Raw genomic sequence first — 57,671 nt, 5'->3', positions numbered from 1 at the left:
GACTGGCCGCCCCGCCCACGAGGAGGCCGTCATGACCGGACCGCAGCAGGGACCCGTTCCGGGTCCCGCCCAGTTCCCCACCGCCGCAGCACAGCAGCCCGTGCTGCCTGAGCCGGGATGGGTGCGGGCGCTCGACCGTCTGCTCTGGGTCCAGCGACCGGTGGTCGTGGCACACATCCGGTCGATCCGGCGGATGTACCCGAACGCGACGGCGGACCAGCTCATCCGTGTCCTGGAGCGTCGGTACCTCACGACGGTGACGACGACGGGAGCCGCCGTGGGCGCGACCGCCGTCGTCCCGGCGATCGGGACGGCGACGACCCTTGCGCTCTCCGGTGTCGAGACGGCGGGGTTCCTCGAGGCGACCGCCCTGTTCGCCCAGTCGGTCACCGAGGTCCACGGCATCGCCCTGGCCGATCCGATGCGATCCCGCGCGCTCGTCATGACCATGATGCTCGGCAAGGCCGGAACCGACCTCCTGCGGAACTTCGGATCCCAGGCGGCCGGGAAGGGTATCCCCCGGCAGGCGTTCTGGGGCCAGACGATCACCCAGGGTCTGCCGTCCATGATCGTGGGCCCCGTCGCCGACCAGTTGCGGGTGCGCTTCGTGAAGCACTTCGCGGCGAGCGGCAGCGCCGGCGTCATCGGCAAAGCACTGCCCTTCGGTGTCGGAGCTGCCGTCGGCGGCATCGGCAATCACATGCTCGGCCGACAGGTCGTCCGTGCCGCTCGCCAGGCGTTCGGACCGGCGCCGTTCGTCGTCCCCCTCGACCTCGAGCCACGGATGCGGGCCGTCTCCGGCCGGTCCGGCCTCGGGAAGGTCCGCGACCAGGTGTTCCGTCGCCGGAAGAACCTGGCCATCGAGGCCGGCAGCGAGACGGTCGGCCCGGACGGGCCCGAACAGCGTCCCTGACCACCCTCGGCGCGCTCGGGCTCAGCGCCGACCGGGCCGGTCCGGATGCGGCATCCCTCCAGGTCCATCGCGTACCGTCGGAGGGTGAGACTTCCATTCCTGCGCCGTCCCCAGAAGCCCTTCCCGGAAGGCCGCCACTTCGCGGTGACCTGGGGTCTGTCGGACGACTTCGGCGGCATGACGGAGGCGATGCTCCAGCGCTCGCGCGCGTTCATCCGATTGGCCGACACCCCCGTCGACGTCCTCACCTTCGACCACCGCGCGGACTACCCCGAGTTGGAGGCACGGCTGCGCACGCGAGGAGACCTGATCGACGGCCTGCGGGTCGTCAACCTCTGGGACTGGCTGCGCGACAACCCCCTGCCGGGTGGGTCCCTCGACCTGGCCCGCCACGGGTTCACCCCGCTCCCCCTGGAGGACGGCAGCACGGAACGACGCCGCGGCGACGTGGTCCTCAGCCGCGAGCGTCACGATGAGTCCGGTCAGATCCTGCAGGTGGACGTCTACCGGACCGACGGCACCCTGCTCCTGTCCGACCGCCGCGACACGCGCGAGCGGGGTGTCAAGGGCGGCCGGTCCGTGGTCCTCTGCGACGACCAGGGCCGTCCCGTACGATCCTGGGGGCGCATCTGGTCCCTGTACCGCGCCTGGTTCGACACGCTCACCGCGGGCGCTCCGGCCTGGATGATCGTCGACAGCAAGACCATCGCCCCGTTCGTCCTGAGCTACCGGAAACGCAACGTCGTCACCGCGCATGTCGTGCACGCCTCGCACCTCCAGGGCACGGAACGACCACACGGTCGGCTGCGGGAGTCACGGCGAGCGGTGTTCGAGGCGCTCGACGACTTCGACCTCGTCGCCCTGCTCAGCGACCGCCAGCTCGCGGACGTGACGACCATGCTCGGCGAGCACGCCTCGCTCGGGGTCATCCCGAACTCGCGCGAACTCGTCGCACCGGACGTCGCGCGTGCACCTCGGCCTCGCAGCCGCGGCATGTTCCTCGGTTCGCTCACGGCCCGGAAACGGCCGGCGAACGCGATCCGCGCCGTCCTCGCCACCACCCCGGTGGACGGGCCTCCCCCGACGCTCGACGTCTACGGCGGCGGGGAACTGCTCGACGAGTTGCAGACGCTCCTCGCCGCCGAGGACCCGGACCACCGCGTCGTCCTCCACGGTTACGACCGCTCGGCCCGGCAGCAGCTCGGCTCGGGTTCGTTCCTCGTCATGACCTCGACCTCCGAGGGCTTCCCACTCGTGCTCATCGAGGCGATGGCGGCCGGGTGTCTCCCCATCGTCGTCGACGTACCGTACGGGCCGGCCGACATCGTCCGCGACGGTTGGAACGGGTTCCTCGTGCCGTCCGCGGAACCGGCCGTCGTGTCAGCCGCCATCGAACGCCTCCTGTCGCTCCCCGAGGGCGAGGTCGATGCGATGCGTCAGCACGCCAGGGCGACCGCGGAGCAGTACGACGACGAGGCCGTCACCCGTCGGTGGGCTCAGGAGTTGCACGCGGCCGCTCGCCGGAAGAAGCGGAACGCGCTCGTCCCTCGCGTCGGCTGAGCATCCGGGAACGCACCGCAGCGACCCCCGCCTGTACCCCCCGACCGACGCTGCGCGCCAGGCCGTGGGACGGACGCTCGACGAGCTGGAAGAACCCGGCGGCGACCAGCAGGCTCAGTGGGACACCGACGATCCCGACCAGCCACCAACGCTCATCTCCGAACGAGAAGGCGAGTGTGGCCAGGATCGGGGCGTGCACGAGGTACAGGCTGAAGGACACCTTCCCGAGCCAGAGGACCGGCGGCGCCTCGAGGAGCCGACGGGCGAACGGGCTTCCGATGGCGACGACGATGAGGCCGGCCGCGCCCACACCCGACAGGCCCCAGAGCGCCTGACCGAGCGTCGATGAGGATTCGACGAACGGTCGGGAGAGCCAGCTCGCGACGAGCAGGAGCGCGGACCCGCCCGTGAGCAACGCCCATTGCAGCGGGCGGGACCGATCCGCAGCCCAGGCTCGGAGGTCGTCGAGCCTGACGGCGATCAGCGTACCGATGAAGAACGCCGGCAGGTACACGGCGGCGTCCAGTCCCGCGACCCGTCCGAGCACCATGATCACGGACATCAGTGCGGCGACCGGCCACGCCCAGCGGCGCAGCAACCGAGCGAGCAGGACGGCGATCGGGAGGAGGAGCGTGAAGATCAGCTCCCAGCGCAGCGACCACAGGGTGTTCACCAGGGTGTAGCTCGCCGGCGTCAGGGTGGCCTCCCTCAGGAGGTGCAGCGGGTCGACGCCCGTCGCGTTCGCGTTCGCGATCCACTCACCGGTGGTCACCGACGCCGGGTCCCTCGGGATGAGGAGGATGAGGGCGGCGGCGAACAGCAGTGATCCCCACACGGGGAGATAGAGCCGCACGAATCGGGCGGCGAAGAACCCCGGCCAGCTCGCGCCGCCTCGCAACAGCGGGAGTGCGACGACGAGACCGCTCAGGACGAAGAACACCTGCACGGCCTCGGTACCGGCGAAGAGCAGCTTCAATGGTGTCTCGGTCGCGATGTCCCAGGCGGGCTCCGAGATCCGGCCGGTCGCGAAGGGTCGTGCGAGCAACGACACGTGGTAGAGCACCACGACGACGCTGGCGACACCACGGACTCCGTCGAGGGAGGCCAGTCGCCCGGAGGACGGATTCACCTGCCCGACCCTACGCGGTTCTCCTGGGCGCGGACTCAACGGCTCAGGGCGCCTCAGGCGCGTCCTCTGTCGTCGTCATCCTCGTCTTCGTCCTCATCGTCCTCATGCTCGTCGAGCTTCGGCCGGCCATCGGCGTGCGCGAGGGCGAACCGTTCCCATTCCGACATCAGATGCTCGATGGCGCTGTGGAACCTCGCCGTCGTCACTCCCGGCGTCGTGTCGCCGAAGTAGTACTCGACCCAGTGCTGCAGTCGAGCGACCGTCTCGGGATCACCGAGGAGTCGGTCGACGCCGTCGACGATGTCCGCGGCGGCCGACGCATCGAGCCACTCGCACGCCGAGAGGTACCCTCCGGTGTCGATCTCCGCCTCCGGATTCACGGGACGGGTGATCATGAGCGGCTTCCCGCTCGCGAGGCGGTCGTAGACCATCGCGGAGATGTCGACGATGGCCGCGTCCGCCGCCGCCAGCTGCCAACCGAGGTCGGCACCCGTGTCGACGACGTGCTGGGCCGAGGCGTCCGCACGGTTCGCCTCCTGGAGCGCGGCCATGATCTCGCGGTTCGCGCTCGCGTAGGCCGGATCGACGACACCGCTCCTCGGGTGCGGACGGTACACGACGCGGTGCCGCCCGGTCGCGATGAGTGCTCGGACGAGGGCAACGCCGTGGCTCGCGATCGAGCCGTACGCCGCGGCCGCGCGGTCGCCCTCCCAAGTGGGCGCGTACAGGACGACGGTCCGCTCATCGGGCGTGTAGGGCAGTTCGCCCGAATAGTGGTCGGCCTGGGGGCGGCCGATCATGATCGCGCGCTTGTCGAAGTCGTAGTCCCAGAGCACCCGCTCCAGCCGGTTCCTCGCCGCTTGGCCGGCGATGAGGCTGTAGTCGTAGGCCTTGAACTGGTTCGTCGTCATGTACATCTTGTCGCTCTCGCCGTGGTTGACGAAGACGTGCCAGCGGGAGCCGTAGCGGAACATCTGGAAGTTCTTGGCGTTCTGGTTGACGTACAGCACGACGCGGATGTCCTGTTCGGCAAGCGTGCGCTCGAGGGCGACGACCGTCCGGACGTAGGCCGTCGGGATCGGCGACTCCTCGAACAGCTTCGCCGCCGCCGTCGCACCGCGGCTGAGGATGAGGACGGGCCACTGCTTCGACAGTTCGGCGAGCGGCCGGTACCACTGGCGGATCTGGTACATGTTGACGGCGCCGTCCGCGAAGTACACGGCCACCTTGTAGCGCCCCGGCTCGATCACGGGAGCCGCCTGCATCTGCGCCGCTAGGACGGCTCTGGCCCGGCGGTTGGCGAGCAAGTCCTTGGCGAGCGTGATGGCACGACGACCGTCTCTGATCAGGCCCATGTCAGCTCCAGCATCCGTCAAGCGTAACGACGCCAGGTCACGGTGGGATCACGACGGGCACCCGCCCCTCAGATGACCGGAGGTCGCCCTGCGCGCGTCATCCGCCAGACCGTCCGCCAGCGCAGTGGGCGACGTTCGCCGGGGTCCGTCCGCCAGCCCTCACGCCAGCCGCCGAACCAGGGGCGGAGGGCCTCCGGCTTCCGCCACCACCGGATCACCTGGATCGCGGTCCAGGAGCCCACATACAGCGGAATGAGCGGTACGGGGAGGTTCCGCCGTGCGAGCCAGACCCGGTTCCGCGCGTTGAGCCGGTAGTAGGCGGTATGCCTCGTCGGTTCGGTCACCGGGTGGTTCGCTTCGAGGGAGGCCTCGTACCAGGCTCGCCTCCCCTGGTCCCAGACCCGCCAAGCGATCTCGATGCCCTCATGCGCGTAGAAGAACGGGTCGGCCCACCCACCGACGGCGTCGAACACCGACCGCGGCAGCAGGACGGCCGCTTCGAGGCAGGAGAACACGGCGCTCGAATGCCTGGGGTCCTTGTCGCGGGTTCGCGGCACCCAGCGGGACGGCGTCGCTGCACCGTCCGCGTCGGCGAGCCGGGGCTGGATGAGGCCGATGGACCGGTCCGCGTCGAGCATCGCGATGGCGTCGCGGAGGAACGTGGTGGACGGGATGGTCGCGTCGTCGTCGAGGAAGAAGACGAACTCCCCCTGCACCGCCGCGACACCACGGTTGCGTCCGGCGGGGATCCCGAGGTTCTCGGACAGGGCCAGGCCTCGGGCGCCGTCCGGAAGCCCGGTCGGCTGCCAGCCGTTACCGACCACTACCACGTCGAGCTCCACCGCTTGCTGGGCGAGCACGCTCTCCACGGCTGCGGTGAGCTCGACCGGGCGGGTCCCCTGCGTCAGGACCACGACACCGACGGAGCGCGTGACCGGGATCGGGCCGGACATCACGCGTGGAGCCGCTTCGACGAGACGATCGCGACGAAATGACCGACAAGCGTCAGGAGCGCAAGCGGTACGAGGATCGCGAGCACCCAGCGCATCGCCTCGACGTCGCCGACGAACAGACCGACCACGGAAGCGGCGAAGATCACCATCGTGAGTTCGACCGAGTGGAACAGGCGGTGGAACGGCAGGAACCGCGCCACCGTCCGCGCCATCGCAAGCGCTCCCCCACGAGGTGCCGACTCCTCCGTCGAGTAGGTGAGCTTCGGCGCCCCGAAGCCGGCGCGGGCGACCCGCACCATGTCGTTCAGCGCCTTGTTGAGCACGACGAACAGCGCGAGCGCGAATCCGAGGGTGATCCAGACCAGGTCCTCGGGCGCATCCACCGGCCACGCGGCGGCACGGACACCGAGCGCGATCGCGATGAGTGACTCGGTGGAGTAGTGGCCGACGGAGTCCAGGAACGCACCTGCCGGACTCGACGTCCGCCGCCAACGCGCGACCTCGCCGTCGCAGCAGTCGACGAGCATCTGGGTCTGCCCGAGCACGAGTGCGAGGGCCGCACCGCCGAATCCGGGGATGAGCAGCGCGGCGGCCGTGGCCCAGCCGGTCAGGATCATCAGACCCGTCACGCCATTCGCGCTGATGCTCGTGCGCAGCAGCAACCAGGTGACGTACGGCGACAGGTCTCGCAGATAGAGGTCGGCGGTCCAGTGCTCGGCGTTCTTCCGCGCACGGACCTCCGGCGGTTGCGCCACGGCACGGAGTTCGGCGATCGTCCGCGGGGGCGTGAGCCTCGGCCCGGTTCCGGCCGTGCTGGGATCCGACATCTAGACCGCCTTCGGTGGATTGCGCAGCGCGGAGATGCCCTTCGCGAGCGAGCCGTAGCCGAGCACGAACCCGGTGCCCCAGCAGAAGTGGATGCACGGCAGGACGGCGAGCATCCAGAGGCTCGTGCGTATCCCGTCCCGCCCGGTGACGACGATGCTCGCGAGCAGCACGATGGCCGCATAGGCGATGGGGGCCGCGAACCCGAGGAGCAGCCACGGTGTCGCACCCGCCCCCAGCTGGACCAGGCCTCCGAGCCCGAGCAGCGTGCCGAGCACGATGCCGAGCACCAGGACCGGTGGCGCGAAGTAGCGGAGCGTGCCGCGGGTGGGGAAACTCCGGCTGAGTTCGCCGCGCCAGAGTCCGGTGGAGAAGAACTGTCGCGCCAGGGCGCGCATGCTCGCACGCGGGCGGTAGACGACGCGCAACGCGGGCGTGAACCAGACGAGGCCGCCGGCCTGCTTGATCCGGCGGTTGAGCTCCCAGTCCTGCCCGCGTTTGATGCGCTCGTCGAACATGCCCACCCGCATGAGCATCTCGCGGTCGAAGACGCCGAGGTAGACCGTGTCGGCCGGCCCCTCTCGACCGCCGACGTGGTGGGGTGTGCCACCGAGTCCGACACGCGAGCCGTACGCCCGCGCCACCGCCGTCTCGAAGCTCGTGCGCCCCTGGGCGTCCATGATGCCGCCCACGTTCTGCGCCCCCGTGCGGAGCATGGTCTCGACCGCGAGTCTCGCGTAGTCGTCGGGCAGCTCCGAGTGGGCGTCGACCCGGATGACGATCGGATGCGTCGACGCGGCGATCGCCAGGTTGAGCCCGGCCGGGGTCGACCCGACGCGGTTCTCCAGCACGTGGATGCGGGGGTCGGCCGCCTGGAGCTCTCGGACGAGCTCGGTCGTGCCGTCGATGCTCGGCCCGACGGCGATCGTGATCTCCGCGTCGCCGGCGTAGTCCTGCGCCAGGAGGCTGTCGACAGCTGCTCTGACGTGTCGGACGTCGTTCAACACCGGCATCACGTAGGAGACTCCGGGCGACGACGGTGCGTCGGCCTGGCCTGTGTCGTTCGACATGGGGGTTCACTCCGTGTTTCGTTCGATCGAGCCTAGCAGCCGGTCGTCGGGGTGGCCCGGACGCGGAGGACGCCCGCACGGAGGCCGTGCGGGCGTCCTCCGGGGCGTGATGCCCCGGGTGTCAGAGCGCGAGCTCGCCGAGCGTGACCTCGGCGGTCTGCGAGTCGTTGCCGCGGGTGAAGGTGAGCTTCGCCGTCGCCCCCGCCGCGAGCGCCCGCACCTGAGCGGTCAGGTCGTTCGCACCGGTGACCGGGACGCCGTTGAACTCGGTGACGATGTCCCCGGACTTCAGACCCGCGGCCTGCGCGGCGCCGTTGTCGGTGACCTTGTCGATGAGCGCGCCCGCGACCGTGCTCTTGGCGTCGCTCGAGGCGTCCTTCACGGTCGCGCCGAGCAGGCCGTGGGTCGCCTTACCCGTCTTGATGATCTCGTCCGAGACGCGCTTGGCGATGTTCGCCGGGATGGCGAAGCCGACACCGATGCTGCCGCTCTGCGACGACGAGTCGGTGCTTCCGGCGCTCGCGATCGCGACGTTGACCCCGATGAGCTTGCCGGTGCCGTCGACGAGCGCGCCACCCGAGTTGCCGGGGTTGATCGCCGCGTCGGTCTGGATGACCGCGATGGAGATCGAGGAGGTCGGCGCGGTCGGGGTGGTCTGCCCCGGCACGTCGAAGTTCCAGGGGCTCTGGTTGTCGCCGTTCGAGTCGCCGGACCCGCCGTCGTCGCTCGATCCGGAGTCCGGAACGGCGGAGGAGGCGACGGTGATGCTCCGGTTGAGGGCGCTGACGATGCCGTCGGTGACGGTTCCCGCCAGTCCGAGCGGCGCACCGATCGCGACGGCCGTCTCGCCGACGTTGAGCTTGTCGGAGTTCGCGAACTCCATCGGACTGAGACCCGAGGCGTCTTCGAGCTTGATGACCGCGAGGTCGTAGATCGGGTCCGTGCCGACGATCTTGGCGTTGTACAGCTTGCCGTTCGCATCGGTGACCCTGATGGTCGGGTCGGCGACCTGGCCGTCCAGTGTGACCACGTGCGTGTTCGTCAGGACGTAACCGTCCTTGCTGAGGATGATCCCCGAGCCGGTGCCGGCGCTCTGCCCGCCCTGGACCGAGAGGGTCACGACGCTCGGCCCGGCCGTCGCGGCGATGGCCGTGGTCAGGCTGACGTCGGCGTCGTCGTTGATGGTGAACGCCTTCGAGCCAGCCTCGTTGCTCGAGACACTCGACTTCGTCGCGTTCGTGACCCAGAGCGTCGCCCCGGCGCCGGACGCTCCTCCGATGAGGGCGCCGACGGCGAGCATCGCGACCATGCCCGCGAGCGGGCGGTTGGTCTTCTTCGTCCGCGCTGCCGGTGGCGTCGGGACGCCAGGGTGCTGCCCGGTCGGCTGCTGGGCGTACGGGGACGCACCGTAGGGACCGTGCTGCTGACCAGGCTGCGGCTGGGCCGTGGGCTGCTGACCGGTGGGCTGCTGGTAGGCCGCGTACGGGTTCGGCTGCTGCTGACGGGAGAAGGCTGCGGACGGGTGCTGCGGCGCCTGCTGGTACGGCGAGCCCTGCTGGGCCGCGCCGTACGGCTGCTGCGTCGGCTGACCGGCGGGCGGTGCGACCGGTGGCATCGCGGTCGGGGGCGGGAAGTACGCTCCTGAGGTCGACGGCCGTGCCTCGCCCGCGGGAGGCACGGTGCCGCCCGCCTGCTCAGCGGGTGCGGACTGCGGCGCGGTCTCACCGTTCGGGGTGGACTGGGGGTGTTCGGCGGGCTGCTGTCCGTCTGCGGTGTCGGTCATGGCGATTCTGCTCCTTCCAAGCGCAGTCAGCTTCCCGTGCTGAGCTGAGTGTTTCATTCGCGCCCGCTGTGCGCCGGCTAGGGCTTCGCCGTAAGGACCTGCGCACGGTGTCCTAGATTGGGAGCGGCCCGCGCCCGCGGCCACGGAAGGATATCGACATGGTGGTTGACGGACCCTGGCGGCGCACCGCCGAAGGCGCCGGCCTCGTCGACGAGGACGGACACGTCTCGTCGACGATCTTCGCGGAGATGAGCGCGCTCGCGCTGCAGACCGGAGCCGTCAACCTCGGCCAGGGGTTCCCCGACGAGGACGGACCCGAGGCCGTCCTGGCCGAGGCGGTCGCGGCCATCGAGCGCGGCGAGAACCAGTACCCGCCCGGCCCGGGCACCCTCGACCTCCGCACCGCGATCAGCGAGCACCAGCGACGGTTCTACGGTCTCCAGCCAGACCCGCAGGGAGAGGTGCTCGTCACCGCCGGAGCGACCGAGGCGCTCGCCGCGACCCTGCTCGCCCTCGTCGAGCACGGCGACGAAGTCGTGACCTTCGAGCCGTTCTACGACGCGTACGGCGGACTCATCGCCCTCGCCGGTGGGCGGCATCGGACGGTCAAGCTGCGCGCACCCGACTTCCAGGCGGACCCGGACGAGCTCCGCGCCGCCGTCACCGACCGGACCAGGGTCATTCTGGTCAACACACCGCACAACCCGACCGGCACCGTCCTCGGCCGCGCGACGCTCGACCTGGTCGCCGAGTTGGCGGAGCGCCACGATGCGATCATCGTGACCGACGAGGTCTACGAGCACCTGAGCTTCGACGTCCGGCACGTTCCGATCGCGACCTTGCCGGGTGCCGCCGAACGCACACTCACGATCTCATCCGGTGGCAAGACCTTCAGCACGACCGGGTGGAAGATCGGCTGGTTGACCGGACCCCGCGAACTCGTCTCGGCCGTCTCGACGGTCAAGCAGTACCTCAGTTACGTCAACGGCGCACCGTTCCAGCCGGCGATGGCGACCGGACTCCGACTGCCCGACGCCTCGTTCACGGCCATCGCCGACGACCTGCGCGGCAAGCGGGACCTCCTGAGCGCGGGCCTCTCAGCCGCCGGTTTCGACACCTTCCGGCCGGACGGCACCTACTTCATCGTGGCCGATGCGGCACCGTTGGGCTTCGACGATGCTGCGGCGTTCTGCCGGGCGCTGCCCGCGCTCGCCGGCGTCGTGGCGGTGCCGCTGTCGGCGTTCTGCCTCGACCGGCACGACCCGGACTACGCGTCACTGGTCCGGTTCGCGTTCTGCAAACGCGTCGAGGTCCTGGAGCGGGCCGTCGAGGGTCTCGCCCGACTCCGCGGCTGAGGCTCCGACGCACGAGACGACGGGCACCGGATCGTTCCGGTGCCCGTCGTCTCATCGATCCGCTACTTGGTGAGCGAGTCCACGTACTCCTGGTTGTCGCTGATCCACTGCTTGACGACCGGCGCGTAGTCCTTCGAGTCACCCTCGTTGAACATCGCGTTCTCGAGCGAGAACAGTCGCTCCGAGTCGAAGTCGAAGTCCTTCAGCCACCCGGCGAGCGTCGGGTACTCGTCCGCGAAGTCGGCCTTGCCGAAGCTGTGGATGCCTTCGGCGTCCCCGAGCGCGCCCTTCGGGTCCTCGAGGTCCTTGATCGGGAACGCGTCGTAGGCCCAGTGCGGACGCCACAGCGTGACGGCGATGTTCTCACCGGCGTCGGTCGCGGCCTTCAGCTCCGACAGCATCGCCGGGGTGCCCGAAGTCAGGAACTCCCAGTCGTCGAGGCCGTACTCGGGGATGACCTTGTCCTGGGTCGCCTCCGTGAGTCCGGCACCGGGGTCGATGCCGACGAGGCGGCTGTCGAAGAGGTCCGCGTTGGCCGCGAGGTCCTCGAGCGAGTCGACGGGGGCGTCCTCGTTGACGGCGATCGTGAGCTTGGCGTCGGTGTTCCAGGCGCCGAGGTCGACGACGTCGTCACCGAACTTCTCGATGTAGCTCGCGTGGGTCGTCGGCAGCCAGACGTCGAGCGTCAGGTCGTAGTCACCGGTGCTGAGGCCGGAGAACACCGGGGCGGGCTCCGCCTCCTCGAGGGTGACGTCGTAGCCCTGCTCCTCGAGCACGGCCTTCCACAGCTCGGAGGCCGCGATGCCCTCGTCCCAGCCGCTGAACACGGCGATGGTCACCGCCTGCTTGTCGCCGTTCTCGAGCGTCTCATCAGCGGCGCCGGCGGAGCAGCCGGAGATGGCGAGCGTCGCCGCCGCCCCCGCTGCGATGGTGGTTGCGATCTTGGTGCGGTACTGCATGTTCGATGATTCCTTTCGTCCCGCGTGACGCGGGGATCGGTGTCGTCGGATGGAAAGCTGTGTGCCGGTGGGTCACCGCACGGCGGTCGGCGACTCGGCGGGGGTGCGCTGCTCCTCGCCTGAGGCGGTGCTGTCGGTCGTCGTGGTGCTTGCGGCCGGTGCCGGGCGGATCCCGGCGGGCGAGGCCGGGGCAGCCTTCGTACGCTTGCCGCGCTGCTTGCGACCGCCGCCGAGGGAGGCGGTGAGACGGTCCAGGAAGATCGCCAGGATGACGACCGACAGGCCCGCTTCGGAACCGAGCTGGATGTCGATCCGGGAGAGGCTCTTGACGACGTCGCCTCCCAGGCCGCCGGCGCCGACCATGCCGGCGATGACGACCATCGAGAGCGAGAGCATGATGACCTGGTTGACTCCGGCCATGATGTTCGGCATCGCGAGCGGCAGCTGGATCTGACGCAGGATCCGCCAGGAGGAAGCACCGAACGCGTTGCCGGCCTCGACGACCTCGCGGTCGACGTTGCGGATCCCGAGTTCCGTGAGACGGACTGCCGGGGCCAGCGCGAAGACGATCGTCGCGACGATGCCCGGGACGACGCCGATGCGGAACAGGATGAGCGCGGGGATGAGGTACACGAACGCAGGAGTCGTCTGCATGAAGTCGAGCAACGGGCGGATGATCGACGACGCGACCTTCGAGCGAGCCGCCAGGATGCCGAGTGGGATCCCGATCACGATGGCGATGAGACCGGCCACGAGCACGAGCGAGAGCGAGTCCATCGCGTTGTCCCACTGCTCGACGCCGACGATGATCAGCAGCCCGACCGCGGAGCCGACGGCGAACACCGGGCCCCGCGCGACGAAGGCCAACAGCGCGGCGACGATGATGATCACCCAGAACGGCGGACCGCTGAGCGCGAGGTCGACGCCGTCGTACAGCCCCTGGAAGACGGTCCGGATGACGTCGAAGACGGGCTGGAAGACGTCGGTGATGAAGTCGACGAAGGCTTCGACCCACGCACCGATCTCGGGGCGGGTGATGGCGTCCAGGAACCCGGACGACTGGAGACGGATGCCGTTCATCGGACACTCCCTTCCGGCAGGCTCGCTGCCGGTTCGGCGGCGCTGGTCTCGATCGACGAGGTCACGTCGTCGGGGTGCTGCGGGTCCTCCGCGGTCGACCGGAGGGTCGCCGTGATGAGCTCGACAGGCACCGTCGCCGGCGGTCCGACAAGGCTGATCTCATCCGTGTTGGTCGGGACGTTGCCGACGGCGGCGAGCAGGGTCACCCGCGGGACGACGCCGAGCAGGCGCGTCCGCTCGTCCACGACGGCGACGGGCAGGGCACTCTCGACGGCGGACTCGAAGAGGTCGACGAGCGCCGCCTCCGGCGAGACCGTGGCGAGGTCGGCGGTGATGACACTCCCGAGCTGGTGGTCGCCCGCACGGACGAGACGCAGCACGTCCTTGTCGCGGACGACGCCGAGGAGCTGCCGGCCCGGACCGACCACGAAGGCGGTCGAGGTCTGCAGATCGCGCATGATGCGCAGGGCAGCCCTGGGTCCGGCGGACGCGGAGACGACGGAGCGCGCGGGTTCCATCACGCCACCGGCGGTCAGGACGCGGGCGCGGTCGACGTCCTGGACGAACTGGGCGACGTAGTCGTTCGCCGGGTCGGTCAGGATGTCGTTCGGGGTGCCGACCTGGACGATCCGGCCGTCACGCATGACGGCGATCCGGTCGCCGAGGAACATCGCCTCGTTGAGGTCGTGGGTGATGAACACGATGGTCTTGCCGAGCTCGGCCTGCAGCTCGACGAGCTGCTCCTGCATCTCGCGGCGGATGAGGGGATCGAGCGCGGAGAACGCCTCGTCCATGAGGAGGATGTCGGTGTCCGAGGCGAGTGCGCGGGCGAGGCCGACGCGCTGCTGCATCCCGCCGGAGAGCTGGCCCGGGAGCTTGTCCTCCCAGCCTGCGAGCCCGACGCGCTCGACGACGGCCTGGGCCCGCTCGCGTCGTTCAGCGGCCGGCACACCCTTCACCTCGAGTCCATAGGCGGCGTTCTCGAGCACCGTGCGGTGCGGCAGGAGGGCGAAGTGCTGGAAGACCATCGAGATGTCGTCCTGTCGGACCGCACGTAGCTGCTTCGAGGACACCCCCGAGATCGGCTTCCCGGCGATGGTCACGGTGCCCGCCGTCGGCTCGAGCAGGCCGTTGAGCATCCGGATCAGCGTCGACTTGCCCGAGCCGGAGAGGCCCATCACGACGAAGATCTCGCCCTGCTTCACCTCGAACGAGGCGTCGATGACGGCTGCGGTGGTCCCGCCGGAGGCGAGTTCGTCACGCGCGGCACCGGCCTGCAGGCGTTTCACGGCTTCCTTCGGCTTCCTGCCGAAGACCTTGTACAGTCCCGTCGCGGAGACGGCAATCGTTTCGGTCATGTGTTCTCCTGGAAGCGCACGCGGAACCGCGGTGCGCTCTTCCTGTCGATCGTCAGGCCGGGTCGAACGGCTCTCGATCCGCCCCATCGGCGCACTGATGGACAGCGCGCGGGCTCGGATCACGTGGGGCGACAACGGCTACCGCGTGGCGTTCGACCGTACGTCCAGCACGCCGTCGCGGGGCGACAGGGGGCGAGACGCGGTTACGTGGGTCAGCCCTTGCGGGCCGTCGACAACGCTAACGAAACTCACAGCTGCTGGCTAATCGAGGATCCCCCAAAAGGCGGACATCGCACACGGACTCCATGGCAAAACCGAACATGGTCAGGGTTTTCCGTTCGAGTCCTTCGTTATGCGTTCGTGATCTTCACCCGGCCGGTACAGCCGCGGATCACCGTCACTCCCCCACCGCGACGCCGATGAACGAGTGATCGAACACCAGACTCGTGCGCGTTGAGGCGACCGTCGGATCCGCCGACAGGTGCTCGACGACGAAGTCGCGGATGTGGGCGCTGTCCCGCGCCGCGAGATGGATGACGAAGTCCTCGGAGCCGCCGAGGAAGAACACCTGCACGACTTCCGGGAGCTGTCGGATGCCGGCGCTGAACTCGGCGATACGGGCTCGAGCTCCTGCCCTGATGTTGACGCTGATGAGCGCCTCGAGACCGAGCCCGACCGCGACCGGATCGATACGCGCCGAGAACCCCGTGATCACGCCGCGATCGACGAGCGACCGCACCCGGGCGACGCACGTCGAGGGCGCGATGCCGACGAGCTCCGCCATGCGGGCGTTCGTCATGCGCGCGTTCTCCTGGAGGAGCCGCAGGAGTGCGTGATCGACGTCGTCGAGGTCCGCACTGCTGTGCAGATTGTTCGTCATGCTGCGCCTGCTCTCGATCTTTTCCGAATCATCAGCGATTTTTAGAGGAGATTCCATGAAAGCTGCGGTGTTCATGAGCCTGAAACGCAGCAACCTCAGAATAGTCGCACACCGTCCACCGACGAGCGGGAGAGCCGAGCCTTGGCCCAGCCTGCGAGAGGAACCAGCCATGCGAATCGGCATCCCCACGGAGATCAAGAACAACGAGAACCGGGTGGCGGCGACGCCCGGCGGCGTCCACGAACTCGTCCGACACGGCCATGAGGTCGTCGTCCAGGCGGGCGCCGGCCTCGGGTCCGGCAATCCCGACGAAGCGTATCGCGCCGCCGGTGCGACCATCGCCGCCGATGCGGCCTCCGTATGGGCGACGGGCGACCTCCTGCTCAAGGTGAAGGAGCCCGTCGCCGCCGAGTACGGCTTCCTGCGGGCCGACCAGACGCTCTTCACCTACCTGCACCTCGCAGCGGACCGCCCCCTCACCGACGCCCTGCTCGCCTCTGGGACCACCGCGATCGCCTATGAGACCGTCCAACTCCCCAATCGCTCCCTGCCGCTCCTGCAGCCGATGAGCGAGGTCGCGGGACGACTGTCGACGCAGGTCGGCGCGTACCACCTCATGCGAGCCACCGGCGGACGCGGAATCCTCCTGGGCGGCGTGCCCGGAACCCCCAAGGCGAAGGTCGTCGTCATCGGCGGCGGGGTCGCGGGCGAGCACGCCGCGGCCAACGCGCTCGGCATGCAGGCGGACGTCACGATCATCGACATCTCCATCCCTCGCCTGCGCGAGCTGGAGAACCGTTTCAGCGGGCAGATCCAGACCAGACCGTCATCGGCGTACGAGATCGCGGAGCAGCTCCGCGACGCCGACCTCGTCATCGGCTCGGTCCTCATCCCCGGGGCTCAGGCCCCGAAGCTCGTCACCGACGCCATGGTGGCGGACATGAAACCCGGCTCGGTGCTCGTCGACATCGCGATCGACCAGGGCGGCTGCTTCGAGGGCTCCCGGCCGACGACGCACGACGACCCGACGTTCCGGGTCCACGACAGCCTGTACTACTGCGTGGCCAACATGCCCGGCGCCGTCCCGGAGACCTCGACACGCGCGCTGACCAACGCCACCCTCCGGTACGCACTCGCCATCGCCGACCAGGGCACGGGAGAAGCGGTGGCCGCCGACGCAGCGCTCCGCGCGGGCGTCAACGTCCACGCGGGTGCGGCCACCAACGCCGGCGTGGCAGCAGCGTTCGGCCTCCCCGTCGCGACGATGGACTGACCCACCGCTCGCCGGCTGCGGGCGACCATCCCCGCAAACGACGAAATCCCGGTCTCGAGGAGACCGGGATTTCATCTTTTCTGTTGCAGGGGCAGGATTTGAACCTACGACCTCTGGGTTATGAGCCCAGCGAGCTACCGAACTGCTCCACCCTGCGGCACAAGAGATAAACCTAGCATGCATTCTGGGGCCGTGCAAATCGCGTACCGCCAAGGACCCCGTCGCCGGCAGAATCCCTCCCCCTGGAACGCCGAACGGCGTCGCCCGTCAGGGCGACGCCGTTCGGATCGTGGGCTCGGAATCAGCCGTTCAGCAGCGCGAGAGCCTGCGCGAGAGCGTCCGACACCTTCTTGTCCGCCACCCCGTAAGCAGCCCAGTCGCCGCTCGCCATCGCGGCGTCCTTCTCGACCATCGCGGCCTTCGCCTGGTCGAGGAGCGTCTTGATTTGAGCGTCGACCGTCGGGTCACCCGTGCTCGGGGTCGTTCCACCGTCGGTGCCGCCTCCGGTGTCCGTGCCGTCCGTCGGGGGTGTGGTGCTGTCTCCCGGCACGTTCGTGTCACCGGCGTCGGCACCCGAGTCTCCACCGAACAGGACGTCGAGCGCTTCGTCGAGGGTGTCCTCGAACGCGATCTTGTCGCCGAAGGCCACGAGCACCTTCTGCAACAGCGGGAAGCTCGTGTCGCCCGTGGACTTCACGTACACCGGTTGGACGTACAGCAGCCCACCTCCGACGGGCACCGTCAGCAGGTTGCCGTTCAGCACCTCGGTCTGACCCTGCTTCAGGATGTTGATCTGGCTCGACACGCTCGGGTCGGAGTCGAAGGTGTTCTGCACCTGACCGGGGCCCGGCACGGTGTCGTCCTTCGGGAGGGTCAGCAGTCGGATCTTGCCGTAGTCGGAACTCCGCTTACCGTCCTCGGCGCCGGCGTTCGCGTCGACCGCGAGGTAGCCGGTGAGCACGTTCCGCGACTGTTCACCGCCCTGACGAGGGATGAACGTCGAGTACAGCGAGAAGGAGGGAGACTCCTGGCCAGGCAACTGCATCGTCAGGTAGTAGGGCGGCTGATAGGTCTTGTTCGTGTCGGTCGACTGCGGATCGTTGGGGGTGACCCAGGCGTCCTCACTCGAGTAGAACGAACCGGCGTTGGTGACGTGGTACTGACCGAGCACCGAGCGCTGGACCTTGAAGAGATCGGCCGGGTACCGCACGTGGCTCATCAGGTCGCCGGACATGTCCGACATCGGCTTGACCGTCGACGGGAACACCTTCTGCCAGGTCTTGAGGATCGGGTCCTGGTCGTCCCAGCTGTAGAGCGTGACCTTGCCGTCGTACGCGTTGACGGTCGCCTTCACCGAGTTCCGGATGTAGTTGACGTCGTCGAGCGCGTAGTTCTGCGCCGGCGTGACCGAGTCGGAGATGGTGTCCGACAGGCTCACGGTCTTCGAGTACGGGTAGCTGGCGCTCGTCGTGTATCCGTCGACGATCCAGACGATCTGACCGTCCACCACCGACGGGTAGGGGTCGGAGTCGAGCGTCAGGTAGGGGGCGACCTTCTGGACCCGGGTGAGCGGGTCGCGGTCGTAGAGGATCTGCGACTTGCTGTTCACGGAGTCCGACAGGAAGATCTGCTCGGACTGGAACTTCAGGGCGTAGACGAGCTTCTTGAAGACGTTGTCGAGCTTGGGCCCGCCGTCGCCATCGAAGGTGGTGTAGGTCTGCGACTCGCCCTGGGTGCCCGACGGATAGTCGAGTTCCACCGGGTCGGAGCCCTTGGGGGCACCGACGATGGAGTAGTCGGGCGACTGCTCGCCGAAGTACACGCGCGGCTCGAAATCGCCGAGCGAGCCGGTGGTGGGGATGCCGGACTCGAGGAAGACCGGCTCGCCGGAGGCCGAGCGCTGGTTGCCGTAGGCGGCGACCAGCCCGTACCCGTGGGTGTACACCACCGTGTTGTTGATCCACGACTGCGAGTTGTCGAGACCGGCGACGTTGAGTTCGCGGACCGCGACGACGGCGTCCTGCGTCTTGCCGTCGATGTTGTAGCGGTCGACGTCGAGCTGCTTGTCGAAGGAGTAGAACTGCTTGAACTGCTCCAGCTGGGCCACGGATGCGCTCACGAGCGACGGGTCGATGATCCGGATGTTCGCCGTGGTCTCGGCGTCTTGACGGAGCGCACCGGGAGTCGCGTCGGTGGTCGCCGCGTACTCCTCCTCCTCCACGCCGGCGATCCCGTAGGCGTCGCGCGTCATGTCGATGTTCCGCTTGATGTACGGCGTCTCGAGACTCTTCGCGTTCGGCTCCACCTGGAAGCGCTGGACGATCCACGGGTAGAGACTGCCGACGATGAGCGACGCGACGATCAGCAGCGCTGTGCCGACGAGCGGCAGACGCCAGCGGCCGGTGAACGCGGTGACGACGAACAGGACGGCGACCATGAGCGCGATCCCGGCGAGGATCACCCGACCGGGGATGGTCGCGGCGACATCGGTGTACGAGGCTCCGGTGATGAGCGTGCCGGTGTCGTTCAGGGTCGTGTACTGATCGAGCCAGAGGCTGACGGCCTGCAGGATGAGGTAGAGCGCGGCGAGCACCGAGATCTGTACGCGGGCTGCCATCGAGATCCAGACCTCGCGGCTGACCACCCGGATGCCTCCGTAGAGGTAGGTGACGACGGCGGTGGCGATCAGGGCGATCAGGACGACCGCCGAGGAGAAGGCGACCACGGCCTGGAAGAACGGCAGGTCGAAGAGGTAGAACGAGACGTCGAGGTTGAACTGCGGGTCCTTGGTGCCTGCGGGCGTACCGTTCATCCAGAGCAGGACCAGCTGCCAGCGCGAAGCGGCGGCGACACCGCCGAAGAGGCCGAACAGCGCGGGGATACCGTAGGTCGCGAGTCGGCGCAGCGGCTCGACGACCTGCTGGTAGCGGTCGACCTGGGAGCTGAGCTTCGCGTACACCGGGCGTGTCCGGTAGGCGATCTCGATCGCGAGCCACACGGGCAGGGCCATACCCACGAACCCGACGAGGAACATGGCGATCGCCGCGATCCACTGCGTGGTCAGGACCTCGGTGAAGCCGAGCTGTTGGAACCACAGCAGGTCGGCGTAGAACCCCGAGAACACGAAGAACCCGATCAGGAGCGCGGCGATGATCGCCACCGTGATCGCGATCGGGGCGCGTCGGCGCTGAGTGGACAGGGGCTTCTCTGCTGCTGCGGATGTCACGTGTGGCCTCTTCAGATAGGGGTCGTCCCACCCATCCTAAAGCGGCCGGGCTGAGAGAGCGCCCGAAGCGTTCAACCGGCCGAGCAGGTGGGCAGCTTGCTCGTGTCGGCTCCGTCCGCGATGGCCTTGAGCGCTGCGAGCGAATCGTCGAGGGTCTTCACGGCGAAGACCGTCAACCCGTCGGGGACGTGTCCGGCGACCTCGTCGCAGTTGCTCTCCGGCGCCAGGAACCACTCGGCCCCGGCGTCCTTCGCGCCGAACAGCTTCTGCCGGATACCGCCGATCGCGCCGACGTTCCCGTCGGCGTCGATCGTCCCGGTACCGGCGACGTCCTTCCCGCCGTTGAGCTCACCCGGCGTGAGCAGGTCGATCATGCCGAGCGCGAACATCATCCCGGCGCTCGGGCCGCCGACGTTGTCGAGCTGGATGGTGATGTCGACGGGGAGGTCGTAGGTGGTCTTGGTACCGATGCCGATCACGGTCGAGGTCGTCCCGTCGGACGCGGTCGCGGTCGTCGGCGTGATCTCGACGGTGCTCGCCGCTCCCCCGCGCACGATGTCGATCGTGACCGGCTTGTCCGTGCCGTTGGCGTTGATCGCGTCCCGCAGGGCCGCCAGGCCGGTCACCGGCGTACCGTCGACCGCGACGATCTCGTCGTCGAGCTGCAGCACACCCTGCGCGGGGGCGCCCTCCGCGATCTGTGCCACCACGATGTGCTCGGGGACCTCGTATCCGAGCTCGCGCAACGCCGCCGCGACCGAGTCCTGCTGCGAATCGACCATGAGGGTCGCGTTCTGCTCGTCGCGCTGCTCGGTCGTGACGCCGGGCGGGAAGTAGAGGTCCATCGGCACGACGGCGCGGCTCGGGTCGAACCAGGCCGAGACGATGTCGAGCCAGCCCGGGCTCCGTTGCGGATTCCCGACCAGCTGGACCGTCAGCATGTCGAGCGTGCCGCCGGTGTCGTAGGTCTGCTCGTCGTGGACCTCGATGAGCGGGACGTCGCCGTCGTCGCCCTCGGTCGTACTCAGCACGTTGAACACCGGACCCGGCTGTTCGATGACGTACGGCGCGGGTACCGCCGACAGCACTCCGAGGAGGACGAGCGAGAGGCTGAGCACGATCCACCCGAACCGGGCGCGACGATTGCGACCCTGACCGGTCGGCGCCGAAGCGGTGGGAGCCTCATCGGCGAAGAGCGACATGCAAGCCTTCCGGAGTGTTCGCGGTGGGCGGAAACCCGACCAACCATACCCCGGCGATTCTTCAGCGAGGTGCGACTAGCGTAGAAGGCCCAGCACCGAGCTATCTGAGAGGCGGCTGACGTGCCAGAGGATTCCGACAAGAGTCCGGAGGACGAGTTCCGCGACATGCTCCGCGAGCTCCTCTCCGGCAACGGTTCGTTCGACGCGAGCCAGCTCGCCGGCGCCGCCGGCCTCCCCAGCGATCCGGCCAGTCTCGCTGCGCTCATGTCGCAGCTCCAGGGCGCACTCCGCTCCGGTGGGGACGGTATCAACTGGGACACCTCGCTCCAGCAGGCGAAGACCATCGCCGGGGACGGCTCCCAGGACACGACGCCCGAGCAGCGTGCGGCGTTCGAGCAAGCGTTCCACATCGCCTCCCTGTGGCTCGCCGACGTCACCGACGTGGCCGAGCTGTCGAGCGAACCGGCCCTGTACACGAGGACCCGCTGGGCCACGAAGACCATGCCGTTCTGGACGCAGCTCGCCGAGCCGGTGGCCACGAACATCGCGAACGCCCTGACCGGCGTGCTCACGGAACGCGCGCCCGAGGAGCTGTCGAGCATGATCGCGAACGCCGGACAGCTCGTCCGCGGCATCGGCGGCACGCTCTTCGCGATGCAGCTCGGACAGGTCGTCGGTCAGCTCTCCAAGGAGGTCGTCTCCGGCGGCGACATCGGCATCCCACTGCTCGACGACAACGAGGCAGCCCTGGTGCCCCAGAACGTCGCCGACTTCGGCGAGGGTCTCGACATCCCGGCGGATCAGGTCCAGATCTACCTCGCGGTCCGTGAACTTGCGCACGCACGACTCTTCCGTCACGCCCGCTGGCTCCGCCTGCACCTCATCTCCTCGATCACCGACTTCGCGCGCGGCATCCGGATCGACACCGAGCGACTCGAGGAACTCGCCGAGAGCTTCGACCCGTCGAACCCTGAGGAACTCCGCGAGGCCATGACGAGCGGAGCGCTCATCCCCGCCCGCACGGAGGCACAGGACGCGAGCCTGGCTCGACTCGAGACGACGCTCGCCCTCATCGAGGGCTGGGTCGACGTCGTCACCGCGGCAGCCACCGAGCGTCTCCCCCGCTCCGCGGCCATCGCGGAGACCGTCCGCCGACGCCGCGCCGCCGGTGGGCCGGCCGAACAGGCCCTGGGTGCACTCGTGGGACTCGAACTGCGCCCCCGCCGGCTGCGTGAGGCTGCGCAGATGTGGCAGCAGGTCACCGATGCCGTGGGCACCGCGCAGCGCGACGCCCTGTGGTCGCACCCCGACCTCGTGCCCACCGCAGCCGACATCGACGCCCCGGAGGCCCTCATCGCGCGCCTCGAAGCCGAGGCCAGGGGTGAGCGTCCGGAGCAGGACGAGATGGATCTCGCGCTCGAAGACCTCCTCCGTGGCGAGGAACGCGGCGACCAGCACGACGACGAGCCCGGTTCGGAGCCCTCCGGCCCGAACGGTGCCGGCGGCCCCCCGGTCTGACCCACGGCGACGCTCCACAGCTCGTCCTACCGGGCGAGCTGTGGACAGTGCCGACGCGACCGGTCGTCGACCCGCCATCATCGATGGATGACGACGCGCCTCGATCCCAGGAGACCACTGCTCTGGCGGACCCCGCACAGCCTGCAGGTGGGCGTCGATGAAGCGGTCGTGCTCGACAGCGTCCGGACCGAGACCGAGCAGGTCGTCGCGGCACTGCGTGCCGGCTTCCCTGACCTGGTCGAACGACGACTGCCGGACGCGTTCGACATCCCGGCCCAGGAATTCGATCGCGTCCTTTCGACACTCGACCCGGTGATCGAGCACCACGGCCCCACCTCCGGAACCGCCGAGACGCGCCGGATCGTCGTGGACGGCGCGAGCCCGGCGGCCGAGCTCGTCCGACGCCTCCTCTCCGAGCAGGAGGCGGTCGGACTCCTACCGCCGGAGTCCGTGTCGACGCAACCCGGGCCGCAGCCCGACCACGTCGACGTCGCCGTCCTCTTCGCCGACTTCGTCATCCCGCCGAGTCGGTACACGCGCTGGCTGCGCGACGACGTCCCGCACCTGCCGGTCGTCTTCAGTGATCGTGTCGTCAGGATCGGGCCGTTCGTGACACCCGGTTCAGGGCCGTGCCTGCACTGCGTGGAACTGCACCGCACCGACGACGATCCGACCTGGCCGGCCGTCGCATCCCAGCTCCTCGGCCGCCGTTCGCCGCTCGACACCCAGCTCCTCGGCGCGGAGGTCGCGACCCGCGTGACCCGCCTGGTGATCCGCCATCTCGACGCGTCCCAGCCCATCCTCGCGAGCACCCAGCTGGTGGTCGACGCCGCTACCGGTGGGGTCAGGCGCCGCGTCGTCCGGGAGCACTCGAGGTGCGCATGCCGAGCTCTGCCAGGAACCGCGACGGCTCGCGTCGACCACCGCGTTGCTGCATCTCGGACCAGGACAGGTTGAGCAGCCGCTTGGCGCGCGTGATGCCGACGTAGAGGAGCCTCCGTTCCTCGTCCGCCTGCTCGAACTGCTTCGCGTAGGAGATCGGCAGGTATCCCTCGGAGAGCCCGATGAGGTGCACCGCCTCCCACTCGAGGCCCTTCGCCGAGTGCAACGTCGCCAGCGTGACCGCCTCGACCGTCGGTTCGTGCTGAGCGGCCTGCCGCAGTTGCAGCTCATCCGTGAAGGCGCGGAACGAGGTGCCTTCCGGCGCCTGGTCGACGAGCCCCATGATCGCGTTGAGCGACTCCCAGCGGTCGCGCACCGCACCGCCGCCGTCGGGCGGGTCCTGGCTCCAGCCGAGCGACCGGAGCACGTCGCTCACGGACTTGAACAGGGGCTCGCCGCTGATCGAGACGGAGGCCGCGCGGAGCTGGAGCAGGGCCTGCCGCACCTCGGGCAGCTCGAAGAAGCGCTTGGAGCCGTGCATGACGTAGGGGATGCCGGCTTCGCCGAGGGCCGTCTCCAACGCCGCCGCCTGGACGTTGATCCGGTAGAGCACGGCGATCTCCGAGGCCGGGACGCCCGCCTGCAGCTGCACGAGGATCTCCGAGGCCACGCCTCTCGCCTCGGACAGCTCGTTCGGATACTGCCGCAGGCCGACCGCCGGCGTCTCGGGCCGTGCGGTCTGGGTGCCCTCGTCGTCGCGTGCGGTGGCCGCTGAGAGGTGCAGTGCCCCCGGACGACCCCGCATGAGCGTGTTCGCCGCGGCCACGACGGGCGGGGCGGAGCGGTAGTTGCGCTCGAGCCGGACGACCGTGGCGTCGTGATACCTGGTCGGGAAGTCGAGCAGGTAGTCGGACCGGGCACCGGCGAAGGAGTAGATGGTCTGGCTCGCGTCGCCGACGACGCACACGTCCCGTCGACCGCCCAACCAGAGTTCGAGGAGTCGGTGCTGCAGCGGCGAGACGTCCTGGTACTCGTCCACGACGAAGAACCGGTACTGCTCGTGCACCTGCATGGCGACGGCGGGCTCGGTCTCGATCATGCCGGCGCAGGCGAGCAGGACGTCCTCGAAGTCGATGCGTCGGCGCTCGTCCTTCAACTGCTCGTAGGTCTCCTGGAGCGAGACGACCTGCTCGAGGGACAGCTTGGCCGGCAGCGGGCGGTTCGACGCCGCGTACTGCTCGAGGGTCAGGCCGGACACCTTACGCCATTCGATCTCGCCCGCCACGTCGCGCAGGGTCGCCGTGTCGACCCGCAACCGGAGTCGCTCCGCCGCGTGCCCGAGGACCCTGCCCTTGCTCTCGACGAGCGCGGGAACCGGTCCGCCGACGACCTGGGGCCAGAAGAAGTTCAGCTGCGAGAGTGCGGAGGCGTGGAAGGTCCGGGCCGAGACCCCCTCGGCGCCGAGGGCCCGGAGCCGGCCACGCAGTTCCGCAGCCGCGCGACTGGTGAAGGTGAGCGCCATGACGCGCGACGCCGTGTACGTCCCGGTCGCGACGCCGTAGGCGATGCGATGGGTGATCGCCCGGGTCTTGCCGGTGCCTGCGCCGGCGAGCATGCACACGGGGCCCCGGAGCGCCTCTGCCGCGACGGCCTGGTCGGGGTCGAGTCCGGCCAGCAGTTCGGCCGGGCTGCTCATCGTCGACCCTCGGTGGTACCGCGCCTCATCGAGACCAGGATCCGCGGAGCCATTCGTCGATCACGGCTCGTGCGATCGACGACGGTCCGGGGAGGATGACGTCGGTGGACGGGTCCTCGAGTTCCTCCCGCGTGAACCACCGCAGGTCGAGGATCTCCTGACCGTCCGGGACGAGTGCCTCCGGATCCTGATCCGCCGCGAGCGGGGCGACGAAACCGAGCATGAGCGAACGCGGGAACGGCCACGGCTGCGAACCGAGGTAGACGGGCGTGCCGAGACGCATTCCCGACTCCTCGAAGATCTCGCGGGCGACGGCCTGCTCGAGGGACTCGCCGGCATCGACGTACCCGGCCAGCAGCGAATACCGGTTGTGCTCCCACATCGCGTTCGACCCGAGCAGGATCCGTCCCTGAGGATCGACGACGGCGACGATGACCGCGGGGTCCATGCGCGGGAAGAGCTCGTTGCCGTCGACCGGGCAGTGCCGCGCCCAGCCGGCGTTGCGGACCGTGGTCGGCGAGCCGCAGTGCGCACAGAACGGCTCGGCACGATGCCAGCCGGCGATGGCGAGCGACGTCGCCAGGATCCCGACATCGCGGTCCGACAGGCGATGTCCGCTCCGACGGAGGTCGAACCAGCGGTCCTCATCCTCGGTGATCGCGTCGGCGTCGGCGTCGGCGAGGACCCAGAGCAGGATGTCCGTGCCCGGTGGCGTCCCAGGGCTGTCCTCGACGGTGCTTCCGAGGTAGACCATGAGCTCCGGCTCGGGAAGATCGGAGGGAACCAGGAGGTCGAGCGCGTCGCCGGTCACGAGTGCGCGCCGACCGCGGAGGACGACGGCTCGGGCGTTCGGGTCGACCCGCAGCTCGTCGAGCACGTCCGGTCGGGAACGAAGCTCGCCGTGACGGTCGAGTCCGCCCCTCGCGAGCGGTAGACCGGCGAGTGCGCGAACCTGAATCGTCATGGACAACCTCTCTGAGGGCGTGGCGAGCGCGGCTCACCGGGACGGCCCCGTACCCTGGATGTCATGGCCAGATCCCATCTCACTCTAGCCGCGTTGGCCACCTCGGCCGTCGCCGACCTCCAGGTCCGCGGGTCCGGCGCGCACACCGCCGGCGGCGAGGGGAACTACGACGCGGCCCGTCTCGTGACGGGCGATGGGCGCGAGCTCATCGTGCGCATCCCGACCTCGCAGCAGGCCGAGACGGAGCAGTCCGCGGACCTCATCGCCCTGCGCGCACTCACGCCCGGTATCCGCAGCAGGTTGCCCTTCGACGCCCCGACCGTCGTGGGCCAACTGCCCGTCGACGGCACTCGCGCCGTCGTGCTCGACTTCGTGGCCGGCAGTCACCTCGACCCGACCGCGCTCGGCCGCGACGAGGTCCTCTCGGACTCGCTCGGTGCCGCGGTCGCCGCGATCCACTCCCTCCCGACGGCGTTCATCGCGGAAGCGGGCCTCCCGTTGCTGTCCACCGAGCTCATCCGGGCGGACGCGCACCGCATCGTGTCCCGCGCCGCCGAGACGCGGCTCCTCCCGACCGCCGTCCGGGAGCGCTGGCAGGCGGCCGTCGAGGACCACTCGCTCTGGCAGTTCCAGCCCACCGTCATCCACGGATCCCTCGCCGCGGACCGCGTGCTCGTCATCCGTCAGGACGGCCATGGCCTCGTCAACGGCGTCATCGAGTGGGGCTCACTGCGGGTCGGCGACCCGGCCCTCGACCTCCACTGGATCGCGACGCTCGGCGCGACCGGCGAGCAGGCCCTGTCCGCCTACGCCGCCTCGTGCTCTCGCGGACCCGACCGGTTCGTCACCCTCCGCGCCCGGCTCTACGCGGAACTCGAGATCGCGCGCTGGCTCCTGCACGGTCGCGACAGCCACGACGAGACCATCGTCGAGGACGCCGTCGCGATGCTCGACGGGCTCGTCGACCGCGTGCTCGGCGACGTGACGGACCCCCTCGGCACCACGACCGGACCCGTCCTCGACGTCGACGAGGTCGAGGACATGCTCGACCGCACACCGATCGGCTCGTCCTCCCCCGGCATCGCCATGCAGACCGACACCTACGACCGCTCAGAGCTCGAGCGCGCCCTCGGCCGCGATCCCGGCGGCTCGGACGTCGACGACACGGACGACGCTGAGACCGACGACGATCGCGACCACGCCGGAACCGATGCGGACCCGAACGCCACGGATCAGATCGACACCTCGTCGTTCGAGCTCTGGGACTCGGCCGCCTCCCCGAAGGACCGCTCCCACTCCGACAGGAGCTCCTCCTCCGAGTAGAGGCGTTCCGGCCGGAGCTGCACGTCGTGGCTCACGTAGTAGAGCACGGCGTCGACGCGCTCGGGGTCGACCTCCCGGTGGTGCGCGTACGCCAGACGGTAGAGCGCGAGCTGGAACGAGGCGTTCCGTACGTCCTCAGGCGTCGTGGGTACCGCGCCGGTCTTCCAGTCGACGATCTCGAACCGGTCCCCGCGTTCGAACACCGCGTCGAGCTTGCAGACCACCACTCGTCCGGTGTCACCGAGCGGCACGTGGATCTCGGTCTCGACCTCGACCGGCCGGACGTCAGCCCATTCCGAGGCGAGGAACCGTTCGGTGAGTTCCTCGAACCCGATCCCCTCCGACGCGTCCGGCCCCGGGCGTTCGACGTCGAGCTCCTCGGGGAGCGCGTCGACCAGCTCCTGCAATCCGAAGCGTCCGTAGTGCGCCTCGACCCACGAATGGAACCGGGTTCCGAGGCGGGTCTGCCGGTATGGCCGTTGCGGGACGGGGCGACGCAGTCGTTCGAGTGCGGCGTCCGGTTCCGTGACGAACTCCTTGAACTTGGACGCGGGGATGCGCACCGGGAGTTCACCGCGCGCGGTCGTCGTCGCGGCACGGCGTCGTTCTTCGAGGAGCAGCGTCAGCTCGTTCTCGAGGGGGCCGAGGGTCGCCAGCAGCTCGGACTCAGGTCGCCCGCGCCGCTGCTCGACCTCGGCCGCCGCCCGTTCGACGACGCTCCGACGCGCTCCGAGCGGATCGAGTGGCCAGTCGAGGACCGCGGCACCGGAGTCGACCGGGTTCTCCTCGAAGGCGGATGCGGCGGGGAGCGGTGCGATGACCCCCGCCGACGCCAGCTCCAGAAGATAGGTGCTCGCGGCACGGGGCCGCTTCCGATCGCCCGACCAGAACGAGCCGGTGAGCAGGAGGTCGTGCTTGGCGCGGGTCACCGCCACATACGCGAGCCGGCGTTCCTCGTCGAGCGCGCGTTCGCCGAGCGCCTCCGAGAAGGCGAGCTGAGCGTCGACGACCTCCTTCCGCGTCTCGGCCGTCCGCCAGGCGAATTCCGGCAGCTCCGCCGCGTCGCCTCGGAAGTCGTACGGCAGCGTCCCGAGACGCACCCAGCCTTTGCCGTCCTTCGGTTTGGCGGGCAGTTCGTCGACCACGAGCCGCGGGATCGCGACATGGTCCCATTCGAGGCCCTTCGAACCGTGGATGGTGAGCAGCTGGACGGCACCCTGGTCGGGTGCGTCGCTCGCCGGTCCGAGGTCGTCTCGGGCGAGCGAGCGGTCGATCCAGGCCAGCAGGCTGCCGAGCGTCACCTGCTCCTCCGCCTGGATGAACGAGATGACCTCGTCGTGGAACGCCTGCAGTCTGGCCGGAGCGCGCGCCGCGGATCCGGTCGACTCGTTCGCGACGACCTCGATGTCGAGTCGCAACTCGCGCTCGACCGCTCTGACGAGATCGGGGAGGCCGCTGCCCGCACGACGCCGCAGGGAGGCGAACACCAGACCGGCCTCCCGGAGACGCGAACGCGCCTCGTCGGTGAACCCGGCGGCGAGGCCGGCCGGCACGCGGTCGGCGGCGATGAAGTCGAGCGCGTCGATGATCGACCGCCCGTCGTCGTCGGCGACCGACTCGCGGAGCCGGGCGGCCAGTTCGGCGTCGTACCGCTTCGTCTTCCAGTCGATGGCCTGCAGGTACCGGGCCACCTCCACGAGGTGACCGAGGTCGTGGACGCCGATCCGCCAGCGTGGTCCGCTCAACAGCCTGATGAGCGAGGACCCGGCACCGGGATCGTGGATGACGCGCAGTGCCGCCGTCACGTCGACGATCTCCGGCGAGGAGAGCAGACCGCCGAGGCCGAGGATGTGGTGCGGGACGCCGAGGGCGGCGAGGCCGTCGGCGAACTCCTGCATCGGTCGACGCGCCCGGAACAGGATCGCTGCCGAACCGGCCGGATCTCCCCCGCGTTCGGCGAGCAACCGGTCGGCGCACCACTCGGCGACCATCCGGATCTCCTCGGCACCGGTCTCGGGGAACTCGACGGCGAGGGAGCCCGCCCCGGCGCCGGGCTTCGGCTCGAGGTCGAGGACACGCAGCTTCCCCGCCGTCTGCGCCTGCTGCTGCAACGGGCGGACGAGGACGTTCGCGGCTTCGAGAACCGTATGGTCGTTCCGCCAACTCGTGGACAGGTTGAACTGGGTGGCGGCGACCTCGCGACTGAAGTCGCGGGAGAACCGCGCGAGGTTCGCCGCGCTCGCGCCGCGCCAGCCGTAGATGGACTGGTGCGGGTCGCCGACCGCCATGACGGGGTGGTCGGCGAACAGGGTCGACAGCAGTCTGGTCTGCACGACCGAGGTGTCCTGGTACTCGTCGAGCAGGACGACGCCCGCGCGATCGCGCGCGACGGCGGCGACCTTCGGCGAACGTTCGCAGGCGGCGAGCGCGAGGGCGACCTGGTCGGAGAACTCGACGAGTCCCTGCCGGCGCTTCTCGTCGGCGTACCGGTGCGCGAGGTCGAGCAGGACCGGCAGGGCACCCACGACCTCGACGGCCTGGTCGATCTGCGCGTACGCCCCGCGACCGCCGTCGGGGAGCTCGCCGATGCCGACGAACCGTTCCACGAAGCCGAGCAGCTCCTCGGTGGTGCCGTCGATCTCGGCGAGCTCATGGCTCAGCGAGAGGACGAGCTCGGCGACCTGGTCGACGGACTTGCCGAGGGCGGCGAGCCGTTCGTCTCCGTGCCGGACCACGACGCGTCGCGCGAGTCGCCAGGCGGACGCCTCGGACAGCAGGACCGACTCGGGCTCACGGCCCACCAGGAGGGCGTTGTCGCGGAACAGGGCGTTCGCATAGGCGTTGTAGGTGGACACCTCGGGACGGTCGAAGAGCGCGTCTGCCGCGGGATCCAGGATCCCGATGTCCTGCAGGGCGGCGATCCGCTTGCCGATCCGTGCCGCCAGCTCACCCGCGGCCTTCCTGGTGAAGGTGAGCCCCAGGATCCCGTCGACGCTCACGTGCCGGTTGGCGAGCAGCCACACGACGCGTGAGGCCATGGTCTCGGTCTTCCCGCTGCCGGCACCGGCGACGACGAGGACCGGGGCCATGGGTGCCTCGATGACATGGACCTGCTGCGTCGTCGGTTGCGGAAGGCCGAGCAGGCCGGCAAGCATCTCGGCCGAGTAAGTCTCCTCCGTGCTCATGAGCTCACCGCCGGGACGACGTGGATGGCGCACTCGCCGAACGCGAACGGGTCATGGCAGTGGGTCCCGACACGGGCCTCGAACACCGCTCCCGCCATGCCGATCGCGTCCGACAGGACACGCTCGCGGAAGCGCTCGAGGGCCTCGTCGTCGAAGGCCGGCTGGGCCGGGTCGTAGTACTCCTTGCGCTTCGTGCCTGCCGACACGACGATGAGCTTCGCGCCACCGCTCAGCAGCCCCTCCGTACCGGCGATCGCGCCGGACGCCAGCGCGAGCTGGTAGGCGCCGAGCTGCGCCATGTCGGCGACCTCCCGGTCCTGTCTCGGCGCCGAGCCGCCGGTCTTGAGGTCGGCGATCACGACGCGCCGTGTCCCGTCGGTGTCGGGCACGAGCTCGACGCGGTCGATCGAGCCGCCGAGCACGGCCGCGCCGCCCAGCTCACCGATGGGGATGCGGAGGCTGAACCGGCTCTCGTTGCCGATCGAGGTCACGCCCGCCCGCTCCGCGTCGTGGAGGTACGCCGACAGCCGGTGGACGAGTTCCGCCGCACGCCGTTTCGTCGCCGCGCCCTCCCAGTCCGCTTCGAAGTGGAGTTCGTCCCAGCGGTCCTCCACCGCTGCCCAGAGCGCGGCCTCGTCGGAGGACTCCGCGTGCTCGAGCGCGGCGTGCACGATCGTGCCGAGCCCGGAGGCGAACCCGGAGGCACCGCCGCCCAGTCGGGCGATCGCCCAGTGCAGCGGGCACTCCTCGAAGGCCTCCATGCGGGACGGGGAGACCGGCAGCTCCTCGACGGCGGGGTCGTGCAGCGGTGCCGTCGAGCTCGGTGCGGCCACGCCGTACCACTCCTCGGTCGGGGCGCCGGGTACTCCCGCTGTCGCGAGGATGGCCAGGGCCGAGGCGGACGCGGCACGCTCGGCAGGGTCCGCGGGGCGGATCCGGCGAGTGAGCGAGCGACGCAGGGTGCCGACGAGGCCGCGGAGCGACAGGGGCGACAGGGACGCCCGGTGCGGATCGGGTTCCGGGAGCAGCGTGAGGAACGGGCTCGCCTGGTGGTCGTCGTCGACGACCGCGACCACCATGAGCGACCGGTGCGCACGGGAGGTCGCCTGGGCGAAGAGTCGGAGCTCGTCGTGGAGGACCGCGCGTCGTGCGTCCGCTGTCGCCGTGGCCGTGCCCTCCAGCAGCTCCACGAGCTCCGAGGCGCCGAGCAGTGAGTCGCGGACCCGCAGGTTGGGCCACACGCCGTCCTGCATGCCGGCGACGACGACCGTGTCGAACGCGGTACCGACCAGGGCGGCGGGCGTCGCGATCGTGACCGCCTCCCGGAGGCCGGTCGGCGCGAGGGAGTCGTCGCCGACCGTCTGTTCGAGCAGGCGGTCGAGGAAGACGGAGGCCGGGGTGTCGGGCTCCGCCTCGACGAAGGTCCGTGCCGCGTCGGCCAGCTGGGTGATCGCGTCGAGGTCGCGGTTCGCCTCCTCGGCGGCCTGACCGCTGCCCTTCGACAGCGAGACCCAGGAGCGCTCGAGTCTGCTCCGCGACCAGAGGCCGTAGACGAGTTCCTCGGCGGACGCGCCCGCCGCTGCCTGCGCGCTCGCCTCGGCGAGGCTGTCGGCGAGTGAGCGGGCGCGGGCGGCGGAGGGCGTCTCGAGTCCGATGAGTGCACCGGGGACGGCGAACGCCTCCTCCAGCAGGCGGTCCGCGCTGCGGTCGAGGCCCTCAGCGAGATCGGCGTGGCGGAGCGCGGCCCGGAGTCGCCTGACCCCGATCGAGTCCAGTCCGCCGAGCGCGCTGTGGAGGAGTTCGGTCACGACCTCGGCGTCGAGCGGCGTCCGCCCGAGCGCCACCGACATGGCGAGGAGGACCGACCTGACGAACGGGTGGTCGCGCAGCGGTGCTCCGCCGGTGCTCGCCCGGGTGGGCACCTCGAGGGAGGACAAACCCCGTTCGATCGCCGGGATCAGCCCGCCGCTGCGGACGACCACCGCCATGTCGGCCCACGCGACACCGTCGAGGACGTGGCGCTCGCGGAGGAAGCGTGCGACGACCGCGATCTGCTCGGCCGGGGAACCGGCCGCCACGGTGACGACGGAGTGCTCGGGCGTCTCCGCGTCATCGACCGGTGGCGCGGCCGTGCGATGGAGTCCGGCGCCGGCCGTGCCGATGCGCTCGGCGACGCCGCGGACCGTCGCCCGGATGTCCGGTGTCCCGCGGTGGACCTGCTCGAGCACGAGCGTGTCCACCGGGCGGCCGAGCACCTCGGCGAACCGCCCGAGGGCGTCGGCACGGGCACCGTGGAAGGCACCCGTCGTGAGGTCGGGGTCGCCGAACGCGACGATCGCGACCCCGTGTCGGGCGAGCGCGGCGAACAGCTGCAGGACGCCGTGGGTCGCCTCCTGGGCGTCGTCCACGAAGACCACCCGCAGGCTGCGGAGCACGCCCGTCCCCGGTTCCTGTTCGTCGAGGAGCCGGACGGCGCGGGCGAGGGCCGCCGCGGGCGTGAGGTGTCCGCGCCAGTCGTCGGCGAGGAACCCCTCGATGAAGCCCGCGGACGCGACCCACTCCGGACGCCCGTGCTTGGTACCGAGCCGACGTAGCTCGGCTGGCGCGACGTCGTGTTCGACGCTGCGTTCCATGAGGTTCCGGAGCTCGGTGCGGAACCCCTGCAGGCGCCTGACCTCGGGACCGAGCTCCGCTGGCCACAGCGGACCGGTCGCGTCCTGTTCGTCGCCGAGGAGTCGCTCGGCGATGGTCTGGTCCTGCTCGCCGCCCGTCAGCAACCGCGGTCGTCCTGAACCGGCGAACGCCCCGGAGCCCGCGATGACCTCGAGGGCGAGGGAGATGGCGGTGCGCGCCAGGGATCCGGGTGTGGCGCGCGCGACCCGTGCCTCGAGGCGGTCGCGGAGGACCTGCGCCGACGACCGGGAGGAGGCGATGACGAGCACCTCGTCGGTGCGCAGGCCGCGCGAGTGCACGCGTTCCGCCACCGCTTCGATGAGCGTCGTAGTCTTGCCCGTGCCGGGAGCCCCCAGTACGACGGCGGACCGGTCGTCCGCGAGCCGCAGCACGGCGTCCTGCGAGTCGTCGAGCCGGACACCCATGCCGACAGCCGGGTCGCCGGCGGGCGCGCGGCCCGCGTCACGGACCGCACCCGTCGGATCGTCGGAGGCGTCGGGAACGGTCATGGTCCGCACGTTACCGGAGGCTCCCGACATCACCGCGACGGCCGACCGGCGTTCCGCTGTTCGCTGACAGCAGCCGACCCGCGCCGGTCGGAGGACCACGACTCCCGTAGTCTTGCCCTACGCAACCGAAAGGCACTCAAGGTGGAAATTCGCATCGGAATCCTCAACAGCCCTCGCGAGATCGGCTTCGAGACCTCGCAGCCGGCGTCGGAGATCGAACAGGCGGTCAAGACCGCGCTCGAGACGGACGCCAAGCTGCTCGCACTCAAGGACGACAAGGGCACCAGCTACCTCATCCCGACCGCGGGCATCGGCTACGTCGAGCTCGGAACCGAGGAGTCCCGCCGCATCGGATTCGTCGGCTGACCATGGAACTCCTCTTCGTCGTGCTCGGCGGCGCCATCCTCGGTCTCGCCGTCCGCTACCTCCTGCCCGGCCGCGACCAGCACGGCGCAGCCCTCATCCCGGCGGTCGCGACGCTCGTCGCCGCCGTGGTCTGGGTCGCGGCGACGTGGGCCGGCATGGCGTGGGACGGCGGCTGGATCTGGGTGCTCGCCTTCGGCGCGTCCGTCATCGTGAGTGTGGTGGTCGACCTCGTGCTCGTCCGCGTCCGCACCTCGTCGGACGAGGCGATGCTGACCCGCTTGCAGCAGGGCGTCGCCGCCTGACCCGAGGCGCTCGATCGATCGACGCCGTCGCTCAAGCCGGAGCGGCGGCGTCGTCGTGTCGGAGGGGACGACCGGTCAGGCCGTGAGCCCGAGCGCGTCCATCCGTCTGGTGTGGTTCGCGATGAGCTCCGTGTAGACCGGTTCGACCCGGGCGTCGTCCGGCAGCGCCTTGCTCTCGGTCACGAGGGCCGACCTGGCGACGAGCATGGTGTCGCCGAGCAACCGGCGGCCCCACATCGCGAGCGTCGAAGCGCGCTCCGGATGCGATGCGATCACCCGGTGCAGGATCCCGACGAGCGGGTCCTCCTCGGGACCGGGGGCGACGATGGCAGCCAGATCCCGGGCGTCCGCTCCGTCCAGGCCGCGTGCGAGCTGCGCGAAGAACTCGTCGAGGAAGCCCCGCGCCACGAGGACGCCCAGCAGGAGTTCGTCCCAGGTACCGGTTCGCAGGATCGCCTGGAACTCGTCCCGCGTGCGTGCGTAGGGTTCGAGCACGGCGCCCGGGTCGTCGCTCGTCCTCCGGAGCCACGCGAGCAGCGCCTGGTGCTTGCGCAGCGCCGTGGCGGCGGCCTCTGCGAGCGTCTCCCGATCGGCGTCGTTCGGAGCGTGCTCGACGGCGAACGACAGCGTCATGAAGAACCCGAGCTGCAGCTGCGCCACCTGACCGAGGTAGTCCGCGGTGCTGGGCGCGAGCTCGTGGAGGTCGACGCGGGTCGCCTGGACGGCGTCCTCCCGCGAGCGCAGACGAGGCGTCTGCGTGCCGGGACGCCGACGTCGTGCAAACCAACGAGCCATGCGACCACCCTATCCGCAGCACGCCGATCGCCGTGTTCCGCGCGCCCAGCGGCCTCTCGGGACCTCCCGGGTAGAATAGCCGTGCCCCGGCGTCGGATCGGGGCCCTACACCTGTGTGCAATCGAAGGTGTAGACCATGACTGCACTGACAGGTATCTCCGTGACTTTCTCTGATCTCGGTGTCGACCAGGACATCGTCGACGCCCTCACGTCCAAGGGCATCATCGAACCATTCCCCATCCAGGAGCAGACGATCCCGCTCGGGCTCGCCGGCCAGGACATCATCGGCCAGGCCAAGACGGGCACGGGCAAGACCTTCGGGTTCGGCATCCCGATCGTCCAGCGCCTCGGCCTCGACCCGGCTCCCGGCGTCAAGACCCTCGTCGTCGTCCCGACCCGTGAGCTCGCGGTCCAGGTGTCCGAGGACATCGAGATCCTCATCTCGAACCGGTCCACGACGCTCGTCTCCATCTACGGCGGCAAGGCCTACGAGGGGCAGATCGAGCAGCTGAAGGCCGGCGCCCAGATCGTCGTCGGCACGCCCGGCCGTCTCATCGACCTCAACAACCAGCGTCTCCTCGACCTCTCGGGCATCACCGAGATGGTGCTCGACGAGGCCGACAAGATGCTCGACCTCGGCTTCCTCGCCGACATCGAGAAGCTCTTCTCCAAGACCCCCGCCGCGCGTCACACGATGCTGTTCTCGGCGACCATGCCCGGTCCGATCGTGGCCCTGGCCCGCCGCTTCATGAGCAAGCCGATCCACATCCGGGCGAGCGACCCCGACGAGGGGCTCACGCAGGCCAACATCAAGCACCTCATCTACCGCGCGCACTCGCTCGACAAGGACGAGGTGATCTCGCGCATCCTGCAGGCCGAAGGACGCGGCAAGACCGTGATCTTCACGCGGACCAAGCGTGCCGCCGCGAAGCTCGTCGAGGAACTGACCGACCGCGGGTTCAACGCCGCGGCGGTGCACGGCGACCTCAACCAGGAGCAGCGCGAGCGGGCGATGGCGTCGTTCAAGGCCGGCAAACGCGACGTCCTGATCGCCACCGACGTCGCCGCCCGTGGCATCGACGTCGACGACGTCACCCACGTCATCAACCACACGATCCCCGAGGACGAGAAGACGTACCTCCACCGCGTCGGTCGTACCGGTCGTGCCGGGAAGACGGGTATCGCCGTCACGTTCGTCGACTGGGACGACCTCCACAAGTGGGCGCTCATCAACCGCGCCCTCGAGTTCGGCCAGCCGGAGCCGACGGAGACCTACTCCTCGAGCCCGCACCTCTTCACCGACCTCGGGATCGCCGAAGGCACGAAGGGCCGACTGAAGCCCGCCAAGGCCGTCGAGCCCGCTCCGCGACGCGAGGGTTCGCGGAGCGCAGGCGGACGCGACGGTTCCCGGACCGGTGGCGGACGCGACGGTTCGCGGACCGGCGGCGGTCGCGGTGGTGAGCGCGGCGGACGCGGAGGCGACCGCACCCAGCCGACCAGCACCCGGCTCGAGTCCCAGCCGAGCACCCGCGCCCACTCGCGGACGCACGACGCCGCCTCGACCGACACCGTCGACCGCAGCGCGCCTGCGGCAGGCACACACGACGGCCACGGTCCGGAGCACCGCGACGGCAACAGCGCTCCCCGCCGTCGGAGCCGGACGCGCCGCACCGCACCCCCGGCACCGACGGCGTAGATCCACCACGCAGAACGCCCGCACCCTTCCGGATGCGGGCGTTCCGCATGTCGCGAGCGCTGCGCTCGGAGCCGGACGCCCCGTGGGCACTCCGACAGGCTCAGTGACCGGAAGAGGTCCGACGGGAGCTCCCGGCGCGCCGCGGGTCAGTCGGGCAGGACGGGCGCCGAGCCGGTGGCCTCGGCCACGATGCGTCGGACCACGTCGATGTCCGTGGTGTTCTCGCCGAGGCGGTTCGGCTTACCGGTGCCGTGATAGTCGCTCGAGCCGGTAGCCACGAGGCCCAGCTCGGAGGCGATCCGGCGCACGACGACCTTGCCCTCCTCGGTGTTCTCGCGGTGCTCGATCTCGAGCCCGAACAGACCCGCATCGGCGAGCTCGCGGAAGTACGGCTCCGGCAGCATCCGGTCGCGACCGGCCGGGACCGGGTGGGCGATCACCGGGACACCACCGGCGGCGCGGACGAGCTTGACCGCCGTGAGCGGGTCGGGCGCGTAGTGCGGCGCATAGTACCCGGTGCGCGGATGCAGGATGCCGTCGAAGGCTTCACCACGGTCGGCCACGATCCCGAGGGCGACGAGGGCGTCGGCGATGTGGGGCCGGCCGACAGTCGCGCCTTCGCGGGTCTGCGCGAGGACGTCCGACCAGGACAGCGGGTAGTCGTCACCGATGCGTGCCACGATGCCTTCGGCCCGCCGGAGCCGGGACTCCCGGATCTTCGCGGTCTCCTGGAGCAGGTCGCCGTTCAGCGGATCGATGAGGTACGCGAGCAGGTGCACGCTCCGCCACTCGTAGCGGGTGCTCAGTTCCATTCCGGGGAGCAGGGTGATGCCCTGGCGACGCGACTCGACGGCCGCCTCGGCCCAACCGGCGGTGGAGTCGTGGTCGGTGAGGGCGATCGTGCCGAGCCCTGCGGCACCGGCAGCGCGCATCAGCTGCGTCGGCGTCTCCGTGCCGTCCGAGACGCTCGAGTGCGTGTGCAGATCGGCGGGGCCGTGCATGTCTCGAGCGCTCACCACGCTTCCACCCTAGTCGCAGGTCCCGCCCCGAGGACTCCCAGACCGCTCGCCTACGCTGACGCGGGTGCTGAAGACCGTCGGTGGCGTCATCGCGGCCGTGCTCGCGATCGCGACCACGGCCCTGCTGGTCGTGGCCGTCCTCCCCGGCCTGTTCGGTCTCGAACAGGCCCAGGTCGTCGTCCAACTGAGCGCGTTCCGCCTCGTCGTGGCGATCGCCGCCGCCGGCGGCGCCCTCCTCTGCCTCGTGACGACGATCCTGGTCCGGGGATCCCGCCGCGTGCTCCCCGCCATCCTGGCGGTCGTCCTCGCCGCGGTCTCGGTCACCGGCGCCGTCGTCACCGCCAACCGCGGGGTCGACGATCAGATGGTCGCCGGTGAGGCGACCGATCTCGCGGATCAGGTCACGGTCCTCGCCTGGAACACCCTCGGCGACGCCGTCGACCCCGGGACGATCGCGGCGATCGCGGTGCGTGAGGGCGCCGACGTCGTCGCCCTCCCGGAGACCTCGTCCGACACCGCGGCGGTCGTCGCCGCCACGATGACCGCCGCCGGACGGCCGATGGTGGCGCATTCGACCGCCGCCGACGCAGGAGGGACGAGCCTCCTCATCAGCACCGGACTCGGCGAGTACGCGGTCCGTGCACCGACGGCGACCGGGCCGACCGCCATCGAACGCTCAGAGACCCTCATCGCCGATCCGGTCCTCGGTCGCGGACCGACCCTCGTCGCCGTCCACACCACGGCCCCACTACCGAGTCGGCTCGACGACTGGCGTTCGGAACTCGCCGATCTCGCCGACCGCTGCACCGACGACGCGGACATGATCATGGCCGGTGACTTCAACGCGACGCTCGACCACCTCGCCGGATTGCGCGGCGTCGGCGACCTGGGCGCATGCCACGACGCCGCCGCGGCCGACGCGGCAGCCGGGCTCGGTACCTGGCCGACCGAGCTCCCGGCGGTCCTCGGCGCGCCGATCGACCATGTCATGGCGTCACCGGGATGGGTCACCGTGTCGGCTCGCGTCCTCACCGACGTCGACGGCACCGGCAGCGATCACCGGCCCGTGGTCGCGACGCTGCTCCCCCGCACGGCGGGCTGAGCGACGGGCACCTGTCGCCACCGCAGTGCGACAATGGAGGCATGGCGACTTCCGCAGACACATCCAGTTCGAACACCGTCCAGACCGAGGCGACCTCCAACCGGGCGGCCGCCTGGTCCGAGGGCTTCCGTGCCTTCATCGGCACCGGGTGGGCGGACCGCCCCGAGGTCCTGCCGGAGCCGCGGGAGACCGCCGGCCTGGCAGCGGCTCGTCGTGAACGCCTGTCCGCTCAGTTCCCCGGTCAGCGTCTCGTCCTCCCCGCGGGCGGGATGAAGCAGCGGTCGAACGACACCGACTACCTGTACCGGGCGCACTCCGCCTTCTCGTACTACACCGGCTGGGCGGCCGACACCGAACCAGACAGCGTCCTCGTGCTCGATCCCGAGGGGTCCGGCCACACCGCGACCCTGTACTTCCGAGAGCGAGCGGGCCGCGACACCGACGAGTTCTACACGAACGCCGCGATCGGCGAGTTCTGGATCGGTGCACGTCCGTCGCTCGCCCAGGTGGCGGCCGACCTCGCGGTCACGACCGCCGACCTCTCGGCGTTCACGGCCGACGCCGCCGATCTCACGGTCGACGTCGACGACGAGCTGACGCGCGCCGTGTCGGAGATGCGCCTCGTGAAGGACGCCTACGAGATCGCGCAGATGCGTCTCGCCGTCGACGCGACCGCGCGCGGCTTCGACGACGTCATCGCCGAACTCCCGAAGATCCTCGCTCACGAGCGCGGCGAGCGCATCGTCGAGGGCGTCTTCGCCGGGCGGGCTCGCGCCGATGGGAACGGCGTCGGTTACGAGACCATCGCCGCCGCAGGACCGCACGCCTGCATCCTCCACTGGACACGCAACGACGGACGGGTCGTCCCGGGCGACCTCATCCTCATCGACGCCGGCGTCGAGCTCGACAGCTACTACACCGCCGACATCACCCGCACGCTCCCGGTGTCCGGCACGTTCACCGAGGTCCAGCGCCGGGTCTACGAGGCCGTCCGCGAGGCGGCCGACGAGGCCTTCGCCATCGTCCGCCCCGGCATCCGGTTCCGCGAGGTGCACGCGGCCGCGATGGCGGTCATCGCACGCAAGACCGCCGAGTGGGGCCTGCTCCCCGTCACCGCTGAGGAAGCCCTCCTGAAGGAGAACGAGCAGCACCGGCGGTACATGGTGCACGGGACGAGCCACCACCTCGGCACCGACGTGCACGACTGCGCCCAGGCACGTCGCGAGATGTACGCCGACGCCGTGATCGAGCCAGGCATGGTCTTCACCATCGAGCCCGGCCTCTACTTCCAGGTCGACGACCTCACGGTCCCCGAGGAGTACCGCGGCATCGGCGTCCGGATCGAGGACGACATCCTCGTCACCGAGGACGGCGCGGAGAACCTCTCCGCCGGCATCCCGCGCACCGCGGACGAGGTCGAGGCCTGGCTCGCGCGCTGAGCCCGTCCGTCGGGCGACGGCTCGGAGCCTGACGCGGCTGGATCAGCCCGCGTCGGACTCCGGGCCGCGCTCCAGGAGGTTGCGTGCACGGTTCGCGAGCTCACCGCCGACGATGAGGTCGTAGCGCGTCGCGACGACGAGCGTGGCCGAGGTGTACTCCTGCCGCTTGCGGGTCACCGAGTACGACACGATGCCGAACAGCATGCCGAACGCAGCACCCATGAGCACCGCGGCACCGAGCAGCATGAGGTTCGTCTCGGGGTTGAAGATGACGAGGACGAGCCCGAGGAACAGTCCGAGCCAGGCACCGCTGACCGCACCGGCTCCCGCAGCACGGCCGTAGCTGAGGCGACCGGTGACGCGTTCGACGCTCTTGAGATCGCTGCCGACGATCGAGATCTCCTTGACCGGGAAATCGGTGTGGGCGAGCGACGAGATCGCGGCCTGCGCGGACTCGTAGCTCTCGTAGCTGGCCACCGTCTCGCCTCGCGGGATGACGCCGAGCGCCGGGGCGCCCTTCCGGCCGAACTGTCGCGGATCACTCATACCTCCATCCTCTCACCCCGCCCGGAGCGGGCACTCCAGGCCGACCACCGGCGGGTAGGTTAGTAGTCGTGAGTGCAACCAGAGTGTTCGTCGCCAGGCTCGCCGGGTGCACCGTCTTCGACCCCGCGGGCGATCGTGTCGGCAAGGTCAGGGACGTGCTCGTCGTCTACCGCACCGGCAAACCACCGCGGGTCGTCGGCCTCATCGTCGAGATCCCCGGCAAGCGCCGCGTGTTCGTCTCGATCGGCCGCGTGACGAGCATCGGTGCCGGGCAGATCATCACCACGGGACTCATCAACGTCCGCCGGTTCGAGCAGCGCGGTGGCGAGGTACGCGTGATCGCCGAACTCTTCGGCCGACGTGTCGTCTTCCGGACCACCGGCGAGGAGGCGACGATCGAGGATGTCGCCATCGAGGAGCAGGGGCCCGGCGAGTGGCAGGTGTCGCAGCTCTTCGTCCGCCGCCCGAAGACCACCGCCTCCCCCTTCGTGAAGGGCCCGACGACCTTCGCCACCTGGAACGAGCTGCGCGAGGAGCAGGAACTCGGCGAGGCGCAGTCCGCCGAGCAGCTCATCGCGACCTACGCCGACCTGAAACCGGCCGACCTCGCGAACACGCTCCTCGACCTCCCGCGCGACCGGATGATCGAGGTCGCTGAGGAGCTGTCCGACGACCGACTCGCGGACGTGCTCGAGGAGATGCCCGAGACCGACCAGGTGCAGATCCTCGGCCAGCTCGACGACGACCGCGCGGCTGACGTCCTCGACCAGATGCAGCCCGACGACGCCGCCGACCTCATCGCCCAGCTCCCCGAGGATCGCGGAGAGCACCTCCTCGAGCTCATGGAACCGGAGGAGGCGGAGGACGTCCGCATGCTGCTCCGGTTCGACCCGGAGACCGCGGGTGGTCTCATGACGACCGAGCCGATCATCCTCTCCGCCGACGCCACCGTCGCGGAGGCCCTCGCGTCGATCCGCCGCTCCGAGCTGGCTCCCGCGCTGGCCGCAGGCGTGTGCATCACTCTGCCGCCGTACGAGTCGCCCACCGGACGCTTCCTCGGGATGGTGCACTTCCAGCGCATGCTCCGATACCCGCCGCACGAGCGCCTCGGCACGCTGCTCGATCAGAGCCTCGACCCGGTGGGCGTCCGTACCTCCGCCGCCGAGGTCTCGCGGATCCTCGCCAGCTACAACCTCGTCCAGGTGCCCGTCGTCGACGAACAGCACCGCCTGCTCGGGGTCGTGACGATCGACGACGTGCTCGACTACCTGCTCCCCGACGACTGGCGCAGCATCGACGAGAACGACGAACTCCCGCCGTCGGAACAGCGGCTCGGATCGAACGGAAGGAGGGCAGGTCGTGGCACGAGCTCCCCGCAATGAGATCAGGCTCGACGCTCCGAAGGGACTTCGCAGTTCCGTGCGGTCCATCCGCCGCGCGCCGGCCTCGCGCGACCGCTTCGGCCGCTTCACGGAGTGGATCGCCCGGGCGATGGGCACCCCGTGGTTCCTGCTCGGCCTCACGCTCTTCGTCATCCTCTGGATCGGCTGGAACACCTACGGACCGCTCTCCCTCCGGTTCGACTCCGTCGACATCGGTTTCGTCGCCCTGACGCTCGTGCTCTCCCTCCAGGCCTCCTACGCGGCGCCGCTCATCCTGCTCGCCCAGAACCGCCAGGACGACCGCGACCGCGTGCAGATCGAGCAGGATCGGCAGCGGTCCGAACGGAACCTCGCCGACACCGAGTACCTCGCCCGTGAGGTCGTCGCGTTGCGCCTGGCCCTCAAGGACATGGCGTCGAAGGACTTCATCCGCGCCGAACTGCGCTCCCTGCTCGAGGAACTCGATCGGGATCGCGCCGACCAGCCCGAACACGACGGGCCCGAGCGTCGGCGTGGCTGACGCCGACGCGGCCGACACCGGCCTCGCCGAGCGGATCAGGACCGCTCTCGCCCGCGTCATCGACCCCGAGATCCGCAAACCGATCACCGAACTCGACATGGTCGGCCCGATCACGGTGGACGACGACGGTGCGGCCGACGTCACGATCAAGCTCACGATCGTCGGCTGCCCGGCAGCGGCGAGCATCGAGCGCGACGTGCGTGAGGCCACCGCGGCGACCCCCGGGGTCACGAGCGTCGCGGTCGACGTCCAGGTGATGTCGACGGCGGAGCGTCAAGCGCTCACGGAGCGCCTGCGAGGCGGCCGGAGCGCCCGTGGCATCCCGTTCGGCCCGGACTCACTGACCCGTGTGTACGCCGTGACGAGCGGCAAAGGCGGTGTCGGGAAGTCGACGGTGACCGCGAACCTGGCCGTCGCACTCGCCGCCAGTGGTCTGCGGGTCGGCCTGGTCGACGCGGACGTCCACGGGTTCTCCATCCCGGGGCTCCTCGGCCTGGTCGAGGACGGCGTGGCCGTCAAACCGACGCAGGTCGGCGACATGATCCTGCCACCGGTCGCCCACGGCGTGAAGGTCGTCTCGATCGGCATGTTCATCGACGCACCGACGGACGGCACCACCGCCGTCGCCGTCGCCTGGCGCGGACCGATGCTCCACCGCACCATCCAGCAGTTCCTGACCGACGTGTTCTTCGGCGACCTCGACGTCCTGCTCCTCGACCTCCCGCCCGGCACCGGGGACGTCGCCATCTCCATCGGCCAGCTGCTCCCCCACGCCGAGGTGCTCGTCGTCACGACACCGCAGCCGGCCGCCGCCGAGGTCGCCGAGCGCAGCGGCGTGGTTGCGCGCCAGACCGGGCAGCGCGTCCACGGCGTCATCGAGAACATGGCGGGTCTCCCCCAGTCCGACGGCAGCATCCTGCAGCTGTTCGGCTCAGGGGGTGGCGAGGCGCTCGCAGCGCGGTTGTCGATCGGCCAGGACGCACCGGTACCGCTCCTCGCCTCGGTCCCGCTCAGCGTCCCGCTTCGGGAAGGTGGAGATGCCGGGCTGCCGATCGTGCTCTCGGATTCGACGGATCCCGCGGCCGCCGAGATCCTCCGGCTGGCCGGACAGCTCGCTGCCAGACCGCGTGGCCTCGCCGGTCGCCGTCTCGGCGTCAGCACGAACTGAGCCGTCCGGGTCGGACGCGTGCGACCGAAGCGGACTCAGGTGGCTTCGAGGTCGAACGGGGGCGCGGCGGTCTCCCCGGCTGCGAGTCGGCGCAGGCGCTCGTCGGTCGCCGCCTGGATCGACTTCGGTTTCTCGAGCGACGGAACGGCTGCAGCGGCGGCCGCGGGAGCCGCGTCGAGCGGAGCGGTCGTCGCGACCGTCGGCGCCACCGGGGGCTCGTCGTCGAGGAGCGCCTCGCGGATGATGCGCCTCGGATCGTACTGACGTGGGTCGAGCTTCTTCCAGTCGACCTCGTCGAACTCCGGCCCCATCTCCTCGCGCATCCGGTCCTTGGCACCGGAGGCGAGGTCGCGGAGGGTGCGGACGAGTCGCGCCAGTTGCGAGGCGTAGTACGGCAGCCGTTCCGGACCCAGCAGGAACACGGCGATGACCCCGATGATGAGGAGTTTGTCGAAGGTCAGACCGAACACGACATCAGACTACCGCGCGAGCCTCAGCTGTCGGAGCAGTTCCAGGCCATACGCTGGGATCCGGAGGCAAGGTGTCAGAACACAATCTCAACTGGAAGTACGCGGGCGACGTGGTCGTCGAGAGCGCGGCGATGCTCACGGCCCGCGCTCACGCGCACGAACTGGGTGTCGAACCGATCTCCCCGGCGATCGGCGCGCAGATCGCGGTGGTGGCCGCGGCCACCCGCGCGGAGTCCATCGTCGAGGTGGGGACCGGCACCGGCGTCTCCGGGCTCTGGCTGCTCCGAGGCGCCACGAGCGCGGTGCTGACGTCCATCGACACCGAGATCGTGCACCAGCAGCAGGCACGCGCGGCGTTCACGGAGGCCGGCATCACGACCAACCGCATCCGCCTCATCACCGGCAGCGCACTCGACGTCCTTCCGCGGATGAACGAGAACTCCTACGACCTCGTCCTCGTCGACGGCGACCCGGGATCGGTGATCGAGTACGTCGAGCACGGACTCCGTTTGGTGCGTCCCGGCGGCACCGTGCTCGTCCCGCATGCGCTCTGGCGAGGTCGCGTGGCCGATCCGGCTCAGCGGGACGAGACCACAGGACTGTTCCGCTCGCTCGTCCAGGAGATCTCCGCGTCCGACGCGGTCGTCAGCGCCCTGTCCCCCGCCGGCGACGGCCTCCTGCAGATCACCAAACCCAACCTCTGAGCGCTCCGCACGACGACGAACCGGCCGCCATCCTGACTCTGCGAGCAGTGATGACGGCCGGTTCTCAGCTCATGCGGCGTCGGTGACGGGGATCAGCCCGCGCTCACCACACCCGCGAGTGCATCATGCAGTTCTTGAGCCTCTGCGTCGTTGACCGACACGACGAGACGCCCTCCCCCTTCAAGAGGCACTCGCACGATGATGAGCCGACCCTCCTTCACGGCCTCCATTGGCCCGTCTCCGGTGCGTGGCTTCATTGCGGCCATGCGAGTCCCCTCTCGTTGTTCGACTGACCCCCATTATCTCGTATCACGGGGGCTCGTGATAATCCTGAGCGCGGCGAGGCGCAGGATGACGCCCGATCCGCGCTCAGGGAATGGTCCAATACGCGTTCGCGAGGCCGTACATGACGAAGATCCAACACCACTGCAGCGCCAGCGAGACGATGACGACGCCGCCGCGGTACCAGCGGTTCCGTGGGACGGCGACCGCACCGAGGAGCGGGAAGACCGGGACGAGCAGCCGGAAGACACTCGTCTGCGGGAAGAACACCGCGAAGAGGTAGAGGAGGTACGACCCCACCCACAACCGGAGGTCGGCTCCGAGCCGACGCACCGGCGGGAGGAACAGGAGCACGACGGAGCCGACGAAGACCGCTACGACGACGGCGATGCCCGGACCATCTCCGAACCAGAACTGGCCGCCCTGGATCCAGGCGGAGAACGGGACGAGGGGTTGCTCCCCGATGAAGGCGGCCCGCCACGCCAGCTCCGTCTCGAGGTAGGCCTCCGGCGTCCCGGTGACGAGGCCGGCGATGACCATCCACGCGAATCCGGCGACGGCGGCGAGTGCCCCGCCCGCGAGGATGAGGACGACCTCGCGGCGCCCCAGCGGGTCGCGGTGTCGCGTGACGATCCGCACGATGAGATGGAGGCCCAGCAGGAGCGAGAAGGCCAGGACTCCGGGGCGGGTGAACGCCATGACCGGGATGACCGTGAGGAGCCAGCCGTACCGGCGCGTCACGAGCAGGAGCAGCGCGAGCGTCAGCAGCAGCAGGAACATCGATTCGGCGTAGGCGACCTGGAACAGGGCGCTGAGCGGGGCGATGCAGAACAGCACGACGGCGAACATCGCCCGTTCATCGCCGAGGCGGATGCGCAGGAGCCGGTGGAACAGCAGGGCCGCCCCCAGGCCACAGCACAGCGAGACGATCACGGCCATGACCGGCCACGGCAGGAAGGTGACGACCGAGAGCGCCTTCACGACCCCCGGATAGACCGGCATGAACGCCCACGCGTTCTCCGCGACCCGGCCGGCGTCGTCGAGCGGCAGCTGGGTCGGGTAGCCGTACGTCGCGATCCACCAGTACCACTGTCCGTCCCAGCCGGCGGCGAGCGTCCCCAGCGAGGGGAACGCGCCGAACCGGGAGTCCGGCGCCTGCAGCAGACTCGCGACCGCGAACATCACGGTCGTCACCAGGCGCGACGACACGTACACGATGACGATCCGCCCCCACCAGGGCAGGCGGGCCCAGCGCCGGAGCACCGACGGCCGCTCCTCGACCTCGGTCGAGTGGGCCGCGTCAGCGACCATCGGGCCCGGTCAGCCAGGCACGGAGCCCGCGCTCGCAGTCCTCGATGTGCGCGAGCGGGACGCGTTCGTCGTCGGCATGGGCGAGGAGCGGGTCACCCGGTCCGTAGTTGACGGCGGGGACGCCGAGTGCGGAGAAGCGTGCGACGTCCGTCCAGCCGTACTTCGGGGCCGGTGTGCCGCCGACCGCGGCCAGGAAGTCCTGGGCGATCGGCGCGTCGAGCCCGGGACGAGCGCCCTCCGCGACGTCCGTCTGCACGACCTCGAAGCCGGAGAAGAGTTCCTCGAGGTGGGCGAGCGCCTCGGCACCCGTCCGGCTCGGAGCGAAGCGGTAGTTCACCTCGACGGTGACGAGGTCGGGGATCACGTTCCCGGCGACGCCGCCGGTGATCCCGACCGCGTTGACGCCCTCGCGATAGACGAGCCCGTCGACCTCGACCTCCCGTGGCGTGTACGAGGCGAGTGTCGCGAGGACCGGGGAGATCGCGTGGATGGCGTTGACGCCGACCCAGCTCCTGGCCGCGTGCGACCGCTTGCCGTGGGCACTCACGTGGACGCGGAGCGTTCCGTTGCAGCCGCCCTCGACGCCGGCGTTGCTCGGCTCGCCGAGGATCGCGAAGTCGCCGACGAACAGGTCGGGACGGTTCCGCGCGAGACGACCGAGGCCGTTGAGGTCGGATGCGACCTCCTCGTTGTCGTACCACATCCAGGTGATGTCGACGACGGGATCGGTGAGCTCAGCCGCGAGCTTCAGCTGGACCGCGACGCCGCCCTTCATGTCGACCGTCCCCCGACCCCAGAGCACCGCCTCGCCGTCGCGCTCCTCGAACCGGGTCGGGACGTTGCCGTTGATCGGGACGGTGTCGATGTGTCCGGCGATGATGACCCGCTGGGCACGTCCGAGCGAGGTGGAAGCGACGACCGTGTCGCCGTCGCGCACGATCGTCAGGTGCTCGAGCCCCTCGAGCGACGCCTCGATCGCGTCGGCGATGCGGGCCTCATCCCCCGAGACGGAGGCGATGTCGCACAGCTGCTGGGTGAGTTCCACCGAGGAGACGGACAGGTCGAGTACGGGGACTTCGGCTGGCATGGCACCAGTGTATTGGCCGTCGGCCTGAGTGTTGGCCGGTACCCTGGAGCCATGACCGCTGCGCCTGCCGAGACCCCCGTTCCGACTCACGCCTGGGGCTCCGGCCTCGCGACCATCGCCGCCGACGGCACCGTGCTCGACACCTGGTTCCCCGAGCCCTCGCTCGGACGGATCCCCGAGGGCCGCGACCGCTGGATCGCCCCCGCAGACCTCGAGGCCCTCGCGACCGACGACGAGCGCCGGGCCGTCCGCATCGACATCGTCACCGTCGAGATCGAGCTGCAGGCCGCTCCGCAGAGCACCCCGGACGCCTACCTGCGGCTGCACCTGCTCAGCCACCTGCTCGTCCAGCCGAACACGATCTCGCTCGACGGTGTCTTCGCGCACCTCCCGATCGTCGTCTGGACCAACGCCGGCCCCGTGCACCCCGCGGACTTCGACCGTCTCCGACCGTCGCTCCTCCGCGCCGGCATCCACGCGACCGGCATCGACAAGTTCCCGAGACTCCTCGACTACGTGACGCCCGACAAGGTCCGGATCGCCGACGCCTCACGCGTCCGGCTCGGCGCCCACCTGGCACCGGGAACCACCGTCATGCACGAGGGCTTCGTCAACTTCAACGCCGGGACCCTCGGCGCGTCGATGGTCGAAGGCCGCATCTCGCAGGGCGTCGTCGTCGGCGACGGCAGCGACATCGGCGGTGGTGCGTCGATCATGGGGACGCTCTCCGGCGGTGGTACGCAGCGGGTGGCGATCGGTCAGCGCGCCCTCCTCGGCGCCAACTCCGGCATCGGCATCTCGATCGGCGACGACTCCGTGGTCGAGGCCGGTCTCTACGTGACCGCGGGCACCAAGGTCGTCCTCGCGGGTGCTGCGGCCACGGCCGAGGGCGCGCCGCGCACGGTCAAGGCGGTCGAGCTGTCGGGTGTCCCCAACCTCCTGTTCCGTCGGAACTCGCTCACCGGTGCCGTCGAGGTGCTCCCCCGCTCGGGCTCGGGCGTCGAGCTGAACGCGGCACTGCACGCCTGACCCGGCGTCCCCGAACACAGAACGGCCCCGCATCCGAGGTGGATGCGGGGCCGCCCTTCGACAGGTTCAGGAACCACCGGGACTAGCGCGTCGGGAAGGGACGCTCGGGCGAACCCGTGTACAGCTGCTGCGGGCGCCCGATCTTGGTCTGCGGGTCGAGGTTCATCTCACGCCAGTGGGCGATCCATCCGGGCAGGCGTCCGATGGCGAAGAGCACCGTGAACATCCGCGTCGGGAAGCCCATCGCCTTGTAGATGACGCCGGTGTAGAAGTCGACGTTCGGGTAGAGCTTGCGCTCCTTGAAGTAGTCGTCCTCGAGGGCGATCTGCTCGAGCTCCTGAGCGAGGTCGAGCAGCGGGTCGTTGATACCGAGGGCACGGAGCACCTCGCCGGCGCTCTCCTTGACGAGCTTGGCGCGCGGGTCGTAGTTCTTGTAGACGCGGTGCCCGAAGCCCATGAGCTTCACGCCGTCTTCCTTGTTCTTCACGCGGTCGACGAAGCGCTGCACGCCCTCGCCGGACTCCTGGATCCGGCCGAGCATCTGCAGGACGGCCTCGTTCGCGCCACCGTGCAGCGGACCCGACAGGGCGTTGATGCCGGCGGACACCGAGGCGTAGAGGTTCGCTCCGGTCGAGCCGACGAGGCGGACCGTGGAGGTCGAGGCGTTCTGCTCGTGGTCCTCGTGCAGGATGAGCAGGAGGTCGAGCGCCTTCGACAGGACGGGATCGATCTCGTAGGGCTCGGCGAGGTTGCCGAAGTTCAGCTTGAGGAAGTTGTCGACGAAGCTCAGGGAGTTGTCGGGGTAGAGGAACGCCTGCCCGACCGACTTCTTGTGCGCGTAGGCGGCGATCACCGGGAGCTTCGCGAGCATGCGGACCGTCGTGAGCTCGACGTGGTCGGGATCGTGCGGGTTGGCGTCCGACTCGTAGTAGGTCGACATGGCCTGCAGGGCGCTCGACAGGACGGCCATCGGGTGGGCCGTGTGCGGGAGCGCGGAGAAGAACCGCTTGAGGTCCTCGTGGAGGAGCGTGTGGCGTCGGATCTTCTCGTCGAATCCGCCGAGTTCGTCGGCCGTCGGGAGCTCCCCGTGGATGAGCAGCCAGGCGACCTCGAGGAAGGTCGACTGCTTGGCGAGCTGCTCGATCGGGTAGCCGCGGTAGCGCAGGATGCCCTGGTCGCCGTCGATGTACGTGATCGCCGACTTGGTCGCCGCGGTGTTGACGAACCCGTAGTCGAGCGTGGTCAGGCCGGTCTGCCGCGTGAGCGAGGAGATGTCGATACTCGACGCGCCCTGGGCTGACTGGTGGATCGGGAATTCGGCCGTTCCGCCGGGGTAGTTCAGGGTGACCTGATGCGTCTCGGTGGAAGCCTGTTTCTCGACGTCGCCCACGGCGCCTCCTCATATCTTCGTGCGATAGGGACTCGACATCGCCCTCCGATACGACGGCGTGTCACATACAGCCTAATCGGCTTCGGACCCAACTGTTGTTTCCCACAGTGATCCGGCGACTTCCTTGGAGTTCACCCCGAAATCGGGCGGAGGCCCCGAAGTCTGGCCGCGGCGGCCGCGATGCGCTCGTCGGTGGCGGTCAGGGAGAGCCGCACGTGCTGCGGCCCGGCCTCGCCGTAGAACACCCCCGGGCCAGCGAGGACACCGATCGACGCCAGCCGGTCGATACTCACCCAGGCGTCCTGGCCCTCGGTGATCCACAGGTACAGTCCCGCCTCGCTGCGGTCGACCCGGAACCCGGCCTCGCGGACGGCCGGGAGCAGCACCTCACGTCGGGCGCGGTACCGAGCCTTCTGCTCCGCGACGTGGGCGTCGTCGCCGAGCGCCGCGACCATGGCGGCCTGCAGCGGGGCCGGCAGCATGAGACCCGCGTGCTTCCGGACGGTGACCAGCCGACGCACCAGGCGCTCGTCGCCCGCGAGGAACGCGGCACGGTAGCCGGCGAGGTTGGACTGCTTGCTCAGGGAGTAGATCGCGAGGACGCCCTCGGTGTCGCCGTCGGTCACGCGCGGATCGAGCACGGACGGGGTCGGCGTGTCGGACCACTCCCCCTCCCAGCCGAGTTCCGCGTAGCATTCGTCGCCCACGAGGACGGCGCCCAGTTCGCGGGCTCTGGCTCGGGCTGCCCGCAGCTCGTCGACCGACAGGACACGACCGTCGGGGTTGCCGGGGGAATTCAGCCAGACCAGCCGGGTGCTCTCCGGCCATTCGGCGGGGTCGTCGGACGCGAACGCCTCGGCTCCGGCGATCGCCGCGCCGACCGCGTAGCTCGGGTAGGCGGCCACGGGGTGGACCACGGTGTCGCCGTCGCCCAGGCCGAGGAGGAAGGCGAGCAGCGCGACGAGTTCCTTCGAGCCGATCGTCGGGAGGACGGTGTCGAGGGTGAGCCCCTCGACACCACGACGGCGCGCGAACCAGTCGACGATCGCCTGCCGGAGTTCGGGCGTGCCGACCGTGGTCGGGTACGCGTGCGCGTCCGTGGCCGCCCGGAGCGCATCCCGGATGAGGCCAGGAGTCGGATCCACCGGCGAACCGATCGAGAGGTCGACGATGCCGTCGGGGTGCCGACGGGCCTGCTCCGCATACGGGACCATGAGGTCCCAGGGGTAGTCGGGCAGCGGCTGCAGTGCCACGCGACTACTCGTGGGCTTGGGGCGGCAGCGCGGCGATGAGCGGGTGGTCCGAGGGGATCACGCCGACCTTCGCGGCTCCGCCCGGGGAACCGACCTCGTCGAAGAACTCGACATTGGCCTTGTAGTAGTCCGCCCACTCCTCGGGGAGGTCGTCCTCGTAGTAGATGGCCTCCACCGGGCAGACCGGCTCGCACGCACCGCAGTCGACGCATTCGTCGGGGTGGATGTAGAGCGACCGTTCACCCTCGTAGATGCAGTCGACGGGGCATTCGTCGATGCAGGCGCGGTCCTTGACATCGACGCACGGCAGGGCGATCACGTAGGTCACGGGCGGGTGGCTCCCTTCACGAGCACTGAGTTGTCCAGTCTACGCCTGCGGCGAGACGGGGAGCGGTTCGGGCGTCGGTCCCGCGGGACGGTCGTCGCGCCTGCGGGCGCGCTCCGGGAGCTTCGGCCACGCCACGACGAGGACGGCGATGAGGCCGGGGGCGATGGTCCAGACGAGGCCCGAGACGCTCTGCGGGATGAGGACGGAGCCACCGGTGCTCTCGAGCAGCAGGATCCCGATCATGAGGATGACCCCGAGCGCCGCTGCCGACGCTGCGAGCCGGTCTCCCAGGACGATCCGGAGTCCGATCAGGAGCATGGCCACACCGAGGATGCCGAGCACCAGCCCGACCGGGAGAGCGACACCGAGGACGGAGGGCGCCCAGGCGTGCGCGACCGTGCCGATGGCGCCGTACGCCAGACCGACGAGGAACGCGAGGACGATCCCGATCACCCGCGACGCCGTGGACGGCTCGTGCGGTGCGTCCGGCTGCGGCGGTGTCGGCGGGAACCAGCGGTCGTCGCCGACCGTGCGGCCGTCTGGGAGGCTGGGGTCGGGGGCCGGATCGGTCATCCGCCGATTGTATCTGGACACCCTCGGTGTCAGGCGCTATGGTCGACGTCGGATAAGGTTAGCCTTACCCAACCGCGTTCCGAAGTCGCAGCGCCCCGCCCGGACCACGGTCCCCGCCCGGCGCGCCCTCGGATGCAACCCCACCCCGCAGACGACGGCCTCCCCCGGGCGACCGCCTGCTCGACGCCCGAAAGTCCGGTCACGTGCTCGCGAACTACCTCATCGGCCTCCGCGAAGGCCTCGAAGCCGGCCTCATCGTCGGCATCCTCGTCGCCTACCTGAACAAGCTCGGCCGCCGGGACGTCCTCCCCCGGTTGTGGCTCGGCGTCGCCGTCGCGATCGTCGTCTCGCTCGGGGTCGGAGCGATCCTCACCTGGGGACCGTACGGGCTGAGCTTCCAGGCGCAGGAGATCCTCGGCGGCGGACTGTCCATCCTGGCCGTCGGGCTCGTCACCTGGATGATCTTCTGGATGGGGCGCAACGCCCGAGAGCTCAAGCACGACCTCGAGTCACGACTCGACGCCGCCGTCGCCGGGTCGGCGATCGGGATCATCGTGCTCGGTTTCATCAGCGTCGGCCGCGAGGGGATCGAGACCGCCCTCTTCATCTGGGCAAGCGTCAACTCCGGCGAGAACGCCGTCGTCGGCTCGATCGGCGCGCTCCTCGGCATCCTCACCTCCGTCGTCATCGCCTATCTCATCTACCGCGGATTCGTCCGCATCAACCTCGGGACCTTCTTCACGTGGACCGGCCTCTTCCTCGTCGTCGTGGCCGCCGGCGTCCTCGCCTACGGCGTCGGCGACCTCCAGGAGGCGGGCGTCATCCCCGGCTGGGGGCAGGCCGCGTTCAACCTGAGCGCCGTCGTCCCTCCGACGAGCTGGTACGGCACCGTCCTCGGCGGACTCTTCAACTTCACCCCCGCCCCGACGTGGGCACAGTTCGGTGCGTGGCTGCTGTACCTGATCGTCACGCTCGTCTGCTTCATCCGGGTCTCAGGACTCGGCCGTCGGCGCCCGACCTCGGTCACGAAACCGGTCACGACGAACGCCTGACCGGTCCCCGACCCACCACGAACCAAGCACCAGCACCTTCCGACAGGAGTCTCCATGCAGCACCGCATCATCGCCGGCCTCGCCGGCGCGGGCGTCCTCGCCCTCGCCCTCACGGGATGCGTCCCGAACAAGACGGGAAGCGACGCACTCACCGTCGCCATCACCGACGACTCGTGCTCGGTGTCCGTGGCGAAGGCGACGGCCGGTGCCGTGACCTTCTCGATCACCAACAACGGCACCGACGTCAACGAGTTCGAGATCCTCGCCTCGGACAAGCTGCGCATCGTCGGCGAGAAGGAGAACGTGACGCCGGGCCAGACGGTGTCCTACGTCGCACAGCTGAACCCCGGCACGTACTACACGGCCTGCAAGTTCCAGCTCGTCGGCGCACCGGTCGGCCTCGCCGAGTTCACCGTGACGGGCGAGAACGCCGCCGTCTCGAAGGACGAGCAGGCGCTCACCGACCAGGCCGTGACGAACTACGTCGCCTACATCAAGTCCCAGGTGGCCGAACTCGTGCCGCAGGTGAAGGCCTTCACCGACGCGTACGCCGCCGGCGACGACGAGACCGCCCGTCAGCTGTTCGCGACGACGCGCGTCTCGTACGAACGCATCGAGCCGACGGCCGAGGCCTTCGGCGACCTCGACCCGAAGATCGACTACCGCGAGGTCGACGCCGTGGCTGAAGGACTCGACTGGACCGGCTTCCACCGGATCGAGAAGGACCTCTGGCCACCGGCAGCCGACGCACTGAACTCCGACGGCACGAGCGCGCTGCTGGACTGGACGCCGTCGACGCCGGAGCAGCGTCAGCAGTTCGCCACCGGTCTCGTCGACGACGTGCAGCAGTTGTTCGACCTCGTCTCCGAGAAGGACTTCACCGTGAGCCTCGGCGACATCTCGAACGGCGCCATCGGTCTCCTCGACGAGGTCGCCGTCGGCAAGATCTCCGGCGAGGAGGACTGGTGGTCCCACACCGACCTCTACGACTTCGCGGCCAACGTGCAGGGAGCCGAGGTCGCGTTCGGCAACGTCAAGGACATCGCCGCGAGCAAGGGCGACGCGGGCACGAAGCTCGTCGGCCAGATCGAGACCGAGTTCACGGCACTGCAGGACCTGCTCGCGAAGTACGGCAGCCTCGACAACGGTTTCGTGAGCTACGACACCGTCACCGAGGAGCAGCGCAAGGAGCTCTCCGACCAGGTGAACGCCCTCTCCGAGCCGCTGTCGCAGCTCACCCACACGGTGCTCGGCGTCGCCGAGTAACACCGACCGGATCCACCGCCGCCTCCGCGGCGCGCCGGGCCGGAACCGCTCAGAGCATTCTGGGGGTTCCGGCCCTGCGGCCTTCCAGCCATCCCTGAATAGCATGAGGTCCGATGACCGAGCACACTCCCCCCACGCCCCCTGCACCCGAGGCAGGATCGGCGCCCACCGAACCTGGACCCGGCGCCGCGTCCGCACCGCCGAGCGACACCCCACGGCGCGGGCTGTCGCGACGGGCGCTGTTCGGCCTCGCCGGAGCAGGCGCCGCGGGGCTGGCGGCCGGAGCCGGGGCGACCGCGGCCATCACCGCAGCCGTGAGCGCCTCGGCGAGTGCCTCGGGCGTCACGACGGTCTACCCCTTCAGCGGGGCGCACCAGAGCGGGATCACCACGCCGGCGCAGGACCGCCTGCACTTCGCCGCGTACGACGTGTCGGCGGGGACCACCAGGGAGGAGCTCGTCGAGCTGCTCCAGGACTGGAGTGTCGCCGCGGCACGCATGACGCAGGGCCAGGAGGTCGCCGACGGTGGCGCCGTGGACGGCTCCCCGCTCGCTCCCCCGGTCGACACCGGCGAGGCGCTCGGACTGCCCGCCAGCGGGCTCACGATCACCTTCGGGTTCGGACCCACACTCTTCACCGCCGAGGACGGCACGGACCGGTTCGGCATCGCCGACCGGCGCCCTGCCGAGTTGGAGAAGCTCCCCCGCTTCACGGGCGACAACCTGCAGGCGGGCCTCACCGGCGGCGACCTCTGCATCCAGGCCTGCGCCGACGACCCACAGGTCGCCGTGCACGCGATCCGCAATCTGAGCCGCATCGCGTTCGGACGTGCCTCCATCCGCTGGTCGCAGCTCGGTTTCGGTCGCACCTCGTCGACCTCTACGAGTCAGGTCACCCCGCGCAACCTGTTCGGCTTCAAAGACGGCACTGCGAACGTCAAGTCCGAGGAGACGAAGACGGTCGAAGAGCAGGTGTGGGTCCAGGACGGGGACAGCGCCGCCTGGCTGAGCGGTGGTTCCTACCTCGTGGTCCGCAAGATCCGCATGATCATCGAGACCTGGGACCGCGCGCAGCTCCAGGAGCAGGAGCGGGTCATCGGTCGGAGCAAGGGCGAGGGCGCACCGCTGTCGGGCGGCAAGGAGTTCTCCGAGCCCGACTTCGAAGCGGTCGGGGCTACGGATCAGCCGCTCATCGACAAGCACTCGCACGTGCGCCTGGCGCACCCGACCCAGCTCAAGGGCACGAAGCTCCTGCGACGCGGATACAACTTCGTCGACGGCAACGACGACCTCGGGCGGTTGAACGCCGGACTGTTCTTCATGTCGTACCAGCGATCGCCGAAGCAGTTCATCGACGTGCAGCGCGCGCTGGCCACCGATGCGCTCAACGAGTACATCAAGCACGTCGGGTCGGCGATCTTCGCGGTGCCGCCGGGCGCGAACCAGGACGGCTGGGTCGGCGAGACGCTCTTCGCGTAGGACCTGCCCGGTCGCTGAGCCTGGTCTCTGAGCTTGTCGAAGTGCGCCCTTCGACAAGCTCAGGGACCGGAAGGGCGCTCAGGGACCGGAAGGGCGGCTACTTGACCGTCACCGTGTAGAGGATGCTGTCCGCCGAGGCGACGAGCTTCACGTCGTAGGCCGTCGTCGACAGCGTCACGATCGAACCGTCGCCGTTCGCGATCTCCCCGTCGACCGTGAAGCCCACCGCGACGAGCGCATCCTTGGCTGCGGTGGCCGCATCGGTCGCCTGCACCGTGACGACGAAGGTGTCCTTGCCGTCGACCGTCCCACGTCCGCCGTTGACCGTGCCGTCGACCACCGGGACCGCGTCGACGGGGTAGCCGTCCGGCAGCCCCTCGTCGAGGTTCACGTCGAAGTCGCCACCGGTGGCGTCGCGGATACCCTGCTCGACGGAGTCCTTGACGGTCGACTCGATGACGCTGCACCCGGCGAGCGTCGGAGCGAGGACGAGGGCGGCCAGCAGGGCGAGGGAGGCGGGTCGGCGCATGCGATCAGCTTAACGACCGGATGCCCGGTCTTCCTGAGAGGACCGGGCATCGGGTTGGAGCGGCTACTGCCTACTCGGACTGCTTCTTGAGACGCGAGTAGCTGCGCTGACGGGCCTGAGCGTCGAGCTCGACCTTGCGGATGCGCACGTGCTCGGGCGTGACCTCGACGCACTCGTCCTCGCGGGCGAACTCGAGGCTCTCCTCGAGCGTGAGGACACGCGGCGGCGTCATCGACTCGAAGTTGTCGGCCGAAGACTGACGCATGTTGGTCAGCTTCTTCTCCTTGGTGATGTTGACGTCCATGTCGTCGTTGCGCGAGTTCTCGCCGATGACCATGCCTTCGTAGACCTCTTCGGTCGGCTGCACGAAGAACGACATGCGCTCCTGCAGCGCGATGATCGCGAAGGGGGTGACGACGCCGGAGCGGTCGGCGACGATCGAGCCGTTGTTGCGCGTCGTGATCGCGCCGGCCCACTCGCCGTAGCCGTGCGCGAGCGCGTTGGCGATGCCGGTACCGCGCGTGGCGGTGAGGAACTCGGAGCGGAAGCCGATGAGGCCGCGCGACGGGACGATGAACTCCATGCGGACCCAGCCGGTGCCGTGGTTCGACATGTTCTCCATGCGACCCTTGCGAGCGGCGAGGAGCTGGGTGATCGCGCCGAGGTGCTCCTCGGGAGCGTCGATGGTCAGGTGCTCGTACGGCTCGTGGACCTTGCCGTCGATACGCTTCGTGACCACCTGCGGCTTGCCGACGGTGAGCTCGTAGCCTTCGCGACGCATCTGCTCGACGAGGATGGCGAGCGCGAGCTCTCCACGGCCCTGGACCTCCCACGCGTCGGGTCGACCGATGTCGAGGACCTTGAGTGAGACGTTACCGATGAGCTCGCGGTCGAGACGGTCCTTGACCATGCG

Annotated in this window: 48 protein-coding genes, 1 tRNA gene and 1 pseudogene; 20 read left to right on the top strand and 30 right to left on the bottom strand. The window is 69.8% G+C overall.

Features of this window, described 5'->3' with window-relative positions:
- Positions 1–31 precede the first annotated feature (31 nt).
- Together RWN05_RS10110 and RWN05_RS10105 are read left to right on the top strand one after the other, a co-directional pair.
- Complete coding sequence (locus RWN05_RS10110) at positions 32–913, top strand: hypothetical protein (RefSeq protein WP_064296197.1); 882 nt, start codon at positions 32–34, stop codon at positions 911–913.
- Between the two features lie 84 nt (positions 914–997).
- Complete coding sequence (locus tag RWN05_RS10105) at positions 998–2,473, top strand: glycosyltransferase (protein WP_314139420.1); 1,476 nt, start codon at positions 998–1,000, stop codon at positions 2,471–2,473.
- Here the strand turns inward: RWN05_RS10105 and RWN05_RS10100 are convergent.
- The 6 genes from RWN05_RS10100 to RWN05_RS10075 form a co-directional block, all read right to left on the bottom strand.
- The gene (locus RWN05_RS10100; protein WP_314139419.1) at positions 2,394–3,602 is read right to left on the bottom strand and encodes an acyltransferase; all 1,209 of its coding nucleotides are present in this window, start codon (positions 3,600–3,602) and stop codon (positions 2,394–2,396) included. The two genes, RWN05_RS10105 and RWN05_RS10100, sit on opposite strands and share 80 nt — an antisense overlap.
- 53 nt (positions 3,603–3,655) lie before the next feature.
- Positions 3,656–4,957: a CDP-glycerol glycerophosphotransferase family protein gene (locus RWN05_RS10095; RefSeq protein ID WP_314139418.1), complete on the bottom strand. Its 1,302-nt coding sequence runs from the start codon at positions 4,955–4,957 to the stop codon at positions 3,656–3,658.
- Positions 4,958–5,025: 68 nt separating this feature from the next.
- Positions 5,026–5,910: a glycosyltransferase gene (locus RWN05_RS10090; RefSeq protein ID WP_314139417.1), complete on the bottom strand. Its 885-nt coding sequence runs from the start codon at positions 5,908–5,910 to the stop codon at positions 5,026–5,028.
- Entirely contained in the window at positions 5,910–6,737 is an 828-nt protein-coding gene (locus RWN05_RS10085; RefSeq protein WP_314139416.1) for a CDP-alcohol phosphatidyltransferase family protein, read from the bottom strand. Before RWN05_RS10085 ends, RWN05_RS10090 begins: the two co-directional genes overlap by 1 nt.
- A complete protein-coding gene (locus RWN05_RS10080; protein WP_071260995.1) occupies positions 6,738–7,805 on the bottom strand; it encodes a glycosyltransferase family 2 protein in 1,068 nt (355 codons plus the stop codon).
- 121 nt (positions 7,806–7,926) lie between these two features.
- The gene (locus RWN05_RS10075) at positions 7,927–9,588 is read right to left on the bottom strand and encodes a trypsin-like peptidase domain-containing protein (protein ID WP_071260997.1); all 1,662 of its coding nucleotides are present in this window, start codon (positions 9,586–9,588) and stop codon (positions 7,927–7,929) included.
- Between the two features lie 158 nt (positions 9,589–9,746).
- Between RWN05_RS10075 and RWN05_RS10070 the strand changes: the two genes are divergently transcribed.
- Positions 9,747–10,943 (top strand): aminotransferase class I/II-fold pyridoxal phosphate-dependent enzyme, encoded by a 1,197-nt coding sequence (locus RWN05_RS10070; RefSeq protein WP_079002151.1) that lies wholly within the window; start codon positions 9,747–9,749, stop codon positions 10,941–10,943.
- 62 nt (positions 10,944–11,005) lie between these two features.
- On the opposite strand, the gene RWN05_RS10065 is transcribed toward RWN05_RS10070, so the two are convergent.
- The 4 genes from RWN05_RS10065 to RWN05_RS10050 form a co-directional block, all read right to left on the bottom strand.
- On the bottom strand, positions 11,006–11,902 hold the full coding sequence (locus tag RWN05_RS10065) for a glycine betaine ABC transporter substrate-binding protein (RefSeq protein ID WP_064296188.1): 897 nt from the start codon (positions 11,900–11,902) through the stop codon (positions 11,006–11,008).
- A 72-nt stretch (positions 11,903–11,974) separates the two neighbouring features.
- The gene (locus RWN05_RS10060; RefSeq protein WP_079002149.1) at positions 11,975–12,982 is read right to left on the bottom strand and encodes a proline/glycine betaine ABC transporter permease; all 1,008 of its coding nucleotides are present in this window, start codon (positions 12,980–12,982) and stop codon (positions 11,975–11,977) included.
- Entirely contained in the window at positions 12,979–14,340 is a 1,362-nt protein-coding gene (locus RWN05_RS10055) for a glycine betaine/L-proline ABC transporter ATP-binding protein (RefSeq protein ID WP_079002147.1), read from the bottom strand. The genes RWN05_RS10060 and RWN05_RS10055 overlap by 4 nt, the downstream gene beginning before the upstream one ends.
- A gap of 397 nt (positions 14,341–14,737) precedes the next feature.
- Positions 14,738–15,220, bottom strand: coding sequence for an Lrp/AsnC family transcriptional regulator (locus RWN05_RS10050; protein WP_064296186.1), 483 nt, complete (start codon positions 15,218–15,220; stop codon positions 14,738–14,740).
- A 169-nt stretch (positions 15,221–15,389) separates the two neighbouring features.
- Here RWN05_RS10050 and ald point away from each other — a divergent pair, with 169 nt between their 5' ends.
- Entirely contained in the window at positions 15,390–16,493 is a 1,104-nt protein-coding gene (gene ald / locus RWN05_RS10045) for an alanine dehydrogenase (RefSeq protein WP_314139414.1), read from the top strand.
- An 83-nt stretch (positions 16,494–16,576) separates the two neighbouring features.
- Here ald and RWN05_RS10040 read toward each other — a convergent pair.
- The 3 genes from RWN05_RS10040 to RWN05_RS10030 form a co-directional block, all read right to left on the bottom strand.
- Positions 16,577–16,650, bottom strand: a tRNA-Met gene (locus tag RWN05_RS10040).
- A 144-nt stretch (positions 16,651–16,794) separates the two neighbouring features.
- Entirely contained in the window at positions 16,795–19,719 is a 2,925-nt protein-coding gene (locus RWN05_RS10035) for a UPF0182 family protein (RefSeq protein WP_231884394.1), read from the bottom strand.
- Positions 19,720–19,790: 71 nt separating this feature from the next.
- Positions 19,791–20,921, bottom strand: a complete 1,131-nt coding sequence (locus tag RWN05_RS10030) for a S16 family serine protease (protein ID WP_314139413.1) — start codon at positions 20,919–20,921, stop codon at positions 19,791–19,793.
- 165 nt (positions 20,922–21,086) lie between these two features.
- Between RWN05_RS10030 and RWN05_RS10025 the strand changes: the two genes are divergently transcribed.
- Positions 21,087–22,439 (top strand): zinc-dependent metalloprotease, encoded by a 1,353-nt coding sequence (locus tag RWN05_RS10025; RefSeq protein ID WP_079003878.1) that lies wholly within the window; start codon positions 21,087–21,089, stop codon positions 22,437–22,439.
- Positions 22,440–22,526: 87 nt separating this feature from the next.
- Positions 22,527–23,396 (top strand): TOMM precursor leader peptide-binding protein, encoded by an 870-nt coding sequence (locus tag RWN05_RS10020; protein WP_079002142.1) that lies wholly within the window; start codon positions 22,527–22,529, stop codon positions 23,394–23,396.
- Here the strand turns inward: RWN05_RS10020 and RWN05_RS10015 are convergent.
- The gene (locus RWN05_RS10015) at positions 23,284–25,017 is read right to left on the bottom strand and encodes an ATP-dependent helicase (RefSeq protein WP_079002140.1); all 1,734 of its coding nucleotides are present in this window, start codon (positions 25,015–25,017) and stop codon (positions 23,284–23,286) included. The two genes, RWN05_RS10020 and RWN05_RS10015, sit on opposite strands and share 113 nt — an antisense overlap.
- Positions 25,018–25,042: 25 nt before the next feature.
- Positions 25,043–25,981 (bottom strand): NAD(+) diphosphatase, encoded by a 939-nt coding sequence (gene nudC, locus RWN05_RS10010; protein WP_079002138.1) that lies wholly within the window; start codon positions 25,979–25,981, stop codon positions 25,043–25,045.
- A gap of 63 nt (positions 25,982–26,044) precedes the next feature.
- Between nudC and RWN05_RS10005 the strand changes: the two genes are divergently transcribed.
- Positions 26,045–27,304, top strand: a complete 1,260-nt coding sequence (locus tag RWN05_RS10005; protein WP_079002135.1) for a phosphotransferase — start codon at positions 26,045–26,047, stop codon at positions 27,302–27,304.
- Here RWN05_RS10005 and RWN05_RS10000 read toward each other — a convergent pair.
- Positions 27,214–30,489, bottom strand: coding sequence for an ATP-dependent DNA helicase (locus RWN05_RS10000; RefSeq protein ID WP_314139411.1), 3,276 nt, complete (start codon positions 30,487–30,489; stop codon positions 27,214–27,216). The two genes, RWN05_RS10005 and RWN05_RS10000, sit on opposite strands and share 91 nt — an antisense overlap.
- The gene (locus RWN05_RS09995; RefSeq protein WP_314139410.1) at positions 30,486–33,671 is read right to left on the bottom strand and encodes a PD-(D/E)XK nuclease family protein; all 3,186 of its coding nucleotides are present in this window, start codon (positions 33,669–33,671) and stop codon (positions 30,486–30,488) included. The genes RWN05_RS10000 and RWN05_RS09995 overlap by 4 nt, the downstream gene beginning before the upstream one ends.
- Positions 33,672–33,812: 141 nt before the next feature.
- Between RWN05_RS09995 and RWN05_RS09990 the strand changes: the two genes are divergently transcribed.
- Both RWN05_RS09990 and RWN05_RS09985 read left to right on the top strand, forming a co-directional pair.
- The gene (locus RWN05_RS09990) at positions 33,813–34,037 is read left to right on the top strand and encodes a DUF3107 domain-containing protein (RefSeq protein WP_064296179.1); all 225 of its coding nucleotides are present in this window, start codon (positions 33,813–33,815) and stop codon (positions 34,035–34,037) included.
- Between the two features lie 2 nt (positions 34,038–34,039).
- Entirely contained in the window at positions 34,040–34,339 is a 300-nt protein-coding gene (locus RWN05_RS09985; RefSeq protein WP_064296178.1) for a hypothetical protein, read from the top strand.
- 75 nt (positions 34,340–34,414) lie between these two features.
- On the opposite strand, the gene RWN05_RS09980 is transcribed toward RWN05_RS09985, so the two are convergent.
- Positions 34,415–35,134, bottom strand: a complete 720-nt coding sequence (locus tag RWN05_RS09980) for a ferritin-like fold-containing protein (RefSeq protein ID WP_079002134.1) — start codon at positions 35,132–35,134, stop codon at positions 34,415–34,417.
- Between the two features lie 136 nt (positions 35,135–35,270).
- Between RWN05_RS09980 and RWN05_RS09975 the strand changes: the two genes are divergently transcribed.
- Positions 35,271–36,830 carry a DEAD/DEAH box helicase gene (locus RWN05_RS09975; protein WP_399542920.1) on the top strand — a complete coding sequence of 520 codons (1,560 nt, stop codon included), beginning with the start codon at positions 35,271–35,273 and terminating at the stop codon, positions 36,828–36,830.
- A 146-nt stretch (positions 36,831–36,976) separates the two neighbouring features.
- Here RWN05_RS09975 and RWN05_RS09970 read toward each other — a convergent pair whose 3' ends face one another.
- Complete coding sequence (locus tag RWN05_RS09970) at positions 36,977–37,831, bottom strand: PHP domain-containing protein (protein ID WP_314139490.1); 855 nt, start codon at positions 37,829–37,831, stop codon at positions 36,977–36,979.
- A gap of 82 nt (positions 37,832–37,913) precedes the next feature.
- On the opposite strand from RWN05_RS09970, the gene RWN05_RS09965 reads away from it, so the two are divergent.
- Both RWN05_RS09965 and RWN05_RS09960 read left to right on the top strand, forming a co-directional pair.
- A complete protein-coding gene (locus RWN05_RS09965) occupies positions 37,914–38,951 on the top strand; it encodes an endonuclease/exonuclease/phosphatase family protein (protein ID WP_071261019.1) in 1,038 nt (345 codons plus the stop codon).
- A 41-nt stretch (positions 38,952–38,992) separates the two neighbouring features.
- Positions 38,993–40,390, top strand: a complete 1,398-nt coding sequence (locus tag RWN05_RS09960) for an aminopeptidase P family protein (protein ID WP_064296173.1) — start codon at positions 38,993–38,995, stop codon at positions 40,388–40,390.
- 42 nt (positions 40,391–40,432) lie between these two features.
- Here the strand turns inward: RWN05_RS09960 and RWN05_RS09955 are convergent, their stop codons facing one another.
- The gene (locus RWN05_RS09955) at positions 40,433–40,936 is read right to left on the bottom strand and encodes a general stress protein (protein ID WP_071261021.1); all 504 of its coding nucleotides are present in this window, start codon (positions 40,934–40,936) and stop codon (positions 40,433–40,435) included.
- A 68-nt stretch (positions 40,937–41,004) separates the two neighbouring features.
- Between RWN05_RS09955 and RWN05_RS09950 the strand changes: the two genes are divergently transcribed.
- From RWN05_RS09950 to RWN05_RS09940, 3 genes are read left to right on the top strand one after another with little or no spacing between them, the layout of a single operon-like run.
- Positions 41,005–42,318: a magnesium transporter MgtE N-terminal domain-containing protein gene (locus tag RWN05_RS09950; protein ID WP_064296171.1), complete on the top strand. Its 1,314-nt coding sequence runs from the start codon at positions 41,005–41,007 to the stop codon at positions 42,316–42,318.
- Positions 42,296–42,838 (top strand): DUF1003 domain-containing protein, encoded by a 543-nt coding sequence (locus RWN05_RS09945; RefSeq protein WP_079002130.1) that lies wholly within the window; start codon positions 42,296–42,298, stop codon positions 42,836–42,838. The genes RWN05_RS09950 and RWN05_RS09945 overlap by 23 nt, the downstream gene beginning before the upstream one ends.
- Positions 42,831–44,006 carry an Mrp/NBP35 family ATP-binding protein gene (locus RWN05_RS09940; protein ID WP_079002127.1) on the top strand — a complete coding sequence of 392 codons (1,176 nt, stop codon included), beginning with the start codon at positions 42,831–42,833 and terminating at the stop codon, positions 44,004–44,006. Before RWN05_RS09945 ends, RWN05_RS09940 begins: the two co-directional genes overlap by 8 nt.
- 35 nt (positions 44,007–44,041) lie before the next feature.
- On the opposite strand, the gene RWN05_RS09935 is transcribed toward RWN05_RS09940, so the two are convergent.
- Positions 44,042–44,476, bottom strand: a complete 435-nt coding sequence (locus tag RWN05_RS09935) for a Sec-independent protein translocase TatB (RefSeq protein WP_079002125.1) — start codon at positions 44,474–44,476, stop codon at positions 44,042–44,044.
- 71 nt (positions 44,477–44,547) lie between these two features.
- On the opposite strand from RWN05_RS09935, the gene RWN05_RS09930 reads away from it, so the two are divergent.
- The gene (locus tag RWN05_RS09930) at positions 44,548–45,180 is read left to right on the top strand and encodes an O-methyltransferase (protein WP_064296167.1); all 633 of its coding nucleotides are present in this window, start codon (positions 44,548–44,550) and stop codon (positions 45,178–45,180) included.
- A gap of 92 nt (positions 45,181–45,272) precedes the next feature.
- Here the strand turns inward: RWN05_RS09930 and RWN05_RS09925 are convergent, their stop codons facing one another.
- From RWN05_RS09925 to dapE, 3 genes are all read right to left on the bottom strand, one after another.
- Positions 45,273–45,446: a DUF3117 domain-containing protein gene (locus tag RWN05_RS09925; protein ID WP_079002123.1), complete on the bottom strand. Its 174-nt coding sequence runs from the start codon at positions 45,444–45,446 to the stop codon at positions 45,273–45,275.
- Between the two features lie 103 nt (positions 45,447–45,549).
- Positions 45,550–46,773 (bottom strand): hypothetical protein, encoded by a 1,224-nt coding sequence (locus RWN05_RS09920; RefSeq protein ID WP_079002120.1) that lies wholly within the window; start codon positions 46,771–46,773, stop codon positions 45,550–45,552.
- Complete coding sequence (gene dapE / locus RWN05_RS09915) at positions 46,763–47,860, bottom strand: succinyl-diaminopimelate desuccinylase (RefSeq protein ID WP_314139406.1); 1,098 nt, start codon at positions 47,858–47,860, stop codon at positions 46,763–46,765. The genes RWN05_RS09920 and dapE overlap by 11 nt, the downstream gene beginning before the upstream one ends.
- 51 nt (positions 47,861–47,911) lie before the next feature.
- Between dapE and dapD the strand changes: the two genes are divergently transcribed.
- Positions 47,912–48,889: a 2,3,4,5-tetrahydropyridine-2,6-dicarboxylate N-succinyltransferase gene (dapD, locus tag RWN05_RS09910; protein WP_071261031.1), complete on the top strand. Its 978-nt coding sequence runs from the start codon at positions 47,912–47,914 to the stop codon at positions 48,887–48,889.
- Positions 48,890–48,971: 82 nt separating this feature from the next.
- Here the strand turns inward: dapD and RWN05_RS09905 are convergent, their stop codons facing one another.
- The 4 genes from RWN05_RS09905 to RWN05_RS09890 all read right to left on the bottom strand — a co-directional run bounded on the left by RWN05_RS09905 (position 48,972) and on the right by RWN05_RS09890 (position 52,433).
- Positions 48,972–50,231, bottom strand: a complete 1,260-nt coding sequence (locus tag RWN05_RS09905; RefSeq protein ID WP_064296340.1) for a citrate synthase — start codon at positions 50,229–50,231, stop codon at positions 48,972–48,974.
- Positions 50,232–50,410: 179 nt separating this feature from the next.
- On the bottom strand, positions 50,411–51,532 hold the full coding sequence (dapC, locus tag RWN05_RS09900) for a succinyldiaminopimelate transaminase (protein ID WP_314139405.1): 1,122 nt from the start codon (positions 51,530–51,532) through the stop codon (positions 50,411–50,413).
- A gap of 4 nt (positions 51,533–51,536) precedes the next feature.
- Complete coding sequence (fdxA, locus tag RWN05_RS09895) at positions 51,537–51,860, bottom strand: ferredoxin (RefSeq protein ID WP_056007281.1); 324 nt, start codon at positions 51,858–51,860, stop codon at positions 51,537–51,539.
- Positions 51,861–51,899: 39 nt separating this feature from the next.
- A complete protein-coding gene (locus tag RWN05_RS09890) occupies positions 51,900–52,433 on the bottom strand; it encodes a hypothetical protein (protein ID WP_079002113.1) in 534 nt (177 codons plus the stop codon).
- A 203-nt stretch (positions 52,434–52,636) separates the two neighbouring features.
- Here RWN05_RS09890 and efeU point away from each other — a divergent pair, with 203 nt between their 5' ends.
- From efeU to efeB, 3 genes are all read left to right on the top strand, one after another.
- A complete protein-coding gene (efeU, locus tag RWN05_RS09885) occupies positions 52,637–53,485 on the top strand; it encodes an iron uptake transporter permease EfeU (RefSeq protein WP_064296408.1) in 849 nt (282 codons plus the stop codon).
- A 54-nt stretch (positions 53,486–53,539) separates the two neighbouring features.
- The gene (gene efeO, locus RWN05_RS09880) at positions 53,540–54,751 is read left to right on the top strand and encodes an iron uptake system protein EfeO (RefSeq protein WP_079002109.1); all 1,212 of its coding nucleotides are present in this window, start codon (positions 53,540–53,542) and stop codon (positions 54,749–54,751) included.
- A gap of 113 nt (positions 54,752–54,864) precedes the next feature.
- A complete protein-coding gene (gene efeB, locus RWN05_RS09875) occupies positions 54,865–56,229 on the top strand; it encodes an iron uptake transporter deferrochelatase/peroxidase subunit (RefSeq protein ID WP_079002107.1) in 1,365 nt (454 codons plus the stop codon).
- A gap of 97 nt (positions 56,230–56,326) precedes the next feature.
- Here the strand turns inward: efeB and RWN05_RS09870 are convergent, their stop codons facing one another.
- Both RWN05_RS09870 and RWN05_RS09865 read right to left on the bottom strand, forming a co-directional pair.
- Entirely contained in the window at positions 56,327–56,758 is a 432-nt protein-coding gene (locus RWN05_RS09870; RefSeq protein WP_079002104.1) for a hypothetical protein, read from the bottom strand.
- Positions 56,759–56,828: 70 nt separating this feature from the next.
- Positions 56,829–57,671 (bottom strand): annotated as a pseudogene (locus RWN05_RS09865) (translational GTPase TypA); the annotation flags it as partial.

The sequence above is a fragment of the uncultured Plantibacter sp. genome, assembly GCF_963518075.1.
GTDB classification, from domain to species: domain Bacteria; phylum Actinomycetota; class Actinomycetes; order Actinomycetales; family Microbacteriaceae; genus Plantibacter; species Plantibacter flavus_A.
Note: the sequence above shows the minus strand (reverse complement) of the source record. Positions and strands in the feature narration are given on the sequence as shown.

Bases quoted from the DNA above. Each gene is read 5' to 3' on its own strand.
- RWN05_RS10110 (WP_064296197.1), top strand. From the start codon at position 32: ATGACCGGACCGCAGCAGGGACCCGTTCCGGGTCCCGCCCAGTTCCCC.
- RWN05_RS10095 (WP_314139418.1), bottom strand. From the start codon at position 4,957: ATGGGCCTGATCAGAGACGGTCGTCGTGCCATCACGCTCGCCAAGGAC.
- RWN05_RS10090 (WP_314139417.1), bottom strand. From the start codon at position 5,910: ATGTCCGGCCCGATCCCGGTCACGCGCTCCGTCGGTGTCGTGGTCCTG.
- RWN05_RS10085 (WP_314139416.1), bottom strand. From the start codon at position 6,737: ATGTCGGATCCCAGCACGGCCGGAACCGGGCCGAGGCTCACGCCCCCG.
- RWN05_RS10080 (WP_071260995.1), bottom strand. From the start codon at position 7,805: ATGTCGAACGACACAGGCCAGGCCGACGCACCGTCGTCGCCCGGAGTC.
- RWN05_RS10075 (WP_071260997.1), bottom strand. From the start codon at position 9,588: ATGACCGACACCGCAGACGGACAGCAGCCCGCCGAACACCCCCAGTCC.
- RWN05_RS10070 (WP_079002151.1), top strand. From the start codon at position 9,747: ATGGTGGTTGACGGACCCTGGCGGCGCACCGCCGAAGGCGCCGGCCTC.
- RWN05_RS10065 (WP_064296188.1), bottom strand. From the start codon at position 11,902: ATGCAGTACCGCACCAAGATCGCAACCACCATCGCAGCGGGGGCGGCG.
- RWN05_RS10060 (WP_079002149.1), bottom strand. From the start codon at position 12,982: ATGAACGGCATCCGTCTCCAGTCGTCCGGGTTCCTGGACGCCATCACC.
- RWN05_RS10055 (WP_079002147.1), bottom strand. From the start codon at position 14,340: ATGACCGAAACGATTGCCGTCTCCGCGACGGGACTGTACAAGGTCTTC.
- RWN05_RS10050 (WP_064296186.1), bottom strand. From the start codon at position 15,220: ATGACGAACAATCTGCACAGCAGTGCGGACCTCGACGACGTCGATCAC.
- ald (WP_314139414.1), top strand. From the start codon at position 15,390: ATGCGAATCGGCATCCCCACGGAGATCAAGAACAACGAGAACCGGGTG.
- RWN05_RS10030 (WP_314139413.1), bottom strand. From the start codon at position 20,921: ATGTCGCTCTTCGCCGATGAGGCTCCCACCGCTTCGGCGCCGACCGGT.
- RWN05_RS10025 (WP_079003878.1), top strand. From the start codon at position 21,087: ATGCTCCGCGAGCTCCTCTCCGGCAACGGTTCGTTCGACGCGAGCCAG.
- RWN05_RS10020 (WP_079002142.1), top strand. From the start codon at position 22,527: ATGACGACGCGCCTCGATCCCAGGAGACCACTGCTCTGGCGGACCCCG.
- RWN05_RS10015 (WP_079002140.1), bottom strand. From the start codon at position 25,017: ATGAGCAGCCCGGCCGAACTGCTGGCCGGACTCGACCCCGACCAGGCC.
- nudC (WP_079002138.1), bottom strand. From the start codon at position 25,981: ATGACGATTCAGGTTCGCGCACTCGCCGGTCTACCGCTCGCGAGGGGC.
- RWN05_RS10005 (WP_079002135.1), top strand. From the start codon at position 26,045: ATGGCCAGATCCCATCTCACTCTAGCCGCGTTGGCCACCTCGGCCGTC.
- RWN05_RS10000 (WP_314139411.1), bottom strand. From the start codon at position 30,489: ATGAGCACGGAGGAGACTTACTCGGCCGAGATGCTTGCCGGCCTGCTC.
- RWN05_RS09995 (WP_314139410.1), bottom strand. From the start codon at position 33,671: ATGACCGTTCCCGACGCCTCCGACGATCCGACGGGTGCGGTCCGTGAC.
- RWN05_RS09985 (WP_064296178.1), top strand. From the start codon at position 34,040: ATGGAACTCCTCTTCGTCGTGCTCGGCGGCGCCATCCTCGGTCTCGCC.
- RWN05_RS09980 (WP_079002134.1), bottom strand. From the start codon at position 35,134: ATGGCTCGTTGGTTTGCACGACGTCGGCGTCCCGGCACGCAGACGCCT.
- RWN05_RS09975 (WP_399542920.1), top strand. From the start codon at position 35,271: ATGACTGCACTGACAGGTATCTCCGTGACTTTCTCTGATCTCGGTGTC.
- RWN05_RS09970 (WP_314139490.1), bottom strand. From the start codon at position 37,831: ATGCACGGCCCCGCCGATCTGCACACGCACTCGAGCGTCTCGGACGGC.
- RWN05_RS09960 (WP_064296173.1), top strand. From the start codon at position 38,993: ATGGCGACTTCCGCAGACACATCCAGTTCGAACACCGTCCAGACCGAG.
- RWN05_RS09955 (WP_071261021.1), bottom strand. From the start codon at position 40,936: ATGAGTGATCCGCGACAGTTCGGCCGGAAGGGCGCCCCGGCGCTCGGC.
- RWN05_RS09925 (WP_079002123.1), bottom strand. From the start codon at position 45,446: ATGGCCGCAATGAAGCCACGCACCGGAGACGGGCCAATGGAGGCCGTG.
- RWN05_RS09920 (WP_079002120.1), bottom strand. From the start codon at position 46,773: ATGGTCGCTGACGCGGCCCACTCGACCGAGGTCGAGGAGCGGCCGTCG.
- dapE (WP_314139406.1), bottom strand. From the start codon at position 47,860: ATGCCAGCCGAAGTCCCCGTACTCGACCTGTCCGTCTCCTCGGTGGAA.
- dapD (WP_071261031.1), top strand. From the start codon at position 47,912: ATGACCGCTGCGCCTGCCGAGACCCCCGTTCCGACTCACGCCTGGGGC.
- RWN05_RS09890 (WP_079002113.1), bottom strand. From the start codon at position 52,433: ATGACCGATCCGGCCCCCGACCCCAGCCTCCCAGACGGCCGCACGGTC.
- efeO (WP_079002109.1), top strand. From the start codon at position 53,540: ATGCAGCACCGCATCATCGCCGGCCTCGCCGGCGCGGGCGTCCTCGCC.
- efeB (WP_079002107.1), top strand. From the start codon at position 54,865: ATGACCGAGCACACTCCCCCCACGCCCCCTGCACCCGAGGCAGGATCG.
- RWN05_RS09870 (WP_079002104.1), bottom strand. From the start codon at position 56,758: ATGCGCCGACCCGCCTCCCTCGCCCTGCTGGCCGCCCTCGTCCTCGCT.